The 57,671-nt window shown below is 70.8% G+C and carries 49 protein-coding genes (2 of these 49 cut by a window edge); 19 read left to right on the top strand and 30 right to left on the bottom strand.

Features of this window, described 5'->3' with window-relative positions:
- A protein-coding gene (locus AB0M02_RS07345; RefSeq protein ID WP_364223084.1) for a glutamate-5-semialdehyde dehydrogenase crosses the window boundary here: on the top strand, nt 1-994 show its 3' portion. Its footprint begins 248 nt before the window's first position; the window shows 994 of its 1,242 coding nt (coding positions 249-1,242); the start codon falls outside the window, past its left edge; the stop codon is at nt 992-994.
- A 681-nt stretch (nt 995-1,675) separates the two neighbouring features.
- Here the strand turns inward: AB0M02_RS07345 and AB0M02_RS07340 are convergent.
- The 7 genes from AB0M02_RS07340 to AB0M02_RS07310 all read right to left on the bottom strand — a co-directional run bounded on the left by AB0M02_RS07340 (nt 1,676) and on the right by AB0M02_RS07310 (nt 10,189).
- Nucleotides 1,676-2,179 (bottom strand): hypothetical protein, encoded by a 504-nt coding sequence (locus tag AB0M02_RS07340; protein ID WP_364223081.1) that lies wholly within the window; start codon nt 2,177-2,179, stop codon nt 1,676-1,678.
- 218 nt (nt 2,180-2,397) lie between these two features.
- Nucleotides 2,398-3,249 carry a prenyltransferase/squalene oxidase repeat-containing protein gene (locus tag AB0M02_RS07335; protein WP_364223078.1) on the bottom strand — a complete coding sequence of 284 codons (852 nt, stop codon included), beginning with the start codon at nt 3,247-3,249 and terminating at the stop codon, nt 2,398-2,400.
- 38 nt (nt 3,250-3,287) lie between these two features.
- Nucleotides 3,288-4,469, bottom strand: coding sequence for an adenylyltransferase/sulfurtransferase MoeZ (gene moeZ / locus AB0M02_RS07330; protein WP_364223075.1), 1,182 nt, complete (start codon nt 4,467-4,469; stop codon nt 3,288-3,290).
- Nucleotides 4,470-4,579: 110 nt separating this feature from the next.
- Entirely contained in the window at nt 4,580-6,295 is a 1,716-nt protein-coding gene (locus AB0M02_RS07325) for a DUF3152 domain-containing protein (protein ID WP_364223072.1), read from the bottom strand.
- 193 nt (nt 6,296-6,488) lie between these two features.
- Nucleotides 6,489-7,376, bottom strand: coding sequence for a DUF3152 domain-containing protein (locus tag AB0M02_RS07320; RefSeq protein WP_364223068.1), 888 nt, complete (start codon nt 7,374-7,376; stop codon nt 6,489-6,491).
- Between the two features lie 108 nt (nt 7,377-7,484).
- A complete protein-coding gene (locus tag AB0M02_RS07315; RefSeq protein WP_364223065.1) occupies nt 7,485-8,447 on the bottom strand; it encodes an alpha/beta hydrolase in 963 nt (320 codons plus the stop codon).
- Nucleotides 8,447-10,189, bottom strand: coding sequence for a Daple (locus AB0M02_RS07310; RefSeq protein ID WP_364223062.1), 1,743 nt, complete (start codon nt 10,187-10,189; stop codon nt 8,447-8,449). Before AB0M02_RS07310 ends, AB0M02_RS07315 begins: the two co-directional genes overlap by 1 nt.
- 236 nt (nt 10,190-10,425) lie before the next feature.
- On the opposite strand from AB0M02_RS07310, the gene AB0M02_RS07305 reads away from it, so the two are divergent.
- The 3 genes from AB0M02_RS07305 (at nt 10,426) to AB0M02_RS07295 (ending at nt 13,493) form a co-directional block, all read left to right on the top strand.
- Complete coding sequence (locus AB0M02_RS07305; RefSeq protein ID WP_364223059.1) at nt 10,426-11,085, top strand: TetR/AcrR family transcriptional regulator; 660 nt, start codon at nt 10,426-10,428, stop codon at nt 11,083-11,085.
- A gap of 37 nt (nt 11,086-11,122) precedes the next feature.
- A complete protein-coding gene (locus tag AB0M02_RS07300; RefSeq protein ID WP_364223056.1) occupies nt 11,123-11,347 on the top strand; it encodes a DUF3107 domain-containing protein in 225 nt (74 codons plus the stop codon).
- A gap of 235 nt (nt 11,348-11,582) precedes the next feature.
- On the top strand, nt 11,583-13,493 hold the full coding sequence (locus tag AB0M02_RS07295; RefSeq protein WP_364223053.1) for a DEAD/DEAH box helicase: 1,911 nt from the start codon (nt 11,583-11,585) through the stop codon (nt 13,491-13,493).
- A 45-nt stretch (nt 13,494-13,538) separates the two neighbouring features.
- On the opposite strand, the gene AB0M02_RS07290 is transcribed toward AB0M02_RS07295, so the two are convergent.
- Nucleotides 13,539-14,183 (bottom strand): biliverdin-producing heme oxygenase, encoded by a 645-nt coding sequence (locus AB0M02_RS07290; protein ID WP_364223050.1) that lies wholly within the window; start codon nt 14,181-14,183, stop codon nt 13,539-13,541.
- Between the two features lie 110 nt (nt 14,184-14,293).
- Here AB0M02_RS07290 and AB0M02_RS07285 point away from each other — a divergent pair, with 110 nt between their 5' ends.
- Complete coding sequence (locus AB0M02_RS07285) at nt 14,294-15,430, top strand: SAM-dependent methyltransferase (RefSeq protein WP_364223047.1); 1,137 nt, start codon at nt 14,294-14,296, stop codon at nt 15,428-15,430.
- Here AB0M02_RS07285 and AB0M02_RS07280 read toward each other — a convergent pair.
- Nucleotides 15,423-16,439 (bottom strand): hypothetical protein, encoded by a 1,017-nt coding sequence (locus tag AB0M02_RS07280; RefSeq protein ID WP_364223044.1) that lies wholly within the window; start codon nt 16,437-16,439, stop codon nt 15,423-15,425. The genes AB0M02_RS07285 and AB0M02_RS07280 overlap by 8 nt on opposite strands.
- 196 nt (nt 16,440-16,635) lie before the next feature.
- Entirely contained in the window at nt 16,636-16,848 is a 213-nt protein-coding gene (locus tag AB0M02_RS07275; RefSeq protein WP_364223042.1) for a copper ion binding protein, read from the bottom strand.
- A gap of 186 nt (nt 16,849-17,034) precedes the next feature.
- Between AB0M02_RS07275 and AB0M02_RS07270 the strand changes: the two genes are divergently transcribed.
- Nucleotides 17,035-17,490, top strand: a complete 456-nt coding sequence (locus AB0M02_RS07270; RefSeq protein ID WP_364223039.1) for a GNAT family N-acetyltransferase — start codon at nt 17,035-17,037, stop codon at nt 17,488-17,490.
- Between the two features lie 228 nt (nt 17,491-17,718).
- On the opposite strand, the gene AB0M02_RS07265 is transcribed toward AB0M02_RS07270, so the two are convergent.
- Nucleotides 17,719-19,860 (bottom strand): DEAD/DEAH box helicase, encoded by a 2,142-nt coding sequence (locus AB0M02_RS07265; RefSeq protein WP_364223036.1) that lies wholly within the window; start codon nt 19,858-19,860, stop codon nt 17,719-17,721.
- Nucleotides 19,861-20,072: 212 nt separating this feature from the next.
- Here AB0M02_RS07265 and AB0M02_RS07260 point away from each other — a divergent pair, with 212 nt between their 5' ends.
- Entirely contained in the window at nt 20,073-20,468 is a 396-nt protein-coding gene (locus AB0M02_RS07260; protein ID WP_364223033.1) for a hypothetical protein, read from the top strand.
- Here the strand turns inward: AB0M02_RS07260 and AB0M02_RS07255 are convergent.
- The 11 genes from AB0M02_RS07255 to AB0M02_RS07205 all read right to left on the bottom strand — a co-directional run bounded on the left by AB0M02_RS07255 (nt 20,465) and on the right by AB0M02_RS07205 (nt 31,399).
- Nucleotides 20,465-21,190, bottom strand: a complete 726-nt coding sequence (locus AB0M02_RS07255) for an SDR family oxidoreductase (RefSeq protein WP_364223030.1) — start codon at nt 21,188-21,190, stop codon at nt 20,465-20,467. The two genes, AB0M02_RS07260 and AB0M02_RS07255, sit on opposite strands and share 4 nt — an antisense overlap.
- Before the next feature lie 15 nt (nt 21,191-21,205).
- Entirely contained in the window at nt 21,206-23,002 is a 1,797-nt protein-coding gene (locus AB0M02_RS07250) for a serine/threonine-protein kinase (protein ID WP_364223027.1), read from the bottom strand.
- 64 nt (nt 23,003-23,066) lie between these two features.
- Nucleotides 23,067-24,560, bottom strand: coding sequence for a fused MFS/spermidine synthase (locus AB0M02_RS07245; protein ID WP_364223024.1), 1,494 nt, complete (start codon nt 24,558-24,560; stop codon nt 23,067-23,069).
- 9 nt (nt 24,561-24,569) lie between these two features.
- Nucleotides 24,570-24,998, bottom strand: a complete 429-nt coding sequence (locus AB0M02_RS07240; protein ID WP_364223021.1) for a deaminase — start codon at nt 24,996-24,998, stop codon at nt 24,570-24,572.
- Nucleotides 24,999-25,026: 28 nt separating this feature from the next.
- Nucleotides 25,027-26,037, bottom strand: coding sequence for a hypothetical protein (locus AB0M02_RS07235; RefSeq protein ID WP_364223017.1), 1,011 nt, complete (start codon nt 26,035-26,037; stop codon nt 25,027-25,029).
- A gap of 64 nt (nt 26,038-26,101) precedes the next feature.
- Entirely contained in the window at nt 26,102-26,875 is a 774-nt protein-coding gene (locus AB0M02_RS07230) for an SDR family oxidoreductase (RefSeq protein WP_364223014.1), read from the bottom strand.
- A gap of 9 nt (nt 26,876-26,884) precedes the next feature.
- The gene (locus AB0M02_RS07225) at nt 26,885-27,706 is read right to left on the bottom strand and encodes an inositol monophosphatase family protein (RefSeq protein ID WP_364223011.1); all 822 of its coding nucleotides are present in this window, start codon (nt 27,704-27,706) and stop codon (nt 26,885-26,887) included.
- A complete protein-coding gene (locus tag AB0M02_RS07220; RefSeq protein ID WP_364223008.1) occupies nt 27,699-28,151 on the bottom strand; it encodes a response regulator in 453 nt (150 codons plus the stop codon). Before AB0M02_RS07220 ends, AB0M02_RS07225 begins: the two co-directional genes overlap by 8 nt.
- A complete protein-coding gene (locus tag AB0M02_RS07215) occupies nt 28,148-29,758 on the bottom strand; it encodes a CHASE3 domain-containing protein (RefSeq protein WP_364223005.1) in 1,611 nt (536 codons plus the stop codon). Before AB0M02_RS07215 ends, AB0M02_RS07220 begins: the two co-directional genes overlap by 4 nt.
- Nucleotides 29,755-30,951: a SpoIIE family protein phosphatase gene (locus tag AB0M02_RS07210; protein WP_364223002.1), complete on the bottom strand. Its 1,197-nt coding sequence runs from the start codon at nt 30,949-30,951 to the stop codon at nt 29,755-29,757. The genes AB0M02_RS07215 and AB0M02_RS07210 overlap by 4 nt, the downstream gene beginning before the upstream one ends.
- A 91-nt stretch (nt 30,952-31,042) precedes the next feature.
- A complete protein-coding gene (locus AB0M02_RS07205) occupies nt 31,043-31,399 on the bottom strand; it encodes a hypothetical protein (RefSeq protein WP_364222999.1) in 357 nt (118 codons plus the stop codon).
- Between the two features lie 74 nt (nt 31,400-31,473).
- Between AB0M02_RS07205 and AB0M02_RS07200 the strand changes: the two genes are divergently transcribed.
- Both AB0M02_RS07200 and AB0M02_RS07195 read left to right on the top strand, forming a co-directional pair.
- Nucleotides 31,474-33,825, top strand: a complete 2,352-nt coding sequence (locus tag AB0M02_RS07200) for a M28 family peptidase (RefSeq protein WP_364222996.1) — start codon at nt 31,474-31,476, stop codon at nt 33,823-33,825.
- A gap of 3 nt (nt 33,826-33,828) precedes the next feature.
- Entirely contained in the window at nt 33,829-34,368 is a 540-nt protein-coding gene (locus AB0M02_RS07195; protein ID WP_364222993.1) for a dihydrofolate reductase family protein, read from the top strand.
- Here the strand turns inward: AB0M02_RS07195 and AB0M02_RS07190 are convergent.
- The gene (locus tag AB0M02_RS07190) at nt 34,365-34,649 is read right to left on the bottom strand and encodes a Smr/MutS family protein (RefSeq protein ID WP_364222990.1); all 285 of its coding nucleotides are present in this window, start codon (nt 34,647-34,649) and stop codon (nt 34,365-34,367) included. The genes AB0M02_RS07195 and AB0M02_RS07190 overlap by 4 nt on opposite strands.
- A 10-nt stretch (nt 34,650-34,659) precedes the next feature.
- A complete protein-coding gene (locus AB0M02_RS07185) occupies nt 34,660-35,031 on the bottom strand; it encodes a tetratricopeptide repeat protein (protein WP_364222987.1) in 372 nt (123 codons plus the stop codon).
- 349 nt (nt 35,032-35,380) lie between these two features.
- Here AB0M02_RS07185 and AB0M02_RS07180 point away from each other — a divergent pair, with 349 nt between their 5' ends.
- The 7 genes from AB0M02_RS07180 (at nt 35,381) to AB0M02_RS07150 (ending at nt 45,086) form a co-directional block, all read left to right on the top strand.
- The gene (locus AB0M02_RS07180) at nt 35,381-36,118 is read left to right on the top strand and encodes a response regulator transcription factor (RefSeq protein WP_364222984.1); all 738 of its coding nucleotides are present in this window, start codon (nt 35,381-35,383) and stop codon (nt 36,116-36,118) included.
- 85 nt (nt 36,119-36,203) lie between these two features.
- Nucleotides 36,204-37,685: a HAMP domain-containing sensor histidine kinase gene (locus AB0M02_RS07175; protein WP_364224479.1), complete on the top strand. Its 1,482-nt coding sequence runs from the start codon at nt 36,204-36,206 to the stop codon at nt 37,683-37,685.
- A 203-nt stretch (nt 37,686-37,888) separates the two neighbouring features.
- On the top strand, nt 37,889-38,953 hold the full coding sequence (locus tag AB0M02_RS07170) for a 3-deoxy-7-phosphoheptulonate synthase (protein ID WP_364222981.1): 1,065 nt from the start codon (nt 37,889-37,891) through the stop codon (nt 38,951-38,953).
- Between the two features lie 90 nt (nt 38,954-39,043).
- Nucleotides 39,044-41,197 (top strand): glycosyltransferase family 39 protein, encoded by a 2,154-nt coding sequence (locus AB0M02_RS07165; protein ID WP_364222978.1) that lies wholly within the window; start codon nt 39,044-39,046, stop codon nt 41,195-41,197.
- The gene (locus tag AB0M02_RS07160; RefSeq protein WP_364222975.1) at nt 41,194-42,393 is read left to right on the top strand and encodes a bifunctional glycosyltransferase family 2/GtrA family protein; all 1,200 of its coding nucleotides are present in this window, start codon (nt 41,194-41,196) and stop codon (nt 42,391-42,393) included. The genes AB0M02_RS07165 and AB0M02_RS07160 overlap by 4 nt, the downstream gene beginning before the upstream one ends.
- A gap of 224 nt (nt 42,394-42,617) precedes the next feature.
- Nucleotides 42,618-42,899, top strand: coding sequence for a DUF3040 domain-containing protein (locus AB0M02_RS07155; RefSeq protein WP_364222972.1), 282 nt, complete (start codon nt 42,618-42,620; stop codon nt 42,897-42,899).
- A gap of 72 nt (nt 42,900-42,971) precedes the next feature.
- The gene (locus AB0M02_RS07150) at nt 42,972-45,086 is read left to right on the top strand and encodes an MMPL family transporter (RefSeq protein ID WP_364222969.1); all 2,115 of its coding nucleotides are present in this window, start codon (nt 42,972-42,974) and stop codon (nt 45,084-45,086) included.
- A gap of 52 nt (nt 45,087-45,138) precedes the next feature.
- Here the strand turns inward: AB0M02_RS07150 and AB0M02_RS07145 are convergent, their stop codons facing one another.
- Complete coding sequence (locus AB0M02_RS07145; protein WP_364222966.1) at nt 45,139-49,947, bottom strand: ExeM/NucH family extracellular endonuclease; 4,809 nt, start codon at nt 49,945-49,947, stop codon at nt 45,139-45,141.
- Between the two features lie 314 nt (nt 49,948-50,261).
- Here AB0M02_RS07145 and AB0M02_RS07140 point away from each other — a divergent pair, with 314 nt between their 5' ends.
- Both AB0M02_RS07140 and AB0M02_RS07135 read left to right on the top strand, forming a co-directional pair.
- Complete coding sequence (locus AB0M02_RS07140; RefSeq protein ID WP_364222963.1) at nt 50,262-51,461, top strand: cellulose-binding domain-containing protein; 1,200 nt, start codon at nt 50,262-50,264, stop codon at nt 51,459-51,461.
- 44 nt (nt 51,462-51,505) lie between these two features.
- Nucleotides 51,506-52,534 (top strand): hypothetical protein, encoded by a 1,029-nt coding sequence (locus AB0M02_RS07135; protein ID WP_364222960.1) that lies wholly within the window; start codon nt 51,506-51,508, stop codon nt 52,532-52,534.
- Nucleotides 52,535-52,538: 4 nt separating this feature from the next.
- Here AB0M02_RS07135 and AB0M02_RS07130 read toward each other — a convergent pair whose 3' ends face one another.
- From AB0M02_RS07130 to AB0M02_RS07115, 4 genes are read right to left on the bottom strand one after another with little or no spacing between them, the layout of a single operon-like run.
- Nucleotides 52,539-52,784, bottom strand: a complete 246-nt coding sequence (locus AB0M02_RS07130; RefSeq protein ID WP_364222958.1) for an ATP-binding protein — start codon at nt 52,782-52,784, stop codon at nt 52,539-52,541.
- Nucleotides 52,718-53,011, bottom strand: coding sequence for a hypothetical protein (locus AB0M02_RS07125; protein ID WP_364222955.1), 294 nt, complete (start codon nt 53,009-53,011; stop codon nt 52,718-52,720). Before AB0M02_RS07125 ends, AB0M02_RS07130 begins: the two co-directional genes overlap by 67 nt.
- A gap of 45 nt (nt 53,012-53,056) precedes the next feature.
- Nucleotides 53,057-53,662, bottom strand: a complete 606-nt coding sequence (locus AB0M02_RS07120; RefSeq protein WP_364224477.1) for a response regulator transcription factor — start codon at nt 53,660-53,662, stop codon at nt 53,057-53,059.
- A gap of 36 nt (nt 53,663-53,698) precedes the next feature.
- Nucleotides 53,699-55,324, bottom strand: a complete 1,626-nt coding sequence (locus tag AB0M02_RS07115; RefSeq protein ID WP_364222952.1) for a methyl-accepting chemotaxis protein — start codon at nt 55,322-55,324, stop codon at nt 53,699-53,701.
- Between the two features lie 151 nt (nt 55,325-55,475).
- On the opposite strand from AB0M02_RS07115, the gene AB0M02_RS07110 reads away from it, so the two are divergent.
- Nucleotides 55,476-55,856, top strand: coding sequence for an STAS domain-containing protein (locus AB0M02_RS07110; RefSeq protein WP_364222950.1), 381 nt, complete (start codon nt 55,476-55,478; stop codon nt 55,854-55,856).
- On the opposite strand, the gene AB0M02_RS07105 is transcribed toward AB0M02_RS07110, so the two are convergent.
- On the bottom strand, nt 55,849-57,671 hold the 3' portion of the coding sequence (locus AB0M02_RS07105; protein WP_364222947.1) for a M4 family metallopeptidase. It continues 1,051 nt past the right edge of the window; the window shows 1,823 of its 2,874 coding nt (coding positions 1,052-2,874); its start codon lies beyond the right edge, outside the window; its stop codon occupies nt 55,849-55,851. The two genes, AB0M02_RS07110 and AB0M02_RS07105, sit on opposite strands and share 8 nt — an antisense overlap.

The following is a 57,671-nucleotide window of genomic DNA, read 5'->3' as shown; positions in this document are numbered from 1 at the left end:
GCTCGCCGCCCTGCCGGACCCGATCGGTGACGTGGTCCGCGGCTCGACCCTGGCCAACGGGCTGGAGCTGCGGCAGGTCCGGGTGCCGTTCGGCGTGGTCGGCATCATCTACGAGGGCCGGCCGAACGTGACCGCCGACGCGGCCGGCATCTGCCTCAAATCCGGCAACGCGGCGCTGCTGCGCGGCTCCGGCTCGGCGTTCTCGTCGAACGCGGCGATCGTCTCGGTGCTGCGCAAGGCGGTCGCCGACGCGGGTCTGCCGGCCAACACGATCCAGCTGCTCGACGCCACCACCCGCGACTCGGTGAAGGAGCTGATGCGGGCCCGCGGCCTGGTCGACGTCCTGATCCCGCGCGGCGGCGCCTCGCTGATCAAGACGGTGGTCGAGCAGTCGACGGTGCCGGTGATCGAGACCGGGGTGGGTAACTGCCACGTCTACGTCGACGCCGCCGCCGACCTGGAGAAGGCGCTCGGCGTCACGGTCAACTCGAAGACCCAGCGGCTGTCCACCTGCAACACCGCCGAGTCACTGCTGGTGCACGCCGAGATCGCCGACTCGTTCCTGCCGCTCGTGCTGGAGGAGTTCGAGGTCAAGGGCGTCACGGTGCACGGTGACGCGCGGGTCGCGGGCTACAGCGACGCGGTGGTCGCGGCCACCGAGGCCGACTGGGGCACGGAGTACCTGTCCGCCGACATCTCGGTCGCCGTCGTCGACTCGCTGGAGGACGCGCTCGACCACATCCGGCACTACGGGACGGGTCACACCGAGGCGATCGTCAGCGAGTCCACGACGGCCGTACGCCGATTCACCGCGGGCGTCGACGCCGCCGCCGTGATGATCAACGCGTCGACCCGGTTCACGGACGGTGGCGAGTTCGGCTTCGGCGCCGAGATCGGCATCAGCACGCAGAAGTTGCACGCGCGCGGGCCGATGGGCCTGCCCGAGCTGACCTCAACCAAGTACATCGTCACCGGGAACGGTCACACCCGCTGACGTCGCGTCGCTCGACGGAGACGGAGAAGACGACGAAGACGGAGACGGCGACGAAGACGGAGACGGGTCCGGCGACGGCGACAAAGACGGAGACGGCGACGGGGACGAAGACGGGGCCAGCGACGGGGACGGCGACGGGGACGGCGACGGGGACGGCGACGGCGACGGGGAAAAAGACGGGGACGGGGACGGGGAAGAAGACGGGGACGGGGACGGGGAAGAAAGCTTCTTCCCGAGCGTGACCGGAGAACTAGCGGCACCCCACGCCCCGGTCCAGTTCCCGGCAACCACGCGCACCCGATATGTCCACGTCCCGTCCGGCACCCCCGCATCGGTGCAGCGGGTGCCCGTGACAAGCCCACCACAGTCACCGGTGAGCCCGACCGTCATACCGCTCCTCGGGTCCACGCGGGTAACCCGGTAACCGTCCACCGGGATGCCGCCGACCACCGGCCACTGCACCGTCACCGACGCACCGTGGGCGCGAACCGCCGGCATCCCACCCTCGGGAAGCTCGGCGGCTCGCGCCACGATCGAACCGCCGTCGCTCTCCACCGACCACGCCGCCAGCGCCGCACCGGGCGCTGCCAGCAGGACACCGGCGGTCATGGCACCACCGGTCACCAGATACGCGAGCCGCACGGGACGCCCTTCGTCAGGAAGAAGCCGGGAAGTGGGGCGTCACTCAGCCGCGCTGGCGCCCTGGAGCGAGACCGGGAAGCTGAAGCTCGCGCCCTGGCACCCGTCCTGCGACGCGCCGGTCATGTGCACCGACTTCGGCAGGGTGAAGGAGGCGTCCGAGTTCGCCGGCACCAGGAAGTTCACCGAGAACGTCTCGCCCTTGCTGATCCGGCTCTCGCTGAAGTCGCCGAAGTAGACACCCGTGTTGTGGCACTCGCCGGAGGCGTTGCTCACGGCGATGCTGCCGGCGAGCGAGACCGTGGTGACGTTCACCGGGTACGGGTTGTCGTTGGAGATCGTGATCGCGCTGTCCGCGGTGACGCCCGGGTACAGCAGCTTGGTCGGGGTCGCCTCGACGGTCTCGAGCGCCACAGCCGTGCCCGCCTTCGAGTGCGCCTTGCCGCTTCCGTTGGCCAGCCACTGGGCGTACGCGGCGGTGGCACCACCGGCGACGACGGCGAGAGCGGTTCCGGCGATGACGGCGCGCTTGACAGACTTACGCATTTTGTGACGCTTCCTTTGAGTGGGAAGGCGCCGGTTTCGCCACTGACTCCCCGCCGGACTGGAGCGACCATCTTCATCGCCCAGCGGATCTTCGCCTCGCCTCAGGCCCTGTTCGGGCCTGCACCCATATTGCCTGACATATCCACCTTCACCCAATAGCCCGTTATTACCCAGAGTGATGTGCACATGGTTGCGAACGGGGTACCCGAACGGCTGAACTACCGAAACGCCCGCAGCGCCGTCAGCGTCGTGTTCACGTCGAACAGCGGCCCCTCGTTGCTGTCCCAGCCGCCGTCGCGACGCTGCGTCTCGGAGAGCCGCTTCCGCGTGTTCTGCAGCAGCCAGTCGTCACCGAGGTTGACCCGGCGCAGCACCGCGGCCATCGACGCCACGTCCGCCGGCGACATGTCCGACAGCCGGTCACCGAGGACCAACTGGACGCGGGCCGACTCGTAGAAGAACTGCTGCTGGTGCAACAACACGGCAGCGTGCCAGCCGGCCGCCAGGAACGACGGCCACGTGCCGTCCGGCCGCAGCTGGGAGGCCACCCATCCGGCGGCTCTCGGCAGCACGTCACCGAAGAGCGACCGGGTCTGATAGGGGTCCGCGTCAACCGCGGCAGTGGTGAGCCAGAAACCGGCGACCGCCGTCAGATAGAGGGTCGCCTCCGGATCGCCGGGCATCGCCCACGGCGGCGCCTGCTCGGCCAGCGCCTCGTGCTCCTGCCAGGTGCCGTCGCCGCGCTGCGCGGTGGTCAGCCAGTCCAGCGCCCGGTCGACCACCGGGCCGCGCAGGCCGCCGAGATCGTCGAGCTCGCTGAGACGGAAGCAGGTGGCGTCCACGGAGGGGACCGAGCCCTCAGCCGAGGCGGCCCAGCCGCCCTCCGGCATCTGCCCGGAGGCGATGCGGTCCACGACCTCCTCCGGGGCGGGCTGTCCGGCCCTGAGGAAGGACAACCTGGCCCGTTCGACCGGATCGCCGTGGGCGACCACGTACCCGATCGCGGCGTCTATATCGACCACGGTGGTGACGCTACCTCGCGCAACGACGATCTGCTCATCCAATCTCACGCTGAGGAGTCACCGGAGTGACTCCTCAGCGTGACAGATCAGTACGACGGGAGCGACGGGTCGACCGTGCTGACCCAGGAGACGATGCCGCCCTGGACGTGCACGGCGTCCTTGAACCCGGCCGCCTTGAGCGCGGCGAGAGCCTCCGCCGAGCGCACGCCCGACTTGCAGTGCAGGACGATCTGGCGGTCCTGCGGGAACTGCGCCAGGGCGGCGCCGGAGAGGATGTCGCCCTTCGGGATCAGCGTCGCGCCGGGGATCCGGTTGATCTCCCACTCGGCGGGCTCGCGGACGTCGACCAGGAACAGGTCCTTGCCGGAGTCTTGCCACTCCTTGAGCTCGCGGGCCGTGATGGTCGCGTTGAGCGTGGCCTGCTGCGCCTCGTCGGAGACCGCACCGCAGAAGTCCTCGTAGTCCTCGAGCAGGTCGGTGACCGTCGGGTTCTCTCCGCAGAGCGCGCAGTTCGGGTCCTTCCGCACCTTGATCTTGCGGTAGGACATCTCCAGGGCGTCGTAGACCATCAGACGGCCGACCAGCGGCTCGCCGATGCCGGTGATCAGCTTGATCGCCTCGTTGACCTGGATCGAGCCGATCGACGCGCAGAGCACGCCCAGGACGCCGCCCTCGGCGCAGCTCGGCACCATGCCGGGCGGCGGGGGCTCCGGGTAGAGGCAGCGGTAGCAGGGACCGTGCTCCTCCCAGAACACCGAGGCCTGCCCGTCGAAGCGGTAGATCGACCCCCACACGTACGGCTTGCCGAGCAGCACGGCGGCGTCGTTCACCATGTACCGCGTCGCGAAGTTGTCGGTGCCGTCGACGATCAGGTCATACTGACTGAAGATCTCTTTGACGTTGTCGCGGTCCAGCGCGGTGTTGTGGATGACCACATTCACCAGCGGGTTGACCTCGGCGATGCTGCGCGCCGCCGACTCCGCCTTCGGGGTGCCGATGTCGGACACACCGTGGATGATCTGGCGCTGGAGGTTGGACTCGTCGACCGTGTCGAAGTCGATGATGCCGAGCGTGCCCACACCGGCCGCGGCCAGGTAGAGCAACGTCGGCGAGCCCAGGCCACCCGCGCCGACCGCGAGGACCTTGGCGTTCTTCAGCCGCTTCTGCCCGTCCATCCCGACATCGGGGATGATCAGGTGACGCGAATAGCGGCGGATCTCGTCGACGCTCAGCTCGGCGGCCGGCTCGACGAGCGGGGGCAGAGCCACAGTTCACTCCCCGGGTTCGGTGGTAAGGATCGCCGCCTATTCTTGCTCGTTCTACGCCGACACGCCCATGACGTCGGACACGGGCCCGACATGCGGGATCGCGGAATATTTCAGGCCATCGGCTCGCCGGCGTACCGTTTGCCGTCCAGATAGGGCCAGGCGTTGCGGGTGCAGCCCTTCAGGCCGTACGTCTGCGGCATCATCACCGGCGCCTTCGCACCCTCGCCCGGACACTGCTCGTGCCCGTGCCCCAGCTCGTGGCCGACCTCGTGGTTGATGGCGTACCGGCGGTACTCCTCGAGGTGCCCCACGTAGTCCGGCACCGCCTCCCGCCAGCGCTCGGAGTTGATGATGACCTTGCCGGGGACCCGGCAGGAGGTGAACCCGGCGGTCTGCAGGCCACCTGTCGCGCACATCTGCTCCGAGGTGCGCGGCGACGCCAGATAGATCGTGAAGTCCGCGTTACCGGCCGAGCCGGAGACCCGCCGCATCCGCAGCCGCCCGTCGTTGACCCAGCTGCGCTCGTCGTCGAGGGTCTCGTCGATCCGCTCGGCGAACTCCGCGGCCGAGGGCCCGTCCAGCGACTTCTCGACGGCCACCTTGAAACGGTGCAGCCTGCCGGCCTCACCGAGCATCGGGCCGCGGCTCTTCGCGTACCCGAACTCTCCTGCCTTTCCGGTCTCAGCCGGCTCCTTCTCCGCCTGGGTCTCCCCCGCCTGGGCCTTCGGGGTCGCCGCCGGCACATTCGCCGCCGGGCCGACGCCCGCCGGCTCCGCGGCACGCTGCGCGGCCTCCCGGGCCGGAGCGATGGGTTGCTCATCGTCGCGGAGGCGATGTCCGATCACCAGAACAAGAACAACAAGCAAGATGTACGCGAGGAGCACGGCCCGCCGCCGCCTGCGCAGAGTCCTGGCCGAGACCGTGACCGGCGCAGCGTGCTTGGCAACCGTCTCGGTACGCGAATGCGCCGGCACATAGTCGTCGTCGCCCCGGGACAGCACTGTCGGCAGGAAGGCGTTCTCGTGCTCCTCGGATTCGGCCTCGGTCGGCGGGTGTGACGGTTCCGGACGCTCCGCAGGAGGTGGCGGCACATAGAGCCGCGCCTCCGGGATCTCCTCGGTCGTCGCCGCCTCGAACTCCTCGGCCCGGTGCTGTGGTGACGCGGCCGGCACGTAGAGGTTCTCGATGCTGTTGCGTTCCATCAGCGAGCGGGGCGGCCAGACGTTCTCCGGCAGTTCGACCGGCAGGCGCAGGCTGGCGGGCAGTCCCGGCGGACGGTTCGGGGTCCGCGGATATTCGTCGGTCGCCCGCTCCACGACCGGTGTCTCGCCGGTGCCGGCCGTCGCCCAGGTGAACGGCTCGGGACGGGACTCGACCCGGGGCGGGTCGAACGGCTGCCGGTGGGTGGCCGGGCGTGATCTGCTCGGCCGCCGGACGGGCGTGGCGGGCGGCTCGTCGACGTTTTCCGCGGTCCGGGGCGCTGAGGCCGCGAGTCGCTCGGCCGCGAGCTCGACGATGCCGCGGCTGGTCAGTTCGCCCACCGGGGCAGGCGGGGCCGGTGGCTCCGGGGTCGCGGCGGTCTTGCGGGCCGGCGCGCGGCGGACCGGCTTCTTGGCCGCCGCATCGTCTGCCGGGGGTGTCGCCTTCTTGGGCGCTGCCTTTGCAGCCGTCCGTCGCCGCGTGGTAGCGGGCTTCTCCACAGTCTCGGCCGCCGCCTTCGCCCGAGTCCGTTTCACCGGAGCCGGCTCCTCGGCGGTCGTCTTGCGGGCGCCGGCCCGGGAGCGCCGGCCGGGTGCCTCACCGGCCTCGGCCGGAACCGTGATCATGGATTTCGTCGCGGTGGCGGCAACCGTCGGGTGGCGTGGGGTGCGCCCGGTCGCAACGCTGGGGTCGATGCCGGCAGCGTCGGGATCAGCGGGACCATTTGTCGCGTTTGCCATAGCAAGCGCCAGCCTGCCATGAGTCATCGCTTGTCACAGGACTTTCGGATTTCCGTACCGGATGAGCCGAAATCCGAGGTCAGAGCGTCGGACCGGAGAAGTCTCGGTTGCCGAGGCGGGGCCAGGCGTACGGACGACAGCCCCGCACCGTGATCGTCTGCTGGACCATGACCGGCGCCGGCCCGCCCGCCTTCGGGCAGCCCTCGTGCCGGTGGCCCAGCTCGTGGCCGACCTCGTGGTTGATCACGTACTGGCGGTAGGTGGCGAGGTCGACCCTCGCCTCCACGAACGGCCGGGCCGAGCCACGCCAGCGGTCCAGGTTGATGATCGCCTTGCCGCTCGTCCGGCACGACGTGAACGGCACACCGTTGATCCGGATGTTCGTGCCGCCGCGCCCGCACATCAGCCCGGCGGTGTCCCGGGTCGCGAGCAGGACCGTGAATTCCGAGCGCTCCGAGCCGCCGACCATCTGGAGTCGTTCCCGCCCGTTGCCGGTCCAGCTGCGGCCGTCGGAGAGGATCGACTGGACCTGCTCGGCGAACGCCCGTGCGTCCTCGTTGCTGCCCCGCTCGACGGCCACCCGGTAACGCCTCAGTGGGCCGCGCTTGCCGGCGACCGGGCCGCGGCCGGACGCGTACTCGAATGTGCCCGAACCGCGAGTGGGCACCGCGCCGGGCATCCGCAGCAGGCCCTTGGCCGGAAAGATCCCGGTGGCGACCGGCTGTGATTCAAGGGTCGGCGCCGGTCTCGGGGTGCTCGGTGCCGGCTCTGTGGTGACGGCCGGCTCCGGCGCCTCCGACAAAGTCGGCGAACCAACCGGCTCGGAGTCGGCTCCCGCGCCCTGCCCGACCGCCACGACAGCGAACACCACGAGCGTCGCGGCGAGGACGACCAGCCATGCCTGGCGCCACCGGTCCCCCCGCGGCGGGGTCTCCGGCTCGAGGTCGGACACATCGGGAGGGATCATCGGATGACAAGGCTTTCACATCCGGCCGGACCCCGCCCACCCCGCGGAGATCAACTGCGGCATAGAGCACACGGTGCAGCGAAACGACCCACCCGAACGTGTACGGGCTCAGGCTGCCGCCGGGGAACCCACCTCGGCGAGCATGCCGATCATGGCGCGGGCGACCAGCCGCGGCACCTCCATCTGGGCGACGTGCCCGACGCCCGGCAGGATCAGCAGGCGGCTGTCCGGGATCGCCCTGGCGACCTGGATCGGCACCCGCGGGTCGACGAGCTTGTCGTTGAGCCCGCCCACGACCAGCGTCGGCGCCTCGACGCGGGCGGCCAGCCGCCACTGCGAGTTGACACCCGGCAGGTACGCCCGGAGGAAGCTGCCGACCAGGCCGCGGAGTGTTCCCAGGTAGGCCCGGGGATAGTGCGCGACCGTGTAGCGGAGCTGGATCTCCTCCATCGCCTCGGCGCGGCGCTGCGGGTGCACCTTGGTGGTGTCGCCGAAACAGGCGGCGAGGACCTGCTCGGCCATCTGCTCGGCGGTGACCCGGGTGAGCGCCCAGGCGACCAGGCGTTCCGCGCCGGGCAGGGCGAGCAGCGGCAGCACGGGCCCCTGCGCGGTGCGGCGCGGGTCCAGGAACGGCATGGCCGGCGAGATCAGCGTCAGGGTCTTGACGAGGTCGGGGCGCAGGGCGGCGACGCGCACCGAGATGGAGCCGCCGAGGGAGTTGCCGATCAGGTGGACCGGACCGCGGCCGGCGTGCTCCAGATAATCGATGACGGTGGCGGCGAACGCGGGGATCGAGTAGCGCGGGCTGGGGTCGCTGTACCCGAATCCGGGCAGGTCGAGCGCCTGGCCGTCGAGGCGGTCGGCGAGCAGGCCGGCCAGGTCGGTGAAGTTCTGCGAGGAGCCGCCGAGGCCGTGCACATACACCGCGGGCTCGGCGGTCGGGCTCAGCGCCGGGGTGTCCCGGACATGCAGCATCGAGCCGCCGACCCGCACCCGTCGAGCGGGCCACGGCGGCGGCACCTCACCCTCCGGCAACAGTGTGCTGTCGCCGGCAAGAATCGCGCCCTTCATCAAGCCAAGAGTGCCTCGACGCGGCGGTTGAGCGCGGCGAGTGTGGCGCGGACCATGGCGTGCCGGTCGTCACCGGTGACCACCGCGGAGCCGGCCAGCTGCTCGACCCAGCCGCCGCTGCAGGACAGCAGCAGGACCACGACGGCCACCTGGGTCGACCCGAACGGGACCGCCCCGGCGTGCTCGACGAAGCAGCGGGCCGGGCCGTCCTCGTGCTGTGAGGTGGAGAGCAACTCGTCGATCGCGCCGGCCGTCGCCGTGGCGCACAGCCGCAGCAGGTAGCCGTCGACCGCCGGGCCGGTGGCCACACCCGAGGCGGCCCGTGTGCCGGCACGCAGCCGCACCTCGACGGTGGCGTCCGCGCCGAACGTGTTGACGTGCACGTTCTCGATGACCACGCGGGGACCGGGGTTGTCGCCCGGGTCCAGCGGCCGGGGCCGGGAGGCGTCGGCCGGCACCAGGGCCGCCCGGACCTCACGGGGCCGGCCCGGTGAGACCGGTGCGGCGGGCGGCGCGGTGCTGACCTGACGGGACCGCGCCGGCGCGGCGGTGCTGACCTCGCGTGGCCGGGCCGGCGCGGCGGGCGCGGCCGGGACGGGAGGCGGGGCGGAGACGGGTGCGGGCATCGGGGCCGCCGAGATCGGCGCGGGGGCCGGCGGGGCCGACGCCTGCATCGCCGGACCGGAGACCCGGCTGGCGCGGGCGGCCTGACCGGGCACCAGCGGCGGCATCGGGCCGTCGCCGGGCATCGCCGCGTCCAGACCCATCCGGTCCTGCAGCAGGCGTGCCACCTGGCGGCTCACCTCGGCCGGGTCGGCACCGTCGGCCAGGTCGAGCCGCAGGCTGTGCGCGCCGGCCGGAGTGGCTCGCAGCGACGCGTCCCGGACGCCGTCCACCTCGCGTACCGCGGCGAGGATGTCCTGGACGTCGAAGCCCTCCTGGCGCTCCTGCGCGGGCAGCACGTCACCGCGGCGCAGATGCGTCGCGATGCGCGCCAGTGCGGGCGCCTCGGCCGATGGCTCCACGGAGGGCGGCTCCGGAACTCGGGGCACGTCCGGCTGCGCCGGAACGCGCTGGGGCAGCGCGCCGCTGGTCTCCGGCTGGTCCGGTCCACGGTGCGCGTATTCGGTCGGCGCCGGCTCATAGGAGCGATGCGCGAACCCGGCCGAATCGTACGACGGGCGGGCCACCACGGCCGGGTTGTCCGCCGTTCGCCTGTCCCCCGCAGGTGCGGTTTCGACGTGCGGAAGCCCCTGGGCGAGGGTGTCGGTCACCAGCGCGTGGCGGGACCGCTCGACCGGCTCGGCCTTGGGGATCTCGGGCTCCGCGGTGGGCGTCCACTCGGGGCGGGTCATCGGCATCGAGGCGCGCTGGATGGCCGCGGTCGGCTTCTCGCGGTAGGAGTCGTCGAGGTCGCCCTCATAGGGGTACGGCGGGGCGCTGCTCGGGGTGGTCGTCGGCGGGGCGCTCGGCGACCGCCGGTGGCCGAGGATGTCGGCGAGCCGGCTCCGCTCACCGGTCCACGGCGCGACCGGCGCGACGGGCTCGGAAGACCCGGATGGGGGAATCTCGGTGGAATTTTCCAGGAACCCAGGTGGCGTGAGTGGCTGTGCCGGAGGAAACTGCGTCCTGCCGAAGGTACGACTGTCCGCCGGACGCCGCCACGACGGTATGTCCGTTTCCTTCTCTAATGCCGCACCCGCGTTGGACCACGGGCTGTCGCTGTTGGCCCACCCGTTCACTCGGTTGCGGTCACGCGAGTCGGCGCCATTGCCACTCGCTGCGGCTCCGGCCTCTCCGGAATGCCCTGATTCATCCACCGCGTGCTCCTCGCTCGCCCCCGCTGAGGCTACCGTGTGGTTGCAGTGGCGATAAGTTGCAGCGTCGCGACAATTGCCCGCACGACCGCGACATGCGCCGATCCGGGCAATCCGCGACGCCAAACCGCGGGGAACCGACCCCCTGGAGGTTCAGAGAAATGACCGCTGCGTCCGGCGGGGCACAGACGACCCGACCCACCCGCCTGCCACGTTCGGCGCGCCGCAAGCAGCTGCTGGCCGCCGCGCAGCAGATCTTCGTCGCGCACGGCTATCACGCCGCCGCGATGGACGACATCGCGGAGCGGGCCGGCGTCTCGAAGCCTGTCCTCTACCAGCACTTCCCCGGCAAGCTGGAGCTCTACCTGGCGTTGCTCGACACGCACTGTGACGCGATCATCGCGAAGGTGCGCGGGGCCATGCTGGCGACTCCCGACAACAAGGAGCGTGTGAAGGGCGCCGTTCGGGCGTACTTCGACTTCATGGATCACGAGAGCGAGGCGTTCCGGCTCGTCTTCGAGTCGGACCTGCGCAACGACCCACAGGTCCGGCAGCGGGTGGAGCGCGTCGAGCAGGGCTGCATCGCCGCCGTGACCGACACCATCATCTCGGACACCGGCCTGCGACCGGACCAGGCCGAACTGCTCGCCTCCGGCCTCGCCGGAGCGGCCGGGCAGGCCGCACAGTTCTGGCTGGCGAACGGACGGCGTACGCCCAAAGCTGAAGCCGAAGCGCTCGTAGCTGCACTGATCTGGCGCGGGATCGCCAGCTTCCCGCTCCAGGGCGGTTCAACGGCCGGAACGCCGCCGGAAATCGGATAGCCTTTCGATCGGTAGACGGTTGACAGAGGAGGGCTCCGTGGAGGTCAAGATCGGCGTGCAACATTCGCCGCGTGAGCTGGTGCTGGAGAGCGCGCAGACCCCGGCGGAGGTCGAGCAGGCGGTGGCCGAGGCGATGGCCAAGGACAGCGTCCTGTCGCTCACGGATGAGAAGGGCCGCAAGGTGATCGTCCCGATCGCCAAGGTGGCCTACGTGGAGATCGCCGAGGCGTCACACCGCCCGTTCGGCTTCACCACACGCTGAGGTTCCGGGAGGGTTCCCTGTTCACAGGGTTCCCTCCCGCAACTGCTCTCGGGTGCGCCCGGCCTCCGGTCGGGTAGACTGGCGTGCGTCGCCGTCAATCGACCGGCCTTTTTCTTCGGCCAGGCATCGGCGGCCGCGCGTGCGGCCCGCTCCAACGAGCGTGTGGCCCGCGCCAAAACAGACCGCGCCCCTGGACTTCGACGGGCGCACCACGAGAGGGCACCCGTAAAACTTCATGACCGACAACGAGCAAGCTCTAGTACCCGTGATCACCCGCGCTCCGGTCCGCCCGGACAGCCCGACGTTCGCCGCGCTGGGCGTGCGCGCCGAGACCGTCGAGGCCCTGGCCAAGGCCGGCATCACCCACGCGTTCGCCATCCAGGAGTACGCGTTGCCGATCGCCCTGCGGGGCACCGACCTGATCGGCCAGGCGCCGACCGGCACCGGCAAGACCCTCGGCTTCGGCCTGCCCCTTCTGGAGCGCATCACCTCCCCCGCGGAGGGCGCCGACGGTCAGCCGCAGGCACTCATCGTCGTTCCCACCCGTGAGCTGGGCCTCCAGGTGGCCCGCGACCTCGCTGCCGCGGGCAGCACCCGGGGCGTCCGGGTCCTGCCCATCTACGGCGGTGTGGCGTACGAGCCGCAGGTCGAGACCCTCAAGAAGGGCGTCGAGATCCTGGTCGGCACCCCCGGCCGGCTGCTCGACCTGGCCAAGCAGAAGCAGCTGAAGCTCGGCTCGATCCGCGCGCTCGTCCTCGACGAGGCCGACCGGATGCTGGACCTGGGCTTCCTGGAGGACGTCGAGAAGATTCTGGCGATGCTCCCCGACCAGCGTCAGACGATGCTGTTCTCGGCGACCATGCCGGATCCGATCGTGGCGCTGTCCCGGCGGTTCCTGCGCAACCCGGTCACGATCCACGCCGGGCACACCACCGAGAGTGGCCCCTCGCCGCTCACCAAGCAGGTCGTCTACCGCACCCACCCGCTGAACAAGCTGGAGATGGTCGCGCGCATCCTGCAGGCGCGCGAACGCAGCCTCACGATGATCTTCACGCGGACCAAGCGGGCCGCCGACCGGGTCGCCGAGGACCTCGACTTCCGCGGCTTCGCGGTCGCCGCCGTCCACGGTGACCTGGGCCAGGGCGCCCGCGAGCGTGCCCTTCGCGCGTTCCGCACCGGCAAGATCGACGTCCTGGTCGCCACCGACGTCGCGGCCCGCGGCCTGGACGTCTCGGGCGTCACCCACGTGATCAACTACGACTGCCCGGAGGACCCGGAGACCTACACGCACCGGATCGGCCGCACCGGCCGCGCGGGTGCGACCGGTGTCGCGGTCACGTTCGTCGACTGGGAGGACATGCCGCGCTGGGTGCTGATCGACAAGTCGCTCGGCCTCACCATGCCGGAGCCTCCGGAGACCTACCACACGAGCGCCGCGCTCTACGCCGACCTGGACATCCCGACCGACGTCTCGGGCACCCTGCCGACCGCTGAGCGCAGTCGTGCGGGCCTGGCGGCCGAGGTGGAGGAGGATCTGGGCGGCGGGCGCCGTCCGGGCCGTGGCGGCCCACGAGGGCGCTCGCGCGGCCGTTCCGCGCCGTCCTCCGCAGCACCGTCGCCGTCTCCGTCGTCGTCGGACGACGAGGGCGGCGAGCGCCCCAAGCGTCAGCGCCGCCGGCGCCGGCTGAACGACGACGCCCCCGCGGGCTCGCCGGGGGCTCCGGCCTCCGCGCCCACGTCCACTCCCGCCTCGGCGGCCCCTGCCGTCCCGACGTCCACTCAGCAGGACGGCGCGACCCCGGACTCATCCGTCGCGGAACCCGCCGCGCCGCGCACCCGGGCCCGTCGCCGCCGCACCACCACCGCGCCCGCGACCACCATGCTCTTCTCCGACGGCGAAGCGGCCCAGGCGGTCAGCGCCCCGATCACGACCGCCCCGGCCGGCGCAGCGTTGACCACGGCGGCCACACCGACCACGGCGGCCCCGAACGCCACCGGGTCGGTCACCGCGACGGCCCCGAACGCCGCCGCGACCGCTGACTCCGCCGACGACGCGGCACCGCGCCGCCGGCGCCGGCGGCGTCCGGCCGACGCGGAGGCCGAGATGTCCGGCGGTTCCGAGGCCGGCGTCGGCACCACCGCCTGATCCGATCACGCCAGAAACGCACGGGACCCCGGTCCCGTGCGTTTCTCATGCCCAGCGTCTCGCCAGGTCCGCCAGCATCTCGATGTTCAGCCGATACGCCGCGGCCACCTCACCGAGGAACGCGTCCTGCTCGACCCGGGTCCACGGCAGCGCGTTCAGCCGGTCCCGGTAGTCCGCCCGGAACAGCGGCGGATCCACGCCCTCGAAGACGAAGAACCGGTGCCCCTGCCCCCGCCGCAGCCGGAACGCCTCCGCGATCGCCTGTCCCAGCCACTGCCCGCCGGAGAGGTCGCCGAGATACCGCACGCAGTGGTGCGCCACGTACCCGGTGGCCCGGTCGAACGCCGCACACCGGATCCGCGTGCAGTACGTCGTCGTGGACGGCAGCGCGGTGATCCGGCTCTGCCACCGGGCCCCGTACAGATGACGCAGGTCAGCCTCGAGTGCCGGAACCCGGAACAGCTCGGGCCGGACGAACCGGCCGGCCACCGGGTCCTCGGACATCGCGGACCCGGCGAGTTCCAGAGTCTCGTAGATGAACCAGTGCTGCGCCGTCAACTCCGCATAGGCGGCCAGCGGCAGCCGTCCGGTGGTCAGACCGTCCACGAAGGGGCTCCGCTGCGCGGCGGCGTGCGCTTCCCGCGCCTGTTCCCGGAGCCGGGTGGAGAGCAGCTCGGCCTGCACGAACATCGGTCGCCACTCTCCCTCCGTGGAATGTCGATCAACTTAACCGGGCCACGCCACCCGCACAGCCATCCCTCCGGCCAGGTGCGTCTCAGGTGGCCGGGCAGAATGGATCCATGCCGGAACCGCTCGATCAAGTCCTCGCCGAGGTGCGTGAGCTGCTGCTCGCACCGGGTCTCACCCGCGCCGTCGCGGCCGGGCGACGCCGGGGCCACGCCCCTTCGGTGACCCGCGCCCAGGTTCGGCCGGTCACCCTCAAGCAGGGCCGGAAGTTGCAGATCGTCACCGATGACGGCGCCAGGCCGTACACGCGCAACGTGACCCCGGGCGCCGAGGCGGCGGCCGCGGTGGACGAACTGCTCGCCGAACCGTTCGGCAACTGGCATGTGGAGACCGACTCGGCGACCGTCCAGGTGCGGGTGACCAAGAGCGGTGACGCGCAGGTTCATCGTGGTGCGGGGGTCACGCCGCGTGCGCCGGAGGAGCACGACCGGGCCAAGCAGTGGCTGCTCGATCCGGGTGACCCGCTGTTCTCGGTGATCGGCGGCAACGCGGCGAAGCGGCGTCAGATCGACGCGTTCCTGCGTGCCCTCGAGGCGACATTGCCGGAGGAGCTTCCGACTCCGCTGCGCGTCGTCGATCTGGGATGCGGCAACGCCTATCTCACCTTCGCCGCCTATCGCTATCTGGCCGGGCGAGGTGCGCACGTCCAGGTCGTGGGGGTCGATGTCCGCGAGGATCAGAGGGTACGCAACGCCGCGCTCGCCGCCGAGTTGGACTGCTCGGACGACGTGACGTTCGTGGCCGGGACCATCTCGTCGGCGGAGCTGCCGTTCGATCCGGACCTCGTGCTCGCCCTGCACGCCTGCGACACGGCCACCGACGAGGCACTCGCCCGAGCCGTGGACTGGGAGGCCCGCTGGGTGCTGGCGGCGCCGTGCTGCCACCACGACATCGCGGCCCAGCTCAAGTCCTCTTCGGCACCCTCGCCGTACGCGGAGGTCACCCGCCACGCCATCCTGCGGGAACGCTTCGCGGACGTGCTGACCGACTCGCTGCGGGCCGCGCTGCTGCGGCTCCGTGGCTACCGGGTGGACGTCGTCGAGTTCATCGACTCCGCACACACCCCACGCAACCTGATGCTGCGTGCCCGCCGCACAGGCGCCACCCCGACCACCGCGCAGCGCGCCGAGTACGACGCCCTGACCGCTCAGTGGGGCGTGACGCCCGCGCTGTCCCGCCTGCTCAGCTGACGACCACTGTCCACGCGGCCGTGTGAACCTTCCCGCCGACCTGGAAGTCGAAGAACATCCGGTACGTCCCCGGACTCGGCGCGGCCAGCCAGAACTTGACCTTGCCGTCGATCAGCCGGCTCTCCGGGTGGACGTGCACATACCCCACGTCGCCCTGGCGCAGCACGACCAGGTGCCCGAACGCACCCAGGTAAGGCTCGACAGCAGCAGGTTTGCCGGCGCCGTCCCGGACGGTCATCAGCAGAGGCTGAGTGGACGCGGTCGCGGGCGTTCCCTCGTACCCCACAGTGAAGCCCGCCGTGGCCGCCGCCCGGACCGGATCCGGCAGAGTGACCGGCTCATAGCCGCCGGCGACCGTCAGATCGCTACCCAGCGTGGTGGCGATCGCGGCGCCGCCCACCAGCGCGGTGAAGTCAGCGATCATCCGATAACTGCCAGGCTCGGCCAGCGTGAGATCGACACCCCAGGTGCCGTCCGCCGCCATCTCCGGATGCAGGTGCTGGAAACCGGTGAGATCCCGCCGAATCACGACGAGATGCAGCGCCTTGTCGTGCACGACCTGATAGGTGGTGACCGGCGCACCCCCCGGCCCGTTGATCGTGAACTCCAGCCGCTGCGCCCGCCCAGCCGGGAAACCGGTGGTGACGGGCGCCAGGGTGAGCCCTCCGGAACTGAGCGAGAGCCCACCGACGGCAGCACCCGCACCAGCACCCGGAACCGGCGCGGCCGCACCATGAACATGCGGCTGACTCTCGTCGACCACACTAGGTGCGGACGTGCTCCCCACGCTGGCAGGCGCGGTGTTGGCGGGCACGGCGCCGGCTGCGGGATTGGCCGGCGCGGCGCCGTTGTTGAGGCGGCCCAGCCCATACCCCGCGAACAGCACCACAATCAACAACGCCCCGAACGCCGCAAGCCGAAATCCCGCACCCTCCGGCGCCGCCGAACCCTCCCCCACCAGGCCGAACTCAACCGGAGCCTCGGGGTCCGCGCTCCCCGCTTGCTCCACGCTCCCCGCTTGCTCCGCGCTCCCCGCTTGCTCCGCGCTCCCCGCTTGCTCCACGCTCCCCGCTTGCTCCGCGGTCCCTATGCTCTCCGCGGTCCCTATGCTCTCCGCGGCCCCCTTGCTTTCCGCGGTCTCCGCCTGGTTTGCGCTCGCGGCCGGTGTTCTCCCGGCCGGTTTCGGCTGTTCCGCGGGGGCCGGGTCAGGCATCCGCGAGCTCGTAGCCGGCCTCGTCGACAGCATCCCGCACGGCGTCGCCGGAGAGCGGAGCGTCGCTGGTCACAGTCACGGTCCCGGAAGCCAGGTCGACCTGCACGTCACCGACGCCCGACAGCTCCGAGAGCTCCTTGGTCACCGACTGGACGCAGTGCGAGCAGGTCATGCCCTTCACCGTGTAGGTCCTGGTCACAGCCATCTCGAACCGCCTCACTCGTCATTGCGGACCGGCGCGGCCGCCTGTCCGACTCGGACGCCAGCATACCCCCTGCCGGTATATCCCCCGCCCGGTGAGGGTCCTCTCACTGACCCGGAAAACGCTTTGGCACCCGGCGCCCAGTTGATAGACCAGGTCTCGCGACTTCGACCTCGAGGAGTGGACCACGTGACAGATCTCGAACGCGGCGACTACGTGCTCAGCGACGACCCGGCCCGAGTGGACCTGGACCGCGTGCACCGATGGCTGTCCGAGGAGTCCTACTGGGCCACCGGCCGCTCCCACGACCTCGTGTCCCGCTCGATCGACGGCTCCATCCCCTACACGGTCCTCGCCGGCGGTGAGCAAGTCGCGTTCGCCCGGGTGGTGACCGACGGCGCGACGTTCGCCTGGATCTGCGACGTGTTCGTCGACACCGCCCACCGCGGCCGCGGCCTCGGCACCTGGCTGATCGACAGCATCGTGGAGGCCCAGTCCGCCCGCGGCATCCAGCGCTTCCTGCTCGCCACCCGCGACGCCCACGACGTCTACCGCCGCTCCGGCTTCGAACAACTCGCCGGCGCCCACCGCTTCATGGAGATCGACCGCCGCCCCACCCGAAGCGCCATCCTCGGCATCGCCTGAGAATCGGCCCGCCATCGCTCAGCCGGCCACCGCGGGGGCCAGAGCAGCACCGCTCAGCCGGCCACCACGGGGGCCAGAGCAGCACCGCTCAGCCGGCCACCGCAGGGGCCAGAGCAGCACCACTCAGCCGGCCACCACGGGGCCCAGAGCAGCACCGCTCAGCCGGCCACCACGGGGCCCAGAGCAGCACCGCTCAGCCGGCCACCGCAGGGGCCAGAGCAGCACCGCTCAGCCGGCCACCGCGAGGGCCAGGGGTAGCACTGCGGGGGCGCCGGAGCGGCGGAGGGCTCGGCCGGCCAGGGACATGGTCCAGCCGGAGTCGACCAGGTCGTCGACGAGGAGGACCGGGCCGGCGAGGGTGGGCAGTTCGGCGGCGATCTCCGGTGGGACGGTGAAGGCCTCGTGCAGGGCGCGTACTCGCTGGGCGCTGTTGCCGCGATGACCGGTTTCGCCCACATGGGTGGAGCGCAGGGAGCCGAGGAACGGAAGCCTACCGACCGTGGCGATGTGTTCGGCGAGGCTGTGGACAAGTTGTGGATGACGGTGGGATCCGACGGCCACGACGGCGGCCGGGCGTTGCTTCCAGGCGTCGTCGCCGCGGGCCCAGGCCTTGAGGACCTCGACGACGGCGCCGGCGAGCTCGGTGGGGATCGGGGCGTCCGGTGACTCCGGCGAGACCACGCTGCGTAGCCGGGTGCCCCACCCCAGATCGGAGAGCCGCCCGACCGCGCGGCCGGGCTCGATCTGCTCGCCTGGGCCGATCTTGCCCTTCAGGCTGATGCCGACGGCGGCCAGGCCGGTGGGCCACATCTTCTTCGGCGCGACCTCCACCCCCGGGCGGCCCAGGAACGCGCCGGCCGCCGCGAGCGATGCCGACGACACCTCGGCGTCGAAGAGCGGACCGGCACAGTTGTCGCAACGCCCGCACGGGGCTGCCTCGGGGTCGTCCAGGCAACGACGGAGGAACTCCATGCGGCAGGCGGTCGTTTCCGCGTACGCAATCATGGTTTTCTGCTCCGCCTCGCGTGCCTCGGCGACTCGCCGGAGCCGGACCGAGTCATAGGTCCAGGGTTCGCCGGTGGCGAGCCAGCCGCCGCGCGTGCGCCGCACCGCGCCGTCCACGTCGAGCACCTTGAGCATCAGCTCCAATCTGTTGCGACGCAGGTCGACGAGGGGTTCGAGAGCCTGAGTGGAGAGTGGCCGCTCGGGCGAGAGCTGGTGCAGCACCGCCCGCACCTGGTCCTCCGGCGGGAAGGCCAGCGAGGCGAAATAGCGCCAGATGGCGGCGTCCTCGGGCCCGGGCAGCAGCACCACCTCAGCGTGCTCGACGGCCCGGCCGGCCCGGCCGACCTGCTGGTAATAGGCAATCGGCGAGTTCGGCGCGCCGAGATGGACCACGAAACCCAGATCGGGCTTGTCGAAGCCCATGCCGAGCGCCGACGTGGCCACCAGCGCCTTGATCTTGTTGTCCAGCAGGTCCTGCTCGGCCGCGCGGCGATCGGCGTCCTCGACCTGTCCCGTGTACGACGCGACGGCGAACCCGCGTGACCGCAGAAAGTCGGCCGTCTCGGTCGCGGCGGCGACGGTCAGCGTGTAGACGATGCCCGAGCCCGGCAGCCTCTCCAGGTGGTCGGCGAGCCAGGCCAGCCGGTATGCCGGATCGGTCAGGGACAGCACGGCCAGCCGCAACGAGTCCCGGTCGAGGGGTCCGCGCAGCACGAGCGCGTCACCGAGCTGCTCGGCGACGTCCTCGGTGACCCGCGCGTTCGCCGTCGCGGTCGTGGCGAGCACCGGCGTCCGGGTCGGCAGCCCGCTCAGGAACGTGCGCAGCCGCCGGTAGTCGGGGCGGAAGTCGTGCCCCCAGTCCGACACGCAGTGCGCCTCGTCCACCACCAGCAGGCCCGTGCTCGACGCCAGGCCGGGCAGCACGTTGTCGCGGAAGTCCGGGTTGTTCAGCCGCTCCGGGCTGATCAGCAGGACGTCCACCTCGCCGGCCCGGATCTCGTGCTCGATCAGGGACCACTCGTCCAGGTTGGCCGAGTTGATCGTGCGGGCCCGGATGCCGGCCCGCGCCGCCGCGTCGACCTGGTTGCGCATCAGCGCGAGCAGCGGCGACACGATGACGGTCGGCCCCGCCGGTGGCTCACCCGGCTCCGCGCCCACGCCGCCGCGAAGCAGAGAGGTGGCCACGAAGTAGACCGCCGACTTGCCCCACCCGGTGCGCTGCACACACAGCACCCGCCGGCGATCGACGGTCAGCGCCTCGATCGCCCGCCATTGATCCTCGCGGAGCACCGCGTGCTCCCCGGCAAGCCGGCGGAGCACCTCCTCGGCACGTTCCCGCACGGCTGCCCGCGTCGATTCAGTCACCCGGCATGTCTATCAGCCCGCGAGAGGGCGGCCGGAGTTATCCACAGTCCGGAGTTATCCACAGGGTGACGGCCGATGGCACTCATCCGCCCGGCAAACCGGCCACACTTTGCGGGCGGGCACGCACAGGGTGACCAGCGTCCGATCACGATCGTGTTCGGCGGTTCCCGGAACCGACAAACCATCGACTCCAGGGTGGAAGGCTCTCAGACATGACCAAAACGATCGCAGAGAAGCTGTTGATCAAGCCGAACTCGACGCTCTGGCTCAACGAGCCGGCCCGCCTGCCGCTGCTCACACCGATGCCGGACGGCGTGCGAGAGACCGCGACGCTGGCCACCGCCAGCACCGCGGTGCTCTTCGTGGAGGACGCGGAGGGCGCCCGGAAACAGCTCGATCAGCACCGGGCCGACCTGGAGAAGCCCGGCGTCTTCTGGATCGCCTACCCCAAGGGCAACAAGGCTGACGTCAACCGGGACACGCTGTGGCCGATCGTCGCGGACTTCGACATGCGCCCGTGCGGCCAGGTGGCGATCGACGAACGCTGGTCGGGCCTGCGATTCCGCGCCAACAAGCCGGACGAGGGCCGCTTCACGGGCGGCGCCTAGCGGCCCAGGACGGAGCCGCCGTTGACGTTGATGATCTGGCCGGTGACGAACGTGCCTCCCGGGCCCGCCAGCCACCGCACCGCCTCGGCGATGTCGTCGGGCTCGCCGGCCCTCTTGACCAGGGTGGCGTCGATGCGGGCCTGGTGGCCCTCGGGCGTCATACGGCCGAGGAAGAACTCGCTGTCGGTGACGTATCCGGGTGAGATCACGTTGGCGGTGATGCCGTCGGCGCCGAGGGAGGTGGCCAGGTCCAGGGCGTAGCCGTGCAGGGCGGCCTTCGCGGCGGAATAGGGGCCGCCACCGCCGCGCTGGGCGGCGATCGAGCTGGTCAGGATGATGCGGCCGCCGGGGCGGCGGAGGCGGGGAAGGAGGGCGGTTGTCATCAGTACGGCGGTGAGCACGTTGGAGTCGAGGTTGGCTCGCCAGCGCGCGGCCACGTCGTCGAGGGTGGTCTCGTCGCCGGAGAGGTAGGCGCCGGCGTTGTTGACCAGGACGTCCACCGCGCGGTCTCCGACGGCCTCGACGACGGCGGGGATCTGGGCCGGGTCGGCGGCGTCGGCGGTCACGGCGGTGGCCTGCGGGCCGATCCACTTCACGGCGTCGGCGAGGACCTCCGCGCGGCGGCCGACGATGATCACGTCGTAGCCCTCGCCGGCGAGCATTCCGGCCGTCGCCCTGCCGATTCCGGTTCCGCCACCGGTGACCACTGCGAGTCTCGTCATGGCTCAAAACCCTATCTACGCCAGGGAGAATCCGGTGCTGTGTTTCGGTGCGGGAACGGTCGAGCGGCCGGACGCGGGCTTTCGGGGTGGGGTGGCGCGCCGGGGGTGGGTTCGCTTGCGCTTGGTGCGCGGGGGTTCCTCGACGGCGGCGCGGACGGAGTTGTCGACGGTGCCGGGGCTGGTGCTTCCGAGGACTTCCGCGCGGCAGTTCTGGCCGTTCAGGGCGAAGGTGTACGGCAACAGGTTCCGCTCCCGATAGGCGCCCTGCAGAGTCACCGTCCGGGCCCGCCCGCTACCGGTCACCACGACCCGGCGGCCCTGCTGTGAGACGGCCTTGGAGAGCGGGACCAGGCGCTGTGTCCCGGGGTAACTGAACTCCACACGCCAGGCCGGGCGTTGCGCTTCGGTGGCGTACACGGTCATTCTGGCCTCGAAGTCGGAACCGGAATCGCGCTGCACCTGATAGCGGATCACGCACCTCGCGCGGTTCGCCGGCGCCCCAGCGGCCGCCGCACCCGTCCCCGCCGCCGTGGTCTGCGCGCCGCCCGCGTCGTCGGCTTCCCGCCGCGCCGACCAGCTGAGTACCGTGGCCGCCAACAAAATCACCGTGGCAAGCGCGGCGATCGCCGGCATCCGCTCCCGGCGCCCACCCGAGAGCTGATTCCGGTTGCCGCGCGAGAGGCGACCGGGCGAAAGGCTACCGGGCGAGAGGCGGCTGGGCGAGAGGCGGCTGAGCGAGAGGCCGACCAGCCGGCCGGCACGGCGGCGGGCGAAGAGGCCGCCGCCGAGTGACCGCACCCCGCCGACCCGCAGCGCCGAGCCGACCCGCAGTCCCGCGCGGAGCCGGAGCAGGCGCATCCGCACGACGGGACGGGGCGACGTGACAGCGGACACCGGGACGACAGCGCGCGCGACCGGAATCGCCGGCCGTTCGCCCTCACGCAGCGGCGGGATCACCGGGCGCATACCGACCGTCGCCGCGAGCGCGCGGGCCACCTCAGCCGCACCCGGGCGGTCGGCGGGCGCCTTGGCCAGGCAGCGCAGGCACAGGTCCGCCACGCCGGCCGGGAGACCGGGCAGGTCGGGCACCGGTTCCGGGTCCGCGTAGAGGTGGGCTCGCAGCGCCTCCGCCGTGTTCTCCGCGGGCCACGGCAGGCGGCCGGTAAGGGCACGGTAGAGCAGTAGACCGAGGGCGTACACGTCGGTGGCCGGGGATACCGAGGCGCCGCCGAGGCGTTCCGGTGCGAGGTACGCCGGTGTGCCCAGCAGGCTTCCGTCGGGGGCCGCGTCGCGCTGGCCCACGACCGCCGAGATGCCGAAGTCGACGACCTTGGCGCCGGAGCCGGTGAGCATGACGTTGGCCGGGGTGACGTCGCGGTGCACGACGCCGCGGGCGTGCGCGGTGGCCAGCGCGGACGCCACCTCCGCGGTGACCGTGACCGCTTCGCGCCAGTCGAGGCTGCCCTGGCGGCTGATGCGGGCGGCGACGGATTCGCCGTCGTTGAGCTCCATCACCACGTAGGGGACGGTCAGCCGGTCCGAGATCGGCGCCTCACCGAAGTCGAAGATGCCGGTGATGTTGGGGTGGCAGAGCCGGGCGGCGGCGAGGGCCTCCTGACGGAGCCGGTCCCGGAAGGTGCGGTCCTCGGCCAGCCTCGGCGAGAGGACCTTGACGGCCACGTCGCGCCCGAGGGTCTCGTCGTAACCCTGCCAGACCACCGACATGCCGCCGGAGCCGAGCTTGGAGACGAGGCGGTACCGCCCGGCGAGGCGAAGCGATTTATCGTGACCGTTTCGCTCCGTACGCCCCATGCGCCGATTCTCGCCGAGCGGATCGCCGTCCGGTGCCGCACCGCGAAACCCGCGGTCAAACCGCTCAGCCGGCGAGAAGTTGGTCCACCGGCGCGTAGTCGTCGGTCAGCACGTGGGAGTCGCCCACGAAATCGGACAGCGCGGCGCCGGAGAGCAGTTCGACCCGCTCGCGGACCGAGTTGAGGGCCTCCCGGATCGGGTCGAGGGGCAGCGGGCTCTTCGACGCGAGGATCACGAAGTTCGACCCGGTCTCGCCGGCGAGCGCGTCCGGCGGGGCGATCAGGGCGACGTACGGGAACGCCGCCGCGACCGTGGCCACCTCGGCCCGGATGAACCGGTTCGGCGGGTAGTCGATCACGTTCTGGGCGTAGATCCCGTCGGTACGCAGCACCCGGGCCACGTCGGCCGCCATCTCCTTGGTGGCCAGGTGCCACGGCACCACCAGATGCCCGAACGCGTCACCCACCACCAGGTCGTAGCTCGCCGTGCCCTGCCGGGACAGCCCCACCCGGGCGTCGCCCACCTCGACCCGCAGGTCCGGGCCGGTGACCAGCCCGAGCGACTCGCGGTCGAGGTCCACCAGCCCGCCGTCGAGCTCCAGGACCAGCTGGTCGCTGCCGGGGCGGGTGGCCTTGAGGTAGTTCGGCACGGTGAAGCCGCCGCCGCCGAGGTGCAGCGCGTTCACCGGGGCAGCCGGCGCCTTGAAGACGGTGGTGACCGCGCCGATCCACTGGACGTACTCGAACTCCAGGTACTGCGGGTCGTTCAGATCGACGTACGAGTGACGCGCCGAGTTGAGGATGAGGGTCCGCCCGCCCGCCCGGGACGGGTCCGCGTCGACACGGGCGCAGTGGTACGCCGTCTCCACGTCACACGGTGTCGGAGCGAGAACCCCGAGCGTCGCCCCGGCCAGCCCGATCACGAGGAGGGCCGCCCGGGTCCGGGGTTTTCCCGGCAGCTCACGGCGCATCCGCCACCCCAGCAGCAGTCCACTGACGGCCAGCAGCACCGCCAGACTCAGCACGATCGTGCTGCTCGGCATCGCGGCGACGAAGACGAACCCGGTGACGAGTGTTGCTGTGATCGCGCCGAGCGTACCGATGCTGGACAGCCGTCCCACCACGCTGCCGGCCTTGCGCAGGTCGCCGAGCTGCAGTTTCACGACCATCGGCGGGATCGTGGAGAGCACCAGCGCGGGCAGGAAGATCGCGAGTGCCGCGAGCATGAGCACGGCCGGGGCAGCGCCGCCGCGGAGCAGCTCACCGCCGTATCGGACCAGCGGGAGCGTGATCGCCGTGCCGATCGCGCCGAGGATCAGCGCCGGTGCGAGCAGGGCCCGCGGGTCGAACCGGTCGGCGAGGCGCCCGCCGATCCACGCGCCGTACGCGATGGCCGCCAGCGCCACCCCGATCACCGAGCTGCTCACCTGCAGGGTGACCCCCACGTACGGGCCGACGAGGCGCAGCGCGACGATCTCCAGGACCAGGACGGCCCCGCTCGATCCGAAGGCCAGGGCGGTCGCCAGGGCCGAGGGTAGGGCGCGGGGCGGATTGTCCATCGCAGGATGTTAGCCGAGGTGCCTGTTCGCCTCCTGAGCCGCTGCGGCGAACTCCGGCATCTCCACCACCTCGATCCCCGCGGCGGTGAGCAGAGCGATCCCCTCGCAGGTCACGAAGATGTCCGGCTCCCGCCAGGCGATCACCACGCGGGGGATCCCCGCCGCGATGATCAGGCTGACGCAGGTGGCGTGCGGCCGGCTGCTCCGCTTCGAGCAGGGCTCCAGGGTGCTGTAGAGGGTCGCCGCCCGCAGATCACCCGATGCCCGCAGCAGAGCGGACTCCTCGGCGTGCACCCACGGATCGGTGTCCCGCGAGTACCCGGAGGCGAGAAGGCCGGACGGGCCGACGATCACCGCACCGACCGCGAAGGCGCTGTCCGAGCGGGGACAGCGGTGCGTCAGTTCGACGGCGCGGCTCATCCACCGGTGGTCGTCCATAGCGGGAAACGCTATCCCACCTGGGATTTCAGAGCATGGAGAGGTGTACGTGGTTGGTGTGCACGGCGGCCGGCCCACCACTGGCGCTGTACGCCCGCCACCCGGTGCTCGGCATCCAGATCTGCCGATACCAGATCACGTACATGACGCCCAGCTCGTCGGCGTTCTTCACGAAGTACGCCGCGAGGGAGTCGCCGTACGACTTGTCGCCGCCCGTCGCCGCCTCGTTCTTGAACGTCCCGGCGGCCGCCGAGAAGTCGCAGGCCCGGCCCTTCGGGTGTTCGCCCGACGACCGCTCGCTGAAGCACACCGTGTACCGCTTGAAGCCGTCCGCCTGCGCTTCCTGGTAGGCGTGCAGCGTGCGCGGCGTGAGACACCCGCCGGAGGTCGGGTCCTTGATCGTGCAGGACTCCTTGGGCCACGACCCGTCCGAGTTGCGCGGCGCGGGTTTCGCGGCTGGCGAGTTGGCCGAGATGAAACCGCCGGCCGATCCGCCGCCCACCTCGGCGAGCGCCACCTCGGCCTCCCGCTTCTTGCGGGACATCACGTTGACCTGCTTCTTCTGCTCGATGATCTCGGCGTCGAGCGCGGTCTTCGCCCGTTTCGCGGTGTCGATGTCCTCGTGGTACTGCGCGAGCGTCCCGCTGTCGATCTGGGCGAGCATGTCGAGGCTCTGCACCTTGCCGATGAAGTCGTCCGGCGAGGCGCTGTTGAGAAGCAGCGTCATCGTGTTCATCCGGCCCATCTGGTACGCCCGGTTGGCCACCGCGCCGACCTGCACGGTCAGCGTCTTGGCGCTCGCCTCGGACTGGGCCAGCTTCTGGGTGAGCTGCTGCTGCCGCTTCTTGGAGTTGGCGAGCCTCGTCTTCGCCTGGTCGTAGCCCTTCGCGGCGGTCTCGAGCGCGGTGCGCAGCTTCTTGGTGCCGCCCTCGGGGTCGTTGGGCGCGGCCACTGCGGCGTCGGCGACGAGTGCCACCAGAAAGAAGGCAGCAAGCAGTGCCAACAGGGCGGAGCACCGGCGCGGGAGAGTGGCCGCCACGAATACCTCCAAGTCGGTAAGCGCCGGTACTTTACCGTGCCGGACCTGGAGAAAGGGAGATCACTCAGGTGGCCGAGTAGCCGCCGTCGACGAAGAGTGTCTGGCCGGTTACCGCCTGCCCCGCATCACTCGCCAGGAAAACCGCACATCCGGCGAAATCGCCCGGCAGGCCGTTGCGCCCGATCATCGTACGGGCGGCGTGTGCCGACACTTTCGAGGGATCGGCGAACACCTCCTCGGTGAGCGGCGTGTGCACCACCCCGGGAGCGACCGCGTTGCAGCAGACGCCGTGCCGCGACCACGCCTCCGCCTGCGATCGGGTGAGCCCGACCAGGCCCGCCTTGGCCGCTCCGTAGGCGCCGCTGTTGCCGTAGGCCCGGAACGCCTGCTGCGACACGACGTTGATGATCCGCCCCCAGCCGCGGCGCGCCATGGCCGGCGCGAACGCCTGACCCAGCACAAAAGGGGCGGTCAGATTGGCTGCGACTGTGATGTCCCACACACCATCGGACAGCTCGGCCAGCGGCGGGCGCAGGTTGACGGCTGCCGAGTTGACCAGGATGTCCGGTTCCGCGTACCCCTCAATGATCTTTGAAGCGACGGCCTTGACCGCCTCGCGATCGGCGAGATCCGCGGAGATCGCGTCCGCTTCCACGCCGTGTCCGCGCAGCTCAGCCACCACCTCGGCCATCGGCGCCTCGCGACGGGCCACCACGATGATCCGCGCACCGGCTCGGCCCAGCGCCAGGGCCATGGCCCGTCCGATCCCGCTGCTGCCGCCGGTCACCACCGCGGTGCGCCCGCTCAGACCGAAAAGCTCTTGGAGGTACGACGTCACGACGCGACTTTAGAGCGGATCGATCGCGGGCGGGCCGTCCGGGAAGAGGGTTCCGTGGACTGTGTGCCAGATCTCCTCGTTGGCGGCGACGAGCAGCCCGCGCTGGTGATCGACCGGCCGGTACTCGGCGCCGTCCAGGTGGCGCACCACGCCGCCGGCCTCGCGGACGATCAGCGAGCCGGGCACGTGGTCCCAGGGCAGGATCCGCCAGAACATGCCGAACTGCTGCTCGTCGGTGGCGATCGCCGGGTACTCGTAACCCGCGCAGTGCTTGCCGGCGCTGAAGCCGCCCAGGCCCGCGGCGTTCGCACGGACCCGGTCCCGCAGCTCGCCGGGGAGGTACTTGTGCGAGATCACGCCGTGCAGCTGGTCCGCGCCCGGGTCGTCGCCGCGGGTCTTGACGCGCACGCCGTCCCGGAACGCACCGGAGCCCGCCTCGGCGACCGTCAGGCTGTCGGCGACCACGTCGAGGATCCAGGCCGCGGCCGGCTCCCCGTCGCGGACCAGCGCGACCATCACGCAGAACGGGGTCTTCCCGGCGGCGAAGTTGTTCGTGCCGTCGACCGGGTCCACGATCCACACCGCACCGTCGTGCCCGACCCGGTCACGGACCGAGGGGTCGGCCGCGACGGCCTCCTCGCCGACCACCACCGAACCCGGCAGCAGAGCGGTCAGGCCGCTGGTCAGCGCGCGCTCGGACTCCTGGTCGGCGATGGTGACCAGATCACCGGGCGCCTTCTGCCGCACCTCGTCGTCGGACAGCCGGCGGAAGCGCGGCAGGACGACCGTCTGTGCGACCTCACGGACGAGCTCGGTGACCTGATCAAGCACGCGGCGGCAACTTCACGACGCTGACGAAGAACTCGTCGATCTGGCGGATCACCGCGATGAACCGCTCGAAGTCGACCGGCTTGGTCACGTACGCGTTCGCGTGCAGCTGGTAGCTGCGCAGGATGTCCTCGTCGGCCGAGGAGGTGGTGAGCACGACGACCGGGATCCGGCCGAGCTCGTCGTCCTTCTTGATCTCGGCGAGCACCTCGCGGCCGTCCCGCTTCGGCAGGTTCAGGTCGAGCAGGATCAGGTCGGGACGGACCGCGTCCGCGTACTGACCCTCCTGGCGCAGGTAGGCGAGGGCCTCGGCGCCGTCGGAGACCACGTTGAGCCGGTTGCGGACCTTGTGCTCCTCGAACGCCTCCTGAGTCATCAGGACGTCGCCCGGGTCGTCCTCGACGAGCAGGACCTCGATCGGGGTTCCGTTCTCCCGCGTCATACTCATGCTTGCACCACCTCTTCCACGCTCTCCTCGGCTTCCGAACCGTCCGAATCATCCGAACCCGGCAGCACCGGCAGCGTGAAGTTGATCGACGCGCCCTCCGGAACATCGACGTCCAGCCAGACTCGCCCGCCATGGTATTCGACGATCTTCTTGACGATCGCCAGTCCGATGCCGGTCCCCTCGTACGCGTCCCGCGCGTGCAGGCGCTGGAAGATCACGAAGACCTTGTCGGCGAACTCGGCCTCGATGCCGATGCCGTTGTCGCGTACGTTGATCCGCCACTCCTTGCCGTCGCGCTCCGCGGTGACCGTGATCACCGGGGGGACGTCCGGGCGGCGGAACTTGAGCGAGTTGCCGATCAGGTTCACGAACAGTGTGGTGAGCAGCGGTTCCTCACCCTCCACCGTGGGCAGTCCGGACCAGGTGATCTCGGCGCCCTCACCGGCGCGCGGCTCCAGCTGGCTCTTCACGTCGGTGAGCACCTTGTTCAGGTCGACGTCGCTGAACCCACTGGTGAGCCGGCCGATCCGGGAAAACGCCAGAAGGTCGTTGATGAGCCGCTGCATCCGCTGTGCGCCATCGACGGCGAAGCCGATGTACTGGTCCGCGCGCTCGTCGAGCTGCCCGGAGTAGCGCCGCTGCAGGAGCTGGCAGAAGCTGGCCACCTTGCGCAGCGGCTCCTGCAGGTCGTGCGAGGCGACGTAGGCGAACTGCTCGAGGTCGCGATTGGACCGGGTGAGCTCCTCGGCCTGCGACTGGAGCTGCTGGTTGACCCATTCGACCTGGCCGCGCGCGGCGCGTACCTCGGTGAGCTCGCTGGCGATCTGCTGGCGCATCCGGTCGACATCGGCGGCGAGCGCCACCAGGTCGGGTGACCCCTGCGGGCTGACGATGTGCCGTTCGTAGTCGCCGGCCGCGACCTCGCGCACCTGGGCCGCCAGATCCACGATCGGGCGGCTGACCAGCCGGTCCATCAGGAACAGCAGGGCGGCGCCGGCCAGCACGATGATCGCCGCGGCGGCGATCTCGATGGCCACCATGGTCTGGCTGGACGACCGGGCGGCGTCCGCGGACTTGGCCCGCAGCACACCGATGTGGGTCTGCATGACACCGATCGCCTGCCGCACGGCGTCGAACTCGTTGGTGTCGCCGGCCTCGATCCGTTCCTGGGCCGCCGCGGTGCCCTGGGTGCGCACGGTCTCCAGCACCGGCTCGGCAACCCCGGTCCGCCACACCTCGGCCCGCGCCTGCACGACCTCCAGCGCCGCGCGGATGTCCTGGTCCTCCGGGCGCAGCAGGCTCTTGATCTGGGCGATCTGGCGGTTCTCCTCGGCCAGCCCGGTCCGGTACGGTTCCAGGTTGCGGTCCTCGCCGGTGATCGCGTAGCCGCGGACACCGGTCTCCTGGTTCACCAGGGCCGTGTTCAGGGTCTCACCAGCCGCCCGCATCGGAGTGGCCCGGTCGAGAACGTCGTCGAGCTGCCGGTTGTTGGCAGCAGCGGTGATCGCGGCGAACACACCCAGCGCGGTGAGGACGACACCGACCGCCACGCAGAGCGCGACGATGCGCTGGCGCAACGTCCATTCGCTGACGGAGAGGACCTTCACCGGCCACCGCCCCGCGAGACGAGCAGCATCGCCACGTCGTCGGTGAGCGGGCCGCCGTTGTCCTTGTCGGCGCGGCTCACCAGCCAGGCGGGCAGCGACGGCACGGGCATGCGCTGCGCCTCCGGCTCGAGCATCAGCTTGCAGAGGCCGTCGACGTCGAGGCGTTCGCCGGTGTTGCCGGTGTGCCCCTCGATCAGCCCGTCGGTGTACATCAGCAGAGACCAGTCATGGCCGGAGAACTCCAACTCCGTCGCGGGCGTGGGAGTTGGACGTACCCCGAGGACGATTCCGGTACGCGCGGACACCGGCGCGACTCGCCCGCCGGAGAGCACGACGGGTGGTGGGTGGCCGGCCAGGCGTACGGTCGCGCGATTGCCCGGCAGGTCGATGACCGCCGACGCCACGGTGGCGAACACCTCCCGGGCGCGGCGCTCGGACATCAGCACCTGCTCCAGCGAGGGCAGCACCTGCTCCTCGGGGACACCGGCCAGCACCAGGGCACGCCAGGCCACCCGGAGCTCGACACCGAGCGCGGCCTCGTCGACGCCGTGACCGCAGACGTCGCCGACGATCAGGTGCAGCCGGTCGTCGCCGACCTGCACCACGTCGAAGAAGTCACCGCCGAGCAGGCCCATCGCCCGGCCGGAGCGGTAGAACGTCTCCACCGTCACCTCGGTGGTCTGCATCAGCGGCTGCGGGAGCAGGCCCCGTTCCAGGCGCGCCGACTCGGCCTGGCGCAGCTCGACCTCGCGCAGCAGGCGGGCGTTCTCGTCGGCGCGCTTGCGCTCGACCGCGTACCGCAGCGAGCGGATCAGCAGGACGCCGTCGACCTGGCCCTTGACCAGATAGTCCTGGGCGCCCTCGGCGACCGCCTGCACACCGAGGTGCTCGTCGGAGCGGCCGGTGAGCACGCAGACCGCGGCGCCGCCGGCGACCGCGAGCAGCTTGCGGAGCCCGTCGATGCCCTCCGCGTCGGGCAGGCCCAGGTCGAGCAGCACGCACTCGATGCCGGCCAGCATCTTGGTGGCCTCGCGGAGGCTGGTGACGACCGTCAGATCGAACGGTGCGTCCGCCTCGCTCAGCAGCTCACGAACCAGGAACGCGTCACCCTCGTCGTCCTCGACGAGCAGGATCCGCAACCTCTCCAGCTGGTTCGCCGCGTGCCTGCCAGGCGCGAGCGACCGCTCCGTCATTCCGATTCCCCACTCGACGCATAGGTGACCCGCAAATCGTGTACCACCGGGCCCGGCCGCACAACTCTGGTCACCAGGTCGTGACCTGGGCTCACATCGGACCCGTCGCGTGCCGGCCGGTGTCGTCGGCCGCGACCCGCCGGGCGTGGTCGGCGATCACCTGACCGAGGATCCCGTGCAGCCTCCCGCAGTCGCGGCAGTGCAGGTTCTCGTCGAGGTGACGGCCGCCGCACCCGGCGCACTCGCCGCGGTCCTCCGGGTCCCGGTAGGCGGCGAGGGCGCGGCACATCGCCCGGATCACATGATCGCTGAGAGTGAAGACGTCCTCGCCGAACGCGGTGCGCACACCGACAACGGCCACGGGCGCGGCGTCCGGGTTCGGGTTGTACGGGGACACCGCGTCGATGAACTCCGCGATGACGGCGGCTGGGTCGAGCGGGGTAGTCACCCCGACAACGCTATGCCACGCGCTGATGGATCTTCGGGGTACCCGCCCGCCGCGCCGGGTGCTTACATTCACTCATGCGTGATCACGCCCTGACCAGGCCGGCCCGCCGGGGCCTCGCCGCGGCTGCCGTCCTCGCCGTGCTCGTCCTGGCCGGCTTCGCGGCGCTACGCGCCATCGCACCCCCGGCCGAGCGGGCGGACTCGGCGCCGGCGGGCGAGTTCAGCGCCGCGCGGGCCTTCGAGCACGTCCGGGCGATCGCCACCACGACGCACCCGGCCGGCAGCGCGGCGAACGACACGGTGCGCACGCATCTGCTGGAGGCGCTGCGCGGCATCGGCCTCACCCCCGAGGTGCAGGACACCGTCACGATCCAGGGCGGCACGCTGTCGGCCAGCGCCGGTGGCGCCGGGCTGGCGAGGGTACGCAACGTGGTCGCGGTGCTGCCCGGCACGGACTCGACCGGGCGGATCTTCCTGGTCGCGCACTACGACTCGGCCCAGGTCGGGCCGGGCGGCAACGACGACGCGGCCGGCACCTCCACGATCCTGGAGACCGCGCGGGCGCTGAAGGCCGGCGGCCCGCTGCGCAACGACGTCGTGCTGCTGCTCACCGACGCCGAGGAGGCCTGTCTCTGCGGGGCGAAGGCGTTCGTCGACCAGCACCCGCTGGCCCGTGACGGCGGGGTGGTGCTCAACCTGGAGGCACGCGGCAGCAGCGGTCCGGCGATCATGTTCGAGACCTCGGAGGGCAACGGCGAGCTGGTTGAGGCGTACGGGCACGTGCCGTACCCGGTCGGGACGTCGTTCGCGGTCGAGATCTACCGGCTGCTGCCCAACGACACCGACTTCACGCCGTTCCGCGAGGGCGGGTTCCAGGGGCTGAACACGGCGTACATCGACGGGGCGGCGGTGTATCACGCGCCGACCGACACGGCCGCCTCGATGAACCGGGACAGCCTGCAGCACCACGGCGACAACGCGCTGGCTCTCACCCGTGAGCTGGGCGGGCGCGATCTGACGGCGCTGGAGGCCGGTGACGCCACCTACTTCCCCGCAGCCGGTCTGCTGATCCGCTACCCCGGCACCCTGGTCTGGCCGCTCGCCGTCCTGGCCCTGATCGCCGTCGGGCTGCTCGGCTGGCTGGTGGTACGCCAGCAGCGCGCCACCGGCCGCCGGGTGGCGCTGGCCGGCGTACTCACGCTGATCCCGATCCTGGCCGCCCCGGCGGCGGCGCAGGGCCTGTGGTCGCTGCTCGTCCTGGTCCGCCCGGAGTACGGCGGGATGCCGATCGACCCGTACCGTCCACTCTGGTACCGCCTCGCCGTGATCGCCCTGGCCGCGACCGTCGTGCTGGCCTGGCACGCCCTGCTGCGCCGCCGCGTCGGGCCGGCCGCGCTGGCCGTCGCCGGCCTGGGCTGGCTCGCCGCCCTCGGCCTGCTGCTCGCCGCCGTCACGCCGGGCGGCGCGTACCTGACCACGCTGCCCGCACTCGCCGGCGCGGTCGCCGGCCTGATCGCGATACACGTCCCCGACGCGCTCGCCGTCGTCGCGATCGCCGCCGGTGCCGTCGTCGCGACGGTGATCCTGCTGCCCACGGTCGTCATGCTGTTCCCGGCGCTGGGCATGCCGATGGCCGGTGTCGGCGCGTTCCTGACCGTGCTGCTCGGCCTCGCCCTGATCCCGGTCGCCGACCTGGTCCACCCGGCGGCCGGCGGCGCCCGTGGAATGGAGGCGCTGCGGGCACGCCACCGCGGCGCCGCGCCCACCCTGGCCGCGGCGGTCGCCCTGGTCGCCTGCACCGCGACCGGCCTGGCCGTCGACCGGTTCGACGCCGCGCACCCGTCGCTGACCCACCTGATGTACGCGCTGGACACCGACACCGGAACCGCCCGCTGGCTCAGCGAGGAGACCGATCCGCAGCCGTGGACCGCGCAGTACGTCTCGGCACCGCCGGAGACGGTCACCGACTCGCTCCCGGCGTTCGGTGACGAGCGGCTGCGCAGCGGCCCAGCCGAGGCCGCCTCGCTGCCCGCGCCGAATCTCACCCTGGTGACGGACACCCGTACCGGTGACGGCCGGACCCTGCGCCTGCGTCTCACCCCGCAGCGGACGGCCCGGTTCGTCACGCTGCACATCGCCGCCGGCACCACCGTGACCTCGGCCACGGTCGGCGGGCGCCCGGTCGGCGACCTGTCCGGCTCGGCCGGCGGCGGATGGGGCTTCGGCTTCGTCTTCCACGCGCCGCCGCAGGACGGTGTCGAGGTCGAGCTCACCGTCAAGGGCACCGACCCGGTCCGCCTGCGCGCCATGGACGGCAGCGACAACCTCGCCGCGCTCCCCGGCTTCCGCCCCCGCCCGTCCGGGGTGGGCGTCCTCGGCTCACACAGCAGCGAACTGGTCGCGGTCGCCAAGACTTATACGCTCTGATCCATGGCGAAGATCCTGTATTCGGTGACCATGTCGCTGGACGGCTTCATCGCCGGTCCCGGCGGCGACATGTCGTGGCTGACGCCCCGCCTCGGCCCGAACCCCGCCGCCGAGGCGCTGGTCGACCGAATCGGCGCGATGCTGATCGGCCGGCGGACGTTCGGCGGCGACGATCCGAACGCCGGCACCGAGAAAGAGGGCGCCATGGAGGGCGCCTGGCACGGTCCGAGCTTCGTGCTCACCCACGAGCCGCCGGCGGAGCCGGTGCCCGGGATCGTCTTCGTCACCGACCTGCGGGCGGGTCTCGCCGCCGCACGCGAGGCGGCCGGCGAGAAGTACGTCAACGTCCTGGGCGCCGAGGTGGCCCGCCAACTGCTGGCCGCCGACCTGCTCGACGAGATCCTGGTCTTCGTCGCCCCGGTCCTGCTCGGCGACGGCACCCGCGTCTTCGAACACGCCGGCGGCACCGATATCGCCCTCGCGCGGATCAGCAGCAGTGAGGCGCCCTCAGCGAACGGCCTCTGGTATCGCGTGGTGCGCTAACGACCCCGGCCGCGGCGTCCCGTGGGGGCGTCGTGGCGGAAGTGGACGAACAGGCGGCCCCAGTTGTCGCCGTCCTTCTCGACCCGGTGGTAGAGCTGCTTGATCTCTTTCTGGTCGAGGAAGCGGATCACCTTCTTCTTCAGGGCGCCGCTGCCCTTGCCCGGGATGATCTCGACGAGAGAGGCCTTCTTCTGGATGGCCTCGTCGATGATCCCGCGCAGGGCGCGGTCGATCTCGGTGCCCTTGTTGAAGATGTCGTGCAGGTCCAGCTTCAGCTTCACGATCGAGACCCTACGCTGCGGTGTTCTTGCCGAGCCAGGTCTCGACGCGGCGTAAGGCGTCCTGGTAGTCGGGCTGTTCCTTCATCGCGGCGGCCAGTCGCAGGTGCGGGAGGGCCTCACGAAAACGGCCGGCCCGCTCCAGGGTCCGGCCGAGCACATGGTGCGCGTAGTGATCCGAGGGATCATGTTCGATCAGCACCCTGAGCTGGGCTTCCGCTCCGTTCAGCTGGGCCGAGTTGAAGTAGGCACGGGCCAGCAGCTGGCGTACCGCGGTGTTGTGCGGTTCGGCCTCGACGATCGGCTCGAGCAGCTTCGCGGCGCCGAGCGGGTCCCCGGACTCGAAGAAGAAAGTGGCCCTGCGGTATTCCTCGAGAAGATCCACGTTCAGCTCCCCACTCGCGTCGCCGACCTCCAACGCTCGCACAACATCGGGGGAACAGCGAGTGTTCCACTCGATCAAGCTGCGGGCGTCAGCGTCGGAGCAGCAGGAGTGCGAGGCCGCCGGTCAGGAGGTATCCGCCGATCGCGGCGAGCAGCATCGGGCTCGGCCCACCGCCCGGTAGTTCAGGAAGAGACACAGGTCCATCATGAGGCTTTTGTCGGTTTCATCCGCTTCGCCACACCGGAAACGCCTCAGACACAGCCACCGCTGTGCCGAATCCTGTGGGAGACACAGCTGGTACACAGGAGACGGAAAGCCGGCGCAGAGCGTCGCCGACCACAGTAGGGGCATGACGATGGCGAACGCAGACTCCAGCACCGAACTCCGCCGCCCCGACGGCACCCCCGTCCGGGTGCTGGTGGTCGACGACGAGCCGACCCTCGCCGAGCTGCTCTCGATGGCCCTGCGGTACGAGGGCTGGGAGGTCCGCAGCGCGGGCGACGGCATGACGGCCGTGCGGACCGCCCGGGAGTTCCGCCCGGACGCCGTCGTCCTGGACATGATGCTGCCCGACATCGACGGGCTCGAGGTGCTGCGCCGGCTGCGCGGGGAGTCGCCCGAGGTCCCGGTGCTCTTCCTCACCGCCAAGGACTCGGTCGAGGACCGGATCACCGGGCTGACCGCCGGCGGCGACGACTACGTCACCAAGCCGTTCAGCCTGGAGGAGGTCGTGGCCCGGCTGCGCGGCCTGATGCGGCGGATGGGGCACGCCCCGATGCGGACCGAGTCGCAGCTCGTCGTCGGTGACCTGACCCTCGACGAGGACTCGCACGAGGTGCGCCGCGGCGGTGACCTGGTCACGCTGACCGCCACCGAGTTCGAACTGCTGCGCTATCTGATGCGCAACCCCCGCCGGGTGCTGAGCAAGCCGCAGATCCTGGACCGGGTGTGGAACTACGACTTCGGCGGCCAGGCCAACGTCGTCGAGCTGTACATCTCGTACCTGCGGAAGAAGATCGACGCCGGCCGGGCGCCGATGATCCACACCATGCGCGGCGCCGGCTACGTGCTCAAGCCGGCCGACTGACGTGAGCTCTGCCGCCCGTCCAGCTCGTCCCGCCCGCTGGCGCAGCCCGGCGGGCTGGTCCCTGCGCACCCGGCTGGTCGCCATCATGATCGCGCTGCTGTCGGTGCTGGGCCTGGTCGTCGGCGGCACCGCGGAGATCTATCTGTACCAATCGCTGCACCGGCAGATCGACAGCGAGCTCAACGACGTCTCCAAGCGCATCGGCTTCCGCGCGCCGCCGTTCGGTTCACCCGACCAGCCGTACACCACGACCCATGACAAGCCCGACAGCAACGGGCTTCCCGGCGGCATCCCGGGTGACGCGATCGTCCTGCAGCAGACCGGCGAGGGCACGCTCGACGGCGGCGTGCTGCGGTTCCTCGAGGCCAGCGAGGAGGTCGACCAGCTCACCGACGTGCAGAAGGCCACCGTGCTCAGCGAGGTCCCGGCCGACGGCGCCAAGGTCGATGTCGATCTGGGCAGCGATCTGCCGGCGTACCGGATGACCAGGGTCGTCAAGAAGGACGGGACGGTCTACTACGTCGGGCTCTCCCTCGCCCAGGTCAACTCAACGCTGCTCACGGTCGCCGGGTTCACCGGCTGTGTGATCGCCGGCTCGCTGCTCATCGCGGGCTGGGGAGGGGCGCTCATCGTCCGTCGTACGCTCAAGCCCCTGGACCGCGTGGCAGCGACCGCGACCCGCGTCTCCGAGCTCAGGCTCGACCGCGGCGAGGTGCGCCTCGCGCAGCGGGTGCCCGACGCCGACACCGACCCCCGCACCGAGGTCGGCCAGGTGGGAGCCGCGCTGAACGCCATGCTCGACCACGTCGGCAACGCCCTGGAGGCGCGGCACGCCAGCGAGATGCAGGTACGCCAGTTCGTCGCCGACGCCAGCCACGAGCTGCGCACCCCGCTCGCCGCGATCCGCGGGTACGCCGAGCTCAGCCGCCGCAGCCGCCAGGTCATCCCGGACGAGATCTCGCACGTGCTGACCCGGGTCGAGTCCGAGGCGAAACGGATGACCGCGCTGGTCGAGGACCTGCTGCTGCTCGCCCGCCTGGACGCCGGCCGGCCGCTCGCGCAGGACCCGGTCGACCTGACCATGCTGGCCGTCGACGCGACCAGCGACGCGCACGCCGCCGGCCCGCGCCACTACTGGCAGCTCGACCTCCCGGAGGAGCCGGTCTCGGTGATCGGCGACGGCTCGCGGCTGCACCAGGTGCTGGCGAACCTGCTGGCCAACGCGCGCACGCACACGCCGGAGGGCTCGACCGTGACGGTCAAGGTCGGCTCGGTGCCGAACGCGGCCGTGCTCCAGGTGATCGACAACGGGCCGGGCATCCCGGAGGAACTCGTCCCCCGGATCTTCGAGCGGTTCGCCCGCGGTGACAGCTCGCGCTCGCGCGCGGCCGGCAGCACCGGACTCGGGCTCTCGATCGTGCACGCGGTGGTGACCTCGCACGGCGGCAAGGTGGGTGTGCAGAGCCGCCCCGGCCAGACGGTGTTCACCGTGATGCTCCCGCTCGGACCGCCTCCGGTCGTCCCAACAGCTGAACATAGGCCGCAAGAGCTACATCCGGTGCGGTGATCCGGCTATGCTGTCGGGCGTGTCCCAGACGTGGTCGTTTTATTGGTTTACGAGGCCGGCTCGCGCCGGTGCCTCGGCCATGACCGCATGACCTGAGACACCCCGCCAGAGCCGGCTGAGGCAGCGACGACGTCGCTGCCTTTTTGTTTGCGACGAGCAAGCCGGCTCTCGCCCACGGGCGCCGGCGAAGGAGTGAGACCACCATGACCGCACCCGAGGTACAGCGCGTCCGCGACCAGCGCATCGAGAAGGTCGTGCCGCTGATGAGCCCGGCGCTGCTGCACCACGAGTTGCCGCTGACCAGCGAGCTCCACGACACCGTGCTGGCCGGTCGAAAGCAGGTCGAGGACGTGCTGAACGGCCGAGATCAGCGGCTGATCACGGTCGTCGGGCCGTGTTCGGTGCACGACCCGGCCGCCGCCGGTGAGTACGCCTCCCGGCTGGAGAAGGAGGCCGAGCGCCTCAGCGACGACCTGCTGATCGTGATGCGGGTGTACTTCGAGAAGCCGCGCTCCACGGTCGGCTGGAAGGGCCTGATCATGGACCCGGGCCTGGACGGCACCGGCGACGTCGGCACCGGCCTGCGGATCGCCCGCAAGCTGCTGCTCGAGGTGGTCGGCCGGGGTCTGCCGGTGGCCGTCGAGTTCCTCGACCCGATCACCCCGCAGTACATCGCGGACACCGTGGCCTGGGGTGCGATCGGCGCCCGGACCGTCGAGTCGCAGGTGCACCGCCAGCTCGCCTCCGGCCTGTCGATGCCGATCGGCATGAAGAACCGCCCGGACGGCAGCGTCTCCACGGCCGTTGACGCGATCCAGGCCGCCGCGGTACCGCACGTCTTCCCGGGCATCGACTACTCCGGCACCCCGGCGATCCTGCACACCGCCGGCAACCCGGACTGCCACCTGGTGCTGCGCGGTGGCGGCGGCAAGCCGAACTACAGCGCGGCCGACGTCGAGGCGTCGCTGGCCCTGCTGCGCACCGCCGGCGAGAAGGAGCGGCTGGTCATCGACTGCTCGCACGGCAACAGCAACAAGGACCACAACCGGCAGCCGATCGTGGCCGAGGACGTGGCCCAGCAGATGGAGGCCGGCCAGCGCGGGATCAGCGGCGTGATGCTGGAGAGCTTCCTGCAGCCGGGACGGCAGAACCTGGGTGGCGAGCTGACGTACGGCCAGTCGGTCACCGACGCCTGCATGGGCTGGGACGCGACGGTGAGCGTGCTGGAGCGCCTGGCGACCGCGTCCGCGAAACGCCGCACTGCTTGATCTTGGCAGAGACGAGCGGTCCCTGGTTTCACAGGGACCGCTCAGCAAGGCCACAAGGACACGACAGACCATCCCCCGATCGTTCAATGCATGACCCTGCTGACGCCGGCGGCGGACGCCGCTGAAGTCCCGGCGGCGGACGCCGCTGAAGTTCCGGCGGCGCCCGCTCCGCCCCGTGAGCGCACCGGTGCCGCCCGATATCTCCTCGGCCGCTCGGACGCCCCCTGGATCCGACCCTCCCTGTTCGCGCTGCTGACCGCGACCGCCGTCCTGTACATCTGGGGACTGGGCGAGTCCGGCTGGGCCAACGCGTTCTACTCGGCCGCCGTCCAGGCCGGCTCGGAGAGCTGGAAGGCGTTCTTCTACGGCTCCTCCGACGCGGCGAACGCGATCACCGTCGACAAGACGCCCGCATCGCTCTGGATCATGGCGCTGTCGGTTCGGATCTTCGGGCTCAGCTCGTGGAGCCTCCTGGTGCCCCAGGCGCTGCTCGGCGTCGCCACCGCCGGCCTGCTCTACGCCACCGTCCGGCGCGGCTTCGGCCCCGCCGCCGGCCTGCTCGCCGGGGCGATCTCCGCGCTCACCCCGGTCGCGGTGCTGATGTTCCGCTTCAACAACCCGGACGCGCTGCTGGTCCTGCTCATGGTGGCGGGCGCCTGGGCGACCCTGCGGGCCGTCGAGACCGGCGCCACCAAGTGGATCGTGCTGGCCGGTGCGTTCGTCGGGTTCGCGTTCCTCGCCAAGATGCTGCAGGCGCTGCTGGTGGTGCCGGCGTTCGGGCTCGCGTACCTGATCGCCGGGCCACCCAGGCTGGGCAAACGCATCTGGCAACTGCTGCTCGCGCTGGGCGCCCTGGTGGTCTCGGCCGGCTGGTACATCGCAATCGTCGAACTCGTGCCGGCCTCGGCCCGCCCGTACATCGGCGGCTCGCAGAACAACAGCCTGCTCGAGCTGACCCTCGGCTACAACGGCCTCGGCCGGCTCAACGGCGAGGAGACCGGCAGCGTCGGCGGCGGGAACAACGGCGGCCGCTGGGGCGAAGCGGGCCTCACCAGGCTCTTCGAGAGCGCCCAGGGCGGTCAGATCTCCTGGCTGCTGCCGGCGGCGTTGATACTGCTGGTCGCCGGTCTGGTGATCACGGCACGGCGGGCACGGACCGACCTGCAGCGCGCCGGGCTGATCCTGTGGGGCGGCTGGCTGCTGATCACCGGGTTGGTGTTCAGCCTCATGCAGGGCATCTTCCACGCGTACTACACGGTCGCCCTCGCACCGGCGGTCGGCGCGGTAGTCGCCATGGGCACCGCCCTGCTCTGGAAGCACCGCTCCAACATCTTCGCGTCGCTCACCCTCGCCGCGGCGGTCGCGGTCACCGCGTGGTGGTCGTGGGTTCTGCTGGGCCGCAGCGCCGATTTCCTGCCCTGGCTGCGCCTTCCGGTGCTGGTGGCCGGCCTGGTCGCGGCGGTCGCGCTGGTCGCGACGTTCCGCCTGGCCAGGCGGTTGGCCACGGTCGCTGCGGCGGTCGCGCTGGGTGCGGTTCTGGCAGGACCGGCAGCGTACGCGGTACAGACGGCATCCCAACCGCACACCGGTTCCATCCCGTCCGCGGGCCCGACGGTGTCCGGCGGGTTCGGTGGTGGTCCCGGCGGCGGGGGTGGATTCAACCGCGGTGGCGGCTTCCCGGGCGGCGGCGGGTTCCCCGGCGGTGGCGGACCGGGTGGCGGTGCACCGGGTGGCGGTGCGCCCGGCGGCGGTGCGCCCGGCGGCGGAACTCAGGGCGGGTTCCCGGGCGCCCCCGGCGGAAATGGGCAAAACGGCGGCGACGGCCGGGGCCGCGGTGGCCGGACCGGCGGTGGCGGCATGGGTGGCCTGCTCAACGCCGCCGAGGTCAGCGACGAGATGAAGGCCCTGCTCGAACAGGACGCGGACAACTACACCTGGGTCGCAGCGGCGATCGGCTCGCAGAGCGCCTCCGGTTACCAGCTGGCCACCGAGAAGCCGGTCATGGCGATCGGCGGCTTCAACGGCACCGACCCGTCACCCACCCTCGAACAGTTCAAGCAGTACGTCGCGGACGGAAAGATCCACTACTTCATCGGCGGCGGCGGGTTCAGCCGCGGCGGCGGCAACGGCGGCAGCGACTACAGCACCCAGATCAGCGAGTGGGTCGCCGCCACCTTCACCGCGAAGACCGTCGGCAACACCACCGTCTACGACCTGACCGCTCCTACCGGTGGCACCGCATGAGCCTCTCCGCACTGCCCTCGCAGGAGGCCGGCGCGCCCCGCGTCCTCGCGCCGGTGCTCGACGTGGTGATCCCGGTCCACAACGAGGAGGCGGGCCTCGAGTCCTGCGTGCACCGGCTGCACGCCTACCTCACAGCGAACCTCCCCTACCCGTTCCGGATCACCATCGCCGACAACGCCAGCACCGACACCACCGCGAGCGTCGCCCGGATGCTGGCCGGCCGGTACGCCGAGGTCGAGTCGGCGCACCTGACCGAGAAGGGCCGGGGACGCGCGCTCAAGCACGTCTGGACGCGGTCCGACGCGGCCGTCCTCGCCTACATGGACGTCGACCTCGCGACCGACCTGGGCGCGCTGCTGCCACTGGTCGCACCGTTGATCTCGGGGCACTCGGACCTCGCGATCGGCTCCCGGCTGGCCCGCGGCTCACGGGTGGTACGCGGCCCGAAGCGGGAGTTCATCTCGCGCGGCTACAACCTGCTCCTGCGCGGCACGCTGGCGGCCCGGTTCTCCGACGCCCAGTGCGGGTTCAAGGCGATCCGGTCGGACGTGGCCGCGCGGCTGCTGCCGATGGTGGAGGACACCGGCTGGTTCTTCGACACCGAGATGCTGGTCCTGGCGCAACGGGCCGGGCTGCGCATCCACGAGGTGCCGGTGGACTGGGTGGACGATCCGGACAGCCGGGTCGACATCATGACGACGGCGATCGCCGACCTCAGGGGGATCGCCCGGGTGATGCGCGGCTTGAGCACAGGACGTATTCCACTAGCCACACTGCGTGAGCAAGCCGGGCGGAAGCCGGCCGGGCTGACCGGTCAGCTGATCCGTTTCGCCGGCGTCGGCATCGCCAGCACGCTCGCCTACCTGCTGCTCTACGCGCTGTTGCGCACCGGGATCGGCCCACAGTGGGCCAACCTGGTCGCGCTGCTCGTCACCGCGGTGGCCAACACAGCCGTCAACCGCCGGGTCACCTTCGGTGTACGCGGAACCGGCGGCGCCTGGCGCCATCAGGCACAGGGCCTCGTGGTGTTCGGCATCGGACTCGCACTGACCAGCGGATCACTGACCCTGCTGCACATGGTGACCGCACAACCACCACGTGTAGCCGAATTGGTCGTTCTGGTGCTCGCCAACCTTGTGGCGACCGCCACACGCTTCCTGCTGCTGCGCGTCTGGGTCTTCCGCGCACGCACCTGAGCCGGCGCCTCGCGAAGCGGCATCCGAAGTCACCGGATGCCGCTTCGTCCGTTGTATCCGTTGCGGAAGCTCAGCCGCCCTCGCCACCTGAGGAAAAGAACGGGCGAAAAATTCGGCACACGCAGGCGTATCACAAAGGCAACTCAGAGGTAACAATGAGCTGTGATCGAGATCGCTCTCGCTCGATCCAGGCTTCACCGGCGCGGCGGACCGGAGGGTAGCGAATGCTCAGCAAAGAGGACACCCGGCGACTGGCACAGCTCGAACGCCAGCTCCAGCGGGAGGATCCCGACTTCTGCGCCCGCATGGGCGGCGGGAACTTCAGCGTGTCGACGACGCATCGCCCCGCACTCCCGCTGTTCATCATCGCGGCTGTGATTATGATCACCGCCGTTGTTCTGGCCGCGGTTCAGTGGTGGATCGCGTCCGCTGTGGTCGCCGCCTGGGCGACCGTCACGGCCGTCGCCGCCGTCGTGCGGATGCGAAGGGCACGCACCAGGCTGTAACCAGCGCTCATCTCCAGGACCGGACAGCCGATCAATCGGATCGGCACCGTTTGAAGTCCTGGAGGAACACCCGTGGCAACCCTGCTGTACCGGCTCGGCCGATTCTCGTTCCGGCGCCGCCGGTGGACCCTGGCCGTCTGGGTCACGGTGCTGGCACTGTTCGGGATCGGTGCGGCGACGCTGTCCGGGCCGACCAGCAACGCCTTCTCCATCCCGGGCACCGAGTCGTCGCGCGCTCTGGACGTCCTCGCCGAGAGGTTCGGCGGGACCTCGGACGCCGCGCAGGCCAGGGTGGTCTTCACCGCCGATTCCGCGCTGAACAGGGAGACCGTCGAGAAGGCGGTCGCGGCCCTGCGGTCGGCCCCGCGCGTGGCCGGCGTCGCGGACCCGTTCGAGGCGAAAACGATCTCGCAGGACCAGCGGACCGCGTACGCCACCGTCACCTACTCGGTGCCCGCCGCCGACGTGAGCATCGCCGACCGCGAGGCCATGATGGCCGCCGCCCGCAGCGCCGGGGTCGCCGTCGAGTTCTCCGGCGAGGTCACCGTCACCGCCGAGGAGAGCCACTCCGCCGAGGCGATCGGCATCGTCGTCGCCGCGTTCGTCCTTCTGATGACGTTCGGCTCGCTGGTCGCCGCCGGACTGCCGCTGCTCACCGCGATGGCCGGGGTCGGCGTCGGGATGCTGGGCATCCAGATCGCGACCGGCTTCTTCGACCTGTCGTCGTCCACCTCCGCCCTCGCCACCATGCTGGGGCTGGCGGTGGGCATCGACTACGCGCTGTTCGTGGTCTCCCGGTACCGCCACGAGCTGGCCGAGGGCCACGACGGCGAGGAGGCCGCGGGCCGCGCGGCCGGAACCGCCGGTTCCGCGGTGGTGTTCGCCGGACTGACCGTGGTCATCGCCCTGGCCGCCCTGTCGGTCACCGGCATCCCGTTCCTGACCGCGATGGGCCTGGCCGCCGCGGCGACCGTCGCCATGGCGGTCGTGATCACGCTGAGCCTGGTGCCGGCGGTGCTGGGCTTCGCGGGCCGCCGGATCCTCCCCCGCCGGCGCCGGCCGGCCCGGACCGCCACGCCGTTCGGCGAGCGCTGGGGCCGCGGCGTGCTGCGGCACCGGTGGATCGCCCTGATCGTCTCGCTCGGGCTGATCGCCGCCGTCGCGGTGCCCGTGTTCGACCTGCGTCTCGCGCTGCCCGACGACAGCACCGCCGCGGCCGACTCCACCCAGCGCAAGGCGTACGACCAGCTCGCGAGCGGATTCGGCGCCGGGTTCAACGGGCCCCTCGTCGTGGTGCTGGAGAACGTCGCCGTCGCCGAGCAGGCGCAGCGGGCCATCGCCGCCCTCGACGATGTCGTCATGGTCACCCCGCCCACGGTCAACCCGGCCGGTGACACCGCGATGCTGACCGTCGTCCCGGCCTCAGCGCCCACGAGTGAGGCGACCAAGGACCTGGTACACGCCATCCGGGACGCGAACCTGCCCGGCCTCTCGGTCACCGGCACCACGGCCGTCAACATCGACATCTCGGAGAAGCTGACCGGCGCGCTCATCCCGTACCTCTGCATTGTGGTCGGTCTTGCCTTTGTGCTGCTCATGCTGGTGTTCCGGAGCATCCTGGTGCCGGTCAAGGCGACTGCCGGATTCCTGCTGTCGGTGGGCGCGGCGTTCGGCGCCCTGGTCACGGTCTTCCAGAACGGCCATCTCGCCGGGCTGATCGGGCTGGAGTCCACCGGCCCGATCGTCAGCGTCATGCCGATCTTCCTGATCGGGATCCTGTTCGGGCTGGCCATGGACTACGAGGTCTTCCTCGTCACGCGCACTCGTGAGGAGTACGTGCACGGCGCCGCACCCGACGACGCGATCCTCAGCGGCATGAAGCACGGCGCCCGCGTCGTCACCGCCGCCGCCCTGATCATGATGAGCGTCTTCGCCGGCTTCATCCTGGCCGACGACACCATCATCAAGAGCCTCGGCTTCGCCCTGGCCTTCGGTGTCGCGGTCGACGCGTTCCTGGTTCGGATGACCATCGTCCCGGCCGTCCTGTCGCTGCTCGGCAGGTCCGCCTGGTGGCTGCCGGCGTGGCTGGACCGGATCCTGCCCGATGTGGACGTCGAGGGCTCACGGCTGACCACCTCCTCCCCGGCGATCACCGAGGAGAGGGCGGACCTGCCGGTCGCGGCCTGACGGAAGAGGGCCCCCACCTCGACGAGGCGGGGGCCCTCCGATCAAGCCGTTGCTACTTGGTGATGCTCCTGGTGTAGACGCGGACGGCCGACTTGTTGCCGGCCTTGTCCACAGCCAGGTACGTGATCCGCAGGGTGCCCTTCTTGACGCCCTTCACGCCGACGGTCCAGACGCCCTTGGCGTTCGGCACGACCGCGATCACCTTGGCCTTGGCGTTGGCCGAGCTCAGCGAGCTCGCCTTCACCCAGGTCCGGCCGTTGTAGTAGTACCACTTGCCGGACCGCTTCTCGACCAGCTTCACCCGCACCTGGGAGACGCCCAGGCCGGTGTCCGCCGCCTTACCGGTCAGCTTCGACCAGGACGAGGCCTTGGCCGGGTACTTCGGCACGGTCAGGCTCACGCCGGGCTTGAAGACGTCCTTGACGACCTTCACGGTCCCGGCGGTCACCGTCTGGCCGGCACCCACCGCGTTGTACGGCGTCACCTTGACCGTGAACGAGCCGGCCTTGGCGAACTTGCGCGTGACCGAGGTGGTGTTCGGCGACGTCGTCGTGCTGGTGCCGTCGCCCCAGGCGATCACGAGCTTCGTCGCGCCGGTGACCCCGCTCAGCCGCAGCGTGCTGGTCTGGCCGAGCCAGATCGCCGACCTGTCCAGGCTGTACCGGCCCGTCTGGGCCGAGACCGTCACCTTGGACGCGCCGCTGAACGTGGCCGCACCGCTGTTGCCGGCCTCGTCGGTCAGCGTGACCGCGACCTGGTAGCTGCCGGCCGCCGCGTACTGGTGGGTCGCGGTGGTGGTGCCGGCTGCCAGGGTCTGCGGCGCGCTGCCGTCACCCCAGTTGATCACGCGGGTGATCTTGGCTGTCGTGCTGACGTCGTCGGAGAGAGCCGTCTCGGTCAGCGTCACCGACTGGCCGGTCCACAGGCCGGACGCGTTCAGCGCGTACGTGCCGGTGGGAGCGGTGCTGTCGGCGACACCGGCCGTGGCCCGCGGCTTGGGGTCCGCGGTGATCGGCGAGTTCCCGGCGAAGTAGTTGACCAGCATGGTGAGGTCGTTGTCACCGGTGGTGACCACGTTGTCCGTGCTGACCAGCGACGGGAAGTTGTCGCCGCCCGAGGCCAGGAACGAGTTGGTCGTCACCCGGTACTTGCCCTTGGGGTCGATCGTGACGCCGTTCAGCTTGATCGACGAGGCGATGATCCGCTGGTTGCGCGGCTTGCTCGCGTCGAAGGAGTAGGTGAACCCCTTCGAGACACCCAGGTGCAGGTACGGCCGCGAGGCGCCGTCCGGCTGCCACTGCTCCTCCAGCGCCGCCTTGATCTGCTCGCCGGTGAGGGTCCGCGTCACGACGTCGTTGGAGAACGGCTGCACGGCGAAGGCCGCCGAGTAGGTGACCGTGCCGTCGGTGCCGTACTTGAGGTCGGCCCGCAGACCGCCCGGGTTCATGAACGCGATCTGCGCGCCACCACGACCGGCGGCCGCGGTCTGGTCGAGCTGGACGTCGGCGATGAAGTTGCCCAGCACCGACTCGGCGCCCCGGTTCTCGACAGTCCCGTTGTACGCCCGCAGGATGTCACCGGTGATCTTGCCGAGCTCCCGCTTGCCGAGCTCGGTGGCGTTCGTCTTGGCGGCGGCCACGATGTCGGCCACCGCGGTGTTCGACGGGTAGCCGGTCACCGTGATCAGCTCGGCGGTGGACGCGGTGACCTCGCCGGTGGCGGGGTCGTACGTGAGAACCGCCTTGCCGAGCTTTTCGCCGTAGTCCTCGGCCTGGATGACCGGACGGGTCTTGTCGGTGCCGGGCACCGGGACCTGGAAGGCGTACGGCATGTGGGTGTGCCCGCTGAAGATGGCATCGATCTCGGCGCTCACCCGGGTGAAGTCGCCGAAGACCGGGTCCGCCTGCAGCGCCGCGGCCGAGCCGATGTTCGCGGAAGCGGCACCCTCGTGGGCGAGCAGCACCAGCACGTCGGCCTCGCCGTTGGCCTCGTTGCCGTCGGAGAGCTGCTCGGCGAGGGTGTTCGCCTCGGTGACCGGGTTGCGGAACTCGACGCCGACGATGCCGTCCGGGCTGACCAGGGACTTGGTCTGCTCGGTCACCACGCCGATGTAGCCGACCCGGACGCCGCCCAGGTTCTGCACCGAGTAGCCGGGCAGGACCCGCTGGCCGTCCTTGTAGACGTTCGCCCCGAGGTACGGGAAGTCGGCCCGGTCCTCGACGCGGCCCAGCAGGTCGGCCAGGCCCTTGTCGAACTCGTGGTTGCCGACCGAGGAGACGGCCAGGCCACCCTCGTTCAGGGCGTCGATCGTCGGGTTGTCGCCGTCGATCGCCGAGATGAACGTGGAGGCGCCGATGTTGTCACCGTTCGAGATCCACGCGGTGTTCGGGTTGGCGGCCCGCAGCTGGTCGACCAGCCCGACGAGCTGAGCGGCGCCACCGACGGCCTGCTGGTTGACGGTGGACGGCGACTCGAGCCGGCCGTGGAAGTCGTTGATGCTGAGCAGCTGCAGGTCGACCGGAGCGGTCAGCCCGGTCTCCAGGCCGACGACGACCGGGTCGTGGTCGCTGGCACGGTACGGCCCGCCGTCGTAGAACGGCGCGTAGCCGTCGTACTCGTACGCGAACGACTCGACCGAGTTGATGTTCCAGATGTCGACACCGGTGATGCGCTTGCCGAACTCGCCGGTGACCAGCGCGTGGTCCAGCGAGCCGGACTCGCCGCCGAACACGTACGAGGACTTGCCCTCCGCGTGCGCGTCGCTGTAGCCCTTGTCGTACAGGACCTTCAGCGGGTCCTCCTGGCCGTACGCGTTGAAGTCGCCCAGCAGGATGACCTTGTCGGTGCCGAGGCCCTCGACGAAGGTCGCCAGCGACCCCGCCTGACGGACCCGGTCGCCGTTGTACGGGCCCTGCCCGTCGCCGGTGTCCACGTTGTCACCGGTCGGCGTGACCGAGGCGCTCTTCGACTTGAAGTGGTTGGCGACCACGGTGAAGTCGATCGTGCCGGCCGTGAAGGTCTGCGCGATCGGCTCGCGGGCGTTGGCCCACACCGTCTCGTCGTTGATCGACTTCGAGGCGCCCTTCGGGGTGACCGAGCCCGGCTTGAAGATGATCGCGCTGGTGATGTAGTCCTGCTGCTCGGCGCCGGGAAGCTCGGCGGGCGAGCGGACGTAGTCCCAGGTGCCCGCGCCGTCGGCCGCGTTCAGCGCACCGACCAGGGTCTTCAGCGCCAGCTGCGGGTCGTTGGCCTCGAAGCGGACCGAGTTCTCGATCTCCATGAGGGCGATCACGTCGGCGTCCAGGGCGGTGATCGCCGAGACGATCTTCTCCTGCTGCTTGGCGAGCGCCGCCGCGTCGGCCGCGCCGCGCGCCGGCTCACCGAAGTGGACGAAGTAGTTCAGCACGTTGAAGCTGGCCACCCGGATGTCGCCACCGACGTTCACCGGTGCCGCGGTCCGCGGGTTGGTGTCCGTGAACGTGGTCCGCGACGCCGCCGGGGTGTCGAACGCGACCGGGGTGGCCGGCTGCAGGCGCCACTCGCTGAATCCGTAGCTGAGCACCGACGAGCCGAACTTCTCCACGGTGTCGCCGACCCGGATCGGGTCGTCCTTGGAGAAGTACGGCGGCGCGATGCCGGCCGTGGCGAGGTTCGTGGTCCGGCCGTCGTCGAGCAGGATCCGGCCGTTCTTGTTGGCCGCCTTGATCGCCAGCGCCTCGGCGCTGCCGGGACGGGCCACATCGGTCGGGATGTGGGCCGGGTCACCGCCGGCGGCGAGGATGATCTCCCCGTACCGGTTGGTGTTGTAGACGTCCGAAATCGTGTAGGTGCCGGCCGGTGCGACCAGCATGCCCTCGGCGGACTCGCGGGCGGACTCGTCCAGAGGCAGGGCCAGCGCGACCGGGGTGGGCAGCGTCGTGTTGCTCGCGCACACCTGCACGTCGGTCTTGGCGCCGATGGTGATCTGGGTCAGCGCGTTGAACTCGCTCACCGTGCCGGTCACCCGGACCACGTCACCGACGGCCACCGACGGGTGGTTCGCGGCGTTCGACGTCAGGTAGACGAAGATGCCGTCGGACGCGGTGCCGGCCGCGACCGGACGGTCCCCGCCGCTTCCGGCGGTCTGGATGTACACGCCGTTGTAGCCACCGGTGCGGTGGTCGGCGGTGACGACACCCTCGACGGTCACGGTGGCGCCGGCCAGGCCGGTCGCCGCGCCGGTGCCCTGCACCTGCGCGATCGTGTGGGTGACCGCGGTGTCGCAGCCGGTGCCGGGCTCCTCCGGCTCCTCGGGCTCCTCGGGCTCGGTCTTGTTGACCGTGCCGAAGCTGCTCGCGGCCGGGCCGGTCCAGGTGCCGTCGATCTTCTGCAGCGACTGGCCGACCGGCGTGGTGCCGAGCTCGGAGACGCCGATGTCGACGCTGGTCTGCCCGTCAGCCGCTCCCCCGCTCGCGGGGAAGACGCCCTCGTAGCTGAGGAACTCGGCCAGCGACCCGTCGGCACGCACCAGCGCGACGCCGTCGGGGGCGCCGTTCTGGATGCCGTCGACCGGGTAGGTCACGACCACGACGCCGGCGGCCGGAACGAGGCCGCTCAGGGTCGACGTGTTGTAGGCGGCGCCACCGTTGCCGTTGTAGAGGACGACCTTCCAGCCGGTCAGGTCGAAGCCGGCGGGCGCCTGCACCTCGATCGACTCGCCGCTGTCGGCGCCGGCGTTGTCGTAGTGGATCTCACTGAGGAACGGCGTGTCGGCGGCGACCTCGGCCGCGGCGACCGGGCCGGTGAAGCTCAGGCCGAGCGCGGTGGCCAGAACGGCGGCGCTCAGGGCACGAAACTGCGCCGGCCGGGAAAGGAACGACAACCATTGTGGACGTCGACCGTGCGGATTGCGCGCAGCGACGTCCGCATTCGGTATGGTTTGAGGCATCTAAGAGTGTCCTCCGGACGAAGTTGATCCGCCGGAGCGTAAGCACACCCAATGACGATCAATTCTCGTTCAGGTAACGAAAAGGCAGTCAGCCGGTGGCCAGAGCCGCAGTATTGTTCGTTTCTGTTCGGCAAGCATCGGTGCGGACCGTCCACAGGAAACGCAAAACGAATTAAGCCGGGCAACCTTTTGGAACCTCGGGGCCACTAGAGGGGTACAAGCCTTCCCCCATCCCCGGAGAGTTCCCCATGAAACGACGCTTGGTGTGGATCGGCGCCTGCCTGATGGCCGCCTTCTCCACAGTGGCCGTCCTGCAGTCCGCGTACGCGGCGACCGGTTGCCGTGTCGAGTACTCGGTGACCAACCAGTGGTCCACCGGGTTCCAGGGCTCGATCACGGTCACGAATCTCGGCGACCCGATCAACGGCTGGACCCTGACGTTCGCGTTCCCCGACGCGAACCAGAAGGTCACCCAGGGCTGGAACGCCGGCTGGAGCCAGTCCGGTGCCACGGTCACCGCGACGAACGCCGGCTGGAACGGGACGCTGGCGCCGAGCGCCTCGGTGAACGTGGGGTTCACCGGCACCTGGAGCGGCGCCAACCCGAGCCCCGCGTCCTTCGCGCTCAACGGCACCACCTGTAACGGAACAGCCGCCACCCCGTCGGCTTCGCCGTCCTCGCCGGCCCCGACCACCGACCCGTGGAGTCCTCCGTCCGATCTGGCCGGGCCGCTGGACCGGGTGTGGGCGCATCAGGAGGAGACCTACAGCAATCTGTACGGGTTCAGGAACTACGGCTGGGACCAACTCGTCGCCAACAGCGGCACCGTGAACTACTGCGTGCGGTGGGACTCGACGGCCCACGTCACCGCGGCTCAGCGCGACGCCGTGCACGCCACGCTGCAACGGCAGTACCAGAAGTGGATGGACCAGATGCTCGACAACGGGCAGGGCTGGAACGGCTGGCCGTACCGGCAGGTGCCGGTCAAGGTGGTCGGCTGGGCGGTGCGCGACCGGGCACAGCTGGAATGGACCGACGCCTCCGTCGACGTCTATGTCAACAACATCCGCGAGAACGCGCCGCAGTGCGGTGAACCGTGCGGGCGCTTCTTCCATCAGGACGGCAACTACTCGGGCTGCCCGGGCGGCGCCGCGCACCATTACGACCAGTCGCTCTGGCTCACCGCGGGATTCCAGGGCGGCGCGGGCGGCGACTGGGGCCAGCGGATCGGCTCGGAGTACTACATGAGCAACCTGAGCGCGGAGAACGTCCACATCCTGTTGCATGAGATCGGGCACACGTACGGGCTGGACGACTTCTACGACTGGGATCCGACGCCGGGCCGGGGCTTCATCATGAAGGCCGGCAGCGCCACCCAGATCACCGAGTTCGACAAGTGGATGTTGCGCGACTTCTGGCGTCATCTGAAGAGCCGCTACGGACTCTGAAGACGGGGTCGACAGCACATGGACGGCTGGTAAATTGCGCCTCCATGACGATCCGGGGCACCGCCGCCGCATTGATGACTTTCATTGCCTTGATAGTCGGGCTCGCCGCTCCGGCACAGGCGGCGGCGCCCCCGGCCGACCTCTCGATCAATCTGTCCGGCCCCAGTCAGGTGATGGCCGGCGGCACCGGTGAGTTCCGGATGCACGTCGGCCTCGCCGAGCCGCCCGCCGACCTGACCACGATCCGTGCGGTGCTCACGCTGCCGGCCGGTGTCGCCTTCGAGTCGGCCACACCCGGGGAGGGCGGTCCCTGCACGGCCGCCGGCTCCACGGTGACCTGCGCCGCCGAGAAGAAGGACGAGACGCTCGACGCGTTCGTCTGGCATGTCACGGTGCGCTTCGCCGCCGACATCGCCCTCGGTGACCAGCGGCGGCTCACCGCGGTCGCGTCCTCCGCGGACACCGAGGCCACCCCGGCCAACAACACCCAGAGCGTCGACACCGAGGTCGTGCACCGGGCGGATCTCGGCGTCACCGCGATCCCGCCGACCGGCAAGATCACGCTCGGGCAGCCGGTCAAGTACACCCTGGTCGTGCGCAACCACGGGCCGGGCGTGGTGCAGCACTTCGCGCTGCAGGAGTCGTTCGACTCGCATTGGTACCGCGGTGGCGACGTGCTCGGCACCGACGCGCAGGAGTGCTTCGCCGACCCCGGCATGATGATCTGCGACCTGGCCCGGGAGCTGCGGCCGGACGAGGAGATCCGCCTCGAGCACGTGCTGCCCACCAGCGCGGAGGACACCGTCACGGATCTGCAGCAGGCCGTGCGGGTCTCGCTCTTCCAGTACGCGGGTGACACGAACCCGGCCAACGACGAGGTCGAGGTCCCGCTGGAGTTCACGGCCAAGCCGGGCACCGCTTCGCCGTCACCGAGCGCCACCACGGGCCCGGGCGACGACCCCACTCTCCCGATCACCGGTCCCGGCGCGCTGCCGATCGGCCTGGCCGGCCTCCTGCTGCTGCTGCTCGGAACGGGTGCCGTCCTCGCCACCCGCCGTCGCGGGCGCGCATAGGACCTCAGCGGCGCGGCAACCAGAACTCGATCTCGGTGCCGTCGCCGGGGCGGCTGTGCACGGTGGTGTCGCCGCCGAGGTCGCTGATCCGGCCGCGCATCGACTGCGCGACACCGAGCCGTCCCTCACGGGCGGCCTCGTCGAGACGGCCGGGGTCGAACCCGGTGCCGTTGTCGCGGACGGTTACGCGTACCCCATCTCGATCGCCCAGGCGTCCGGGCGGAGCACCGGCCAGACGATCGGCAGGCACAGCACGCCTCCCGCCGCCAGCAGGTACGGCCACCAGCGCACCAGGCACAGCGCCAGCACGGTCACCGCCAGAGGCGCCAGCGGTGTGATCGGGTTCGGACCGTAGTACGCGTCCGGCCCCATCACGCCGAGCATCGGTGAGAATCCTCCCCCGTGTGAGGACTTCACCATCGCGATCAGCAGACAGCCGCCCAGACCGGCGAGCGCCGTCCATCCCCGTGTGTTCATATCGACGATCATCGCGGATGCGGGAAGCGCCGGGCCTGAGTAGTACTACTCAGATTCGAGACCGTTCTCGATGGCGTACCTGACCAGTTCGGACCGGTTGTGGAACTGGAGCTTGTGCAGGGTGTTCTGGACGTGGTTCTGGACCGTGCGCAGCGAGATCGTCAGGCGCTCGGCCACCTGCTTGTAGGTGAGGCCCTTGGCAACCAGCCGGAGGACCTCGATCTCCCGGGGTGTCAGGCCGGTGTCCAGGCGCCGGTGTTCCCCGAGCACCAGCCCGGCCAGCCCGGCCGTGAAGACCGGTTCGCCCGACGCGGTTCGGCGTACCGCGTCGAGGAACTCCTGCCGCCCGGCCGATTTCACCAGATAACCGGTCGCGCCGGCCTTCACCGCGTCCAGCACGTCCCGCTGCTCCCCACTGGCGGAGAGCATCAAGATCTTCACTGACGGCACCGCGCTCAGCAGGCCGCGGATCACCTCGACCCCGGACAGGTCCGGCAGCTGCAGGTCGAGGACGACCACGTCGGGCCGGGCTGCCGCGGCGACCCGCAGTGCCTGAGCGCCCTCGCCGGTCGTGGCGGTGACCGAGTAACCGGCCTCGGTCAGGTCCCGGGACACCCCGTCCCGCCACATCGGATGGTCGTCGACCACCATCACGCGCACCGTCACGGCCCTATTCTGCGGCCCCGCTCAGATCCGGTACGCCGAGACCGTCTGCTGGAGCTCGGCGGCGGTCCGGGCCAGTTCGGCCGCGGTCTGCTGCGTCTCGGTCGCACCGTCGGTGACCTGGCGGGACGCCTCGGCCACCCCGGCGATCGTCTCGGCGATGCTGGACGAGCCCTCCGCCGCCTGGCTCACGCTGCGGGAGATCTCCGCCGTGGTCGCGGTCTGCTCCTCGACCGCCGCCGCGATCGTCGTCGTGTAGTCGTTGATCGTCGCGATGACCTGGCCGATCTCCTGGATCGCCACCACCGCCGCCGAGCTCTCCGCCTGGATCGCCGCCACCTGCGCGGTGATCTCACCCGTTGCCCGGGCCGTCTCCTGCGCCAGATCCTTGACCTCGGAGGCCACGACAGCGAAGCCCTTGCCCTGCTCACCGGCGCGGGCGGCCTCGATCGTGGCGTTCAGGGCGAGCAGGTTGGTCTGCTCGGCGATCGAGGTGATCAGCGCGACGACCGTGCCGATCTGGTTCGACGCCTCACCGAGCCGCGCCACGCTCGCGTTGGTCGACGCGGCGGCACGTGCGGCGTCCGCCGCGACACCGGCGGCCTCGTTCGCGTTGGTGGCGATCTCCCGGATCGAGACGCCCATCTCGTCGGCTCCGGCGGAGACCGTCAGCACGCTCGTCGACACCTGCCCGGCCGAGTCCGAAACGGTGCCGACCTGCGCCGAGGTCTCCTCGGCGGACGCGGACAGCTGCGACGCCACGGCGGACATCTCCTCGGAGGCGGAGGCGAGCAGCGTCGAGCTGTCGGTGATCCGGCCGACCATCGTGGACATCGCCTCCGCTGTCGTGTTGAGGGCCTCGGACATCCGGCCGACCTCGTCGGTGCTGTCCACGCGGACCCGCGCGGTCAGGTCGCCGTCCGCGATGCGGCCCAGAGCCTCGACGTTGCGCGACAGCGGCCGCACGATCATGCGGGCGATGGCGGCGGCCAGCAGAAGGCCGAGGACCGTACACGCCGCGAGCATGCCGATCACCCAGACGCGGGTGCTGTCGTACCGGTTCTGCGCCACCACCTGCTGCTCGGAGCCGGCCTTGACGGTCTCCTCGGCGAGGGTGCTGAGGTCGGCGCGTACCGCCTTCTTCGTGGCGGCGAGGTCACCCTCGCGCAGCGCGGCGAGCTGGGCGGTCCTGCCGGCTGCGGCAAGGGGCAGCAGATCGCTCTCGACGAGGTCGCTGAAGTGCGCCCAGTCGGTGGCAAAAGACGCCACAGAGGTACGCGCGGCGTCGCTGATCGGGAACGCCCGGTACGCCTCGGCGTTCTCGGTGACCTGCGCCTGCGCCGTGCGGATCGCCTCCTCGGCGGTCGCCCGCTGCTTGTCGGTGGTGGCCAGCTGGTAGTCGTCGACGCCCAGCCAGACCCGGTTCACCGCGCTGCGCAGGTTGCCGATGGTGTTCAGCTCGTGGTTCATCACGTACGCCGACTTCACCTGGTCGTTCGTCGCGCCCAGGCTGTTCAGGGCGTAGAGCCCGTCGCCGACGCTGAACACCGCGATGACTCCCACCGCCGTCATGATCTTCGTGCTGACCCGCCGGTTGCCCAGCAGCCGCCGCAGCGGGCCGGTGCCGGTCGTGGTGGCTTCCTGGGCCATCGGGGAACTCCTCAATGTTTCTGGACGGGTTCAGCTCCAGACATGTCGGCGGGGAAGAGTCCGACCTCAGGCCGGTACAGGAGCGGTTCGGGTTCAGTTCGCTGCGGCACGCGCTGGTTTGCGGATCATGGAGGCGGGTACCGTCGTGGGGATGTCGATGATGGTGGAAGTCACCTACCGCACGGAGCCGGACGGCTCCGTGGTCCACGCGACGATCACCGGTGAGCTCGACCTCGACCGGGCCGACGAGATCCGCGACAGCCTGGCCGGCGCGGCACGCGGCATCACCGCCAAGTTCCTGCGCGTGGACGTCAGCGGCGTCACGTTCCTCGACTCGTACGCCCTGGGTGCGCTGGTCAGCGCACGCAACACGGCGGCGAGCGCGGGCGTCACGCTCACGCTGGCCGACCCGTCGCCGCCGGTGCGCAAGGCGATCGAGGTCACCGGCCTCGCCGACGTGTTCGGACTGCCACCGAGCCGGCCGGATGCGGCCGGCACCGGGGACCCGGCGCCGGCCGCTGACGTCACTTGACCTTCAACTTGACCGAGGTGCTGGTGGCGGTCGCGTTGTAGGTGTTGCCGGCCACGACCACCCGCAGTGTCCAGGTGCCGCGCTTGAAGGACCGCGAGAACGAGTACGCCCCGCTCGCGGCCGTCTTGGTGCTCGTGATCGTCACCCAGCGCGAACCGGACTTGCGCTGCAGGGTCACCTTCACGCCCTTGCGCGCCGGTTTCGCCGTACCCGAAATCTTGATCTTCTTGTTGGCCTTGGGCTTCGTCGTGCTCGCCTTGATCGAGACCGCGTGGCGCACCCACGCCACCGGCGCCGCCGAGGTGGCCGGCCACATCCCGGACGAACCCGTGTAGGTCACCCGGTAGGCCGTGCTGAGCGCGGGCTTGACCGTCGTGCGCCACACGCCCTTCGCGTCGGTCTTCACCGTCGCGACCCGGCTCCAGGTGCTCCGCCCGGCCGGCCGCTGCTCCAGCGTCGCGACCGCCCCGGCGATCGTGGTGGTCCCGCCGCGCATGACCCGGCCGCTGAGCGTGACCGGCTTGCCCCAGGTCACCGCGCCCGGCGAGACGTAGAGCGGAAGGCCGGTCGGGGTGATCGTGACCGTCTTCTCCGGCCCGTCACCGTTCTTGGTGGTCGGCCGCACCCCGATCGTGTACGTCTTACGCGCGTCCAGCCCGGTCAACTGGTGGGAGAGCGTCCGGGCCTCGACCGTCGTCTCGGCACCCGGCGACACCCGAACCTTCCAGCCGCTGACCTCGATGTCCCCGTTCGTGTAGGGCTCCTTGGTCCACTCCACCGTCGCGGTGCCGGAGCCCCCGGTCACGGTGAGGGTGGCGGCGGCGCGCGGCGCGTTCGCCGGCAGGATCTGCCACGGGATCGAGACCGTCACCGATTCGCCGTCGACGTCGGTCGCCGTCAGGACGGTGGTTCCCGAGCCGGGGCTCCCCGGGACACCCCAGATGGGGATCTCGTACCTACCGTCTGATTTACGGTCCGGAGTTCCCAGGTCGATGCCGGGCGGCAGGTCCTGGGCGGTGAAGGTGAGTTTGGTGCCGGCTCCGTCCAGATAGTCCATGTAGTCAGTGATGTACGCCCGGAAGTTGCCGAATCCGCCGGAGCCCAGGCCGATCTGCATGTTCATGGCCGGGGGCGCCGACAGCACCACCGGCGGGCCCTTGACCACCCAGAAGATCCCGACCTTGCTGCTGTTGCCGTCCGGGTCGGTGGCGATGACGGAACTCGAGTAGAGATTCCGGTCCGTGGGCGCACCGCTGATCAGGCCGGAGGCGTCGATCGTCACGCCCGTCGGCAGGCCGGTCGCGCTGAACGTCACCTGCTGGCGCTGCGGGTCCTTGGCGGTGACCTGGATACTGACGGCGTCGCCGATACGCGGCTTGAGGAAGTCCTCCTCGAGCGGGTCGATCTGCGGAACGCCGTACGACGGGTCCGAGCCGTCCACGCCGACCGCCAGCCAGGCGCCGTTCACCGCGGCGCGCTCGGTGCTGTCCGGGCCGTAGAGGTCGGTCGCGGCCTGCAGCGTGGCGTCCCGGGCGAGCGAGAAGTTGGTGTTCGAGACCATGTACAGGGTCAGCGCGCGGTACCAGATCTGCGCGGCCCGGTCGTTGCCGATGCCGGTGACCGGTGCGGCGTCCCCGCACGGCGGGCTGTCGCCCCACTCGGTGACGCCGCTGCCCACCGCCAGGGTGTAGAAGAACTTGTTGCTGATGCCGGACGAGTAGTGCTCGTCGAGGCTCTTGACCGTCGGCGACCAGCAGGATGCCGACTTGCCGTCGAGGCTCGGCTCGTCCATCCGGCGCAGGGCCGGGGCACGGG

This window comes from Actinoplanes sp. NPDC051861, from assembly GCF_040681145.1.
Classification (GTDB): domain Bacteria; phylum Actinomycetota; class Actinomycetes; order Mycobacteriales; family Micromonosporaceae; genus Actinoplanes.
The sequence above is the reverse complement of the archived record's forward strand: the minus strand, read 5'-3'. Positions and strand labels throughout refer to the sequence as shown.

What these genes read in the sequence shown, in the direction of transcription:
- AB0M02_RS07340 (WP_364223081.1), bottom strand. Translation starts at nt 2,179, where the DNA reads ATGCGTAAGTCTGTCAAGCGCGCCGTCATCGCCGGAACCGCTCTCGCC.
- AB0M02_RS07325 (WP_364223072.1), bottom strand. Translation starts at nt 6,295, where the DNA reads ATGATCACGGTTCCGGCCGAGGCCGGTGAGGCACCCGGCCGGCGCTCC.
- AB0M02_RS07320 (WP_364223068.1), bottom strand. Translation starts at nt 7,376, where the DNA reads ATGATCCCTCCCGATGTGTCCGACCTCGAGCCGGAGACCCCGCCGCGG.
- AB0M02_RS07315 (WP_364223065.1), bottom strand. Translation starts at nt 8,447, where the DNA reads ATGAAGGGCGCGATTCTTGCCGGCGACAGCACACTGTTGCCGGAGGGT.
- AB0M02_RS07305 (WP_364223059.1), top strand. Translation starts at nt 10,426, where the DNA reads ATGACCGCTGCGTCCGGCGGGGCACAGACGACCCGACCCACCCGCCTG.
- AB0M02_RS07295 (WP_364223053.1), top strand. Translation starts at nt 11,583, where the DNA reads ATGACCGACAACGAGCAAGCTCTAGTACCCGTGATCACCCGCGCTCCG.
- AB0M02_RS07290 (WP_364223050.1), bottom strand. Translation starts at nt 14,183, where the DNA reads ATGTTCGTGCAGGCCGAGCTGCTCTCCACCCGGCTCCGGGAACAGGCG.
- AB0M02_RS07285 (WP_364223047.1), top strand. Translation starts at nt 14,294, where the DNA reads ATGCCGGAACCGCTCGATCAAGTCCTCGCCGAGGTGCGTGAGCTGCTG.
- AB0M02_RS07275 (WP_364223042.1), bottom strand. Translation starts at nt 16,848, where the DNA reads ATGGCTGTGACCAGGACCTACACGGTGAAGGGCATGACCTGCTCGCAC.
- AB0M02_RS07260 (WP_364223033.1), top strand. Translation starts at nt 20,073, where the DNA reads ATGACCAAAACGATCGCAGAGAAGCTGTTGATCAAGCCGAACTCGACG.
- AB0M02_RS07255 (WP_364223030.1), bottom strand. Translation starts at nt 21,190, where the DNA reads ATGACGAGACTCGCAGTGGTCACCGGTGGCGGAACCGGAATCGGCAGG.
- AB0M02_RS07250 (WP_364223027.1), bottom strand. Translation starts at nt 23,002, where the DNA reads ATGGGGCGTACGGAGCGAAACGGTCACGATAAATCGCTTCGCCTCGCC.
- AB0M02_RS07245 (WP_364223024.1), bottom strand. Translation starts at nt 24,560, where the DNA reads ATGGACAATCCGCCCCGCGCCCTACCCTCGGCCCTGGCGACCGCCCTG.
- AB0M02_RS07240 (WP_364223021.1), bottom strand. Translation starts at nt 24,998, where the DNA reads ATGGACGACCACCGGTGGATGAGCCGCGCCGTCGAACTGACGCACCGC.
- AB0M02_RS07220 (WP_364223008.1), bottom strand. Translation starts at nt 28,151, where the DNA reads ATGAGTATGACGCGGGAGAACGGAACCCCGATCGAGGTCCTGCTCGTC.
- AB0M02_RS07210 (WP_364223002.1), bottom strand. Translation starts at nt 30,951, where the DNA reads ATGACGGAGCGGTCGCTCGCGCCTGGCAGGCACGCGGCGAACCAGCTG.
- AB0M02_RS07200 (WP_364222996.1), top strand. Translation starts at nt 31,474, where the DNA reads ATGCGTGATCACGCCCTGACCAGGCCGGCCCGCCGGGGCCTCGCCGCG.
- AB0M02_RS07195 (WP_364222993.1), top strand. Translation starts at nt 33,829, where the DNA reads ATGGCGAAGATCCTGTATTCGGTGACCATGTCGCTGGACGGCTTCATC.
- AB0M02_RS07180 (WP_364222984.1), top strand. Translation starts at nt 35,381, where the DNA reads ATGACGATGGCGAACGCAGACTCCAGCACCGAACTCCGCCGCCCCGAC.
- AB0M02_RS07175 (WP_364224479.1), top strand. Translation starts at nt 36,204, where the DNA reads ATGATCGCGCTGCTGTCGGTGCTGGGCCTGGTCGTCGGCGGCACCGCG.
- AB0M02_RS07170 (WP_364222981.1), top strand. Translation starts at nt 37,889, where the DNA reads ATGACCGCACCCGAGGTACAGCGCGTCCGCGACCAGCGCATCGAGAAG.
- AB0M02_RS07165 (WP_364222978.1), top strand. Translation starts at nt 39,044, where the DNA reads ATGACCCTGCTGACGCCGGCGGCGGACGCCGCTGAAGTCCCGGCGGCG.
- AB0M02_RS07160 (WP_364222975.1), top strand. Translation starts at nt 41,194, where the DNA reads ATGAGCCTCTCCGCACTGCCCTCGCAGGAGGCCGGCGCGCCCCGCGTC.
- AB0M02_RS07155 (WP_364222972.1), top strand. Translation starts at nt 42,618, where the DNA reads ATGCTCAGCAAAGAGGACACCCGGCGACTGGCACAGCTCGAACGCCAG.
- AB0M02_RS07140 (WP_364222963.1), top strand. Translation starts at nt 50,262, where the DNA reads ATGAAACGACGCTTGGTGTGGATCGGCGCCTGCCTGATGGCCGCCTTC.
- AB0M02_RS07135 (WP_364222960.1), top strand. Translation starts at nt 51,506, where the DNA reads ATGACGATCCGGGGCACCGCCGCCGCATTGATGACTTTCATTGCCTTG.
- AB0M02_RS07125 (WP_364222955.1), bottom strand. Translation starts at nt 53,011, where the DNA reads ATGAACACACGGGGATGGACGGCGCTCGCCGGTCTGGGCGGCTGTCTG.
- AB0M02_RS07120 (WP_364224477.1), bottom strand. Translation starts at nt 53,662, where the DNA reads ATGGTGGTCGACGACCATCCGATGTGGCGGGACGGGGTGTCCCGGGAC.
- AB0M02_RS07115 (WP_364222952.1), bottom strand. Translation starts at nt 55,324, where the DNA reads ATGGCCCAGGAAGCCACCACGACCGGCACCGGCCCGCTGCGGCGGCTG.
- AB0M02_RS07110 (WP_364222950.1), top strand. Translation starts at nt 55,476, where the DNA reads ATGTCGATGATGGTGGAAGTCACCTACCGCACGGAGCCGGACGGCTCC.